55 protein-coding genes and 2 tRNA genes (2 of these 57 running past the window's edge) are annotated in these 57,671 nt (G+C 35.3%); 22 read left to right on the plus strand and 35 right to left on the minus strand.

The window, feature by feature from the left end; all coding sequences use genetic code 11:
- A protein-coding gene (locus G3A47_RS03780; RefSeq protein ID WP_166920555.1) for a PG1828 family lipoprotein crosses the window boundary here: on the plus strand, positions 1 to 163 show its 3' portion. It extends 62 nt beyond the left edge of the window; 163 of the gene's 225 nt are visible here — the last part of the coding sequence; the start codon falls outside the window, past its left edge; it ends in the stop codon at positions 161 to 163.
- Between the two features lie 358 nt (positions 164 to 521).
- Here the strand turns inward: G3A47_RS03780 and G3A47_RS03785 are convergent, their stop codons facing one another.
- The 4 genes from G3A47_RS03785 to mutS form a co-directional block, all read right to left on the minus strand.
- Positions 522 to 911 (minus strand): YegP family protein, encoded by a 390-nt coding sequence (locus G3A47_RS03785; RefSeq protein ID WP_166920557.1) that lies wholly within the window; start codon positions 909 to 911, stop codon positions 522 to 524.
- Between the two features lie 164 nt (positions 912 to 1,075).
- Positions 1,076 to 1,161 (minus strand) — tRNA-Leu (locus tag G3A47_RS03790).
- Positions 1,162 to 1,175: 14 nt separating this feature from the next.
- Positions 1,176 to 1,248: transfer RNA gene (locus G3A47_RS03795), tRNA-Gly, on the minus strand.
- Between the two features lie 149 nt (positions 1,249 to 1,397).
- Positions 1,398 to 4,004, minus strand: a complete 2,607-nt coding sequence (mutS, locus tag G3A47_RS03800; RefSeq protein WP_166920559.1) for a DNA mismatch repair protein MutS — start codon at positions 4,002 to 4,004, stop codon at positions 1,398 to 1,400.
- A 162-nt stretch (positions 4,005 to 4,166) separates the two neighbouring features.
- Between mutS and G3A47_RS03805 the strand changes: the two genes are divergently transcribed.
- Together G3A47_RS03805 and G3A47_RS03810 are read left to right on the plus strand one after the other, a co-directional pair.
- Complete coding sequence (locus G3A47_RS03805) at positions 4,167 to 4,592, plus strand: DUF1573 domain-containing protein (RefSeq protein WP_166920561.1); 426 nt, start codon at positions 4,167 to 4,169, stop codon at positions 4,590 to 4,592.
- A 77-nt stretch (positions 4,593 to 4,669) separates the two neighbouring features.
- Positions 4,670 to 5,206: an RNA methyltransferase gene (locus tag G3A47_RS03810; RefSeq protein ID WP_166920563.1), complete on the plus strand. Its 537-nt coding sequence runs from the start codon at positions 4,670 to 4,672 to the stop codon at positions 5,204 to 5,206.
- Between the two features lie 368 nt (positions 5,207 to 5,574).
- On the opposite strand, the gene folK is transcribed toward G3A47_RS03810, so the two are convergent.
- On the minus strand, positions 5,575 to 6,711 hold the full coding sequence (gene folK, locus G3A47_RS03815) for a 2-amino-4-hydroxy-6-hydroxymethyldihydropteridine diphosphokinase (RefSeq protein WP_166920565.1): 1,137 nt from the start codon (positions 6,709 to 6,711) through the stop codon (positions 5,575 to 5,577).
- Between the two features lie 137 nt (positions 6,712 to 6,848).
- On the opposite strand from folK, the gene sppA reads away from it, so the two are divergent.
- Positions 6,849 to 8,606 carry a signal peptide peptidase SppA gene (gene sppA, locus G3A47_RS03820; protein WP_166920567.1) on the plus strand — a complete coding sequence of 586 codons (1,758 nt, stop codon included), beginning with the start codon at positions 6,849 to 6,851 and terminating at the stop codon, positions 8,604 to 8,606.
- Positions 8,607 to 9,398: 792 nt separating this feature from the next.
- Positions 9,399 to 11,993: an AsmA family protein gene (locus tag G3A47_RS03825; protein ID WP_166920569.1), complete on the plus strand. Its 2,595-nt coding sequence runs from the start codon at positions 9,399 to 9,401 to the stop codon at positions 11,991 to 11,993.
- Between the two features lie 233 nt (positions 11,994 to 12,226).
- On the opposite strand, the gene G3A47_RS03830 is transcribed toward G3A47_RS03825, so the two are convergent.
- On the minus strand, positions 12,227 to 13,315 hold the full coding sequence (locus G3A47_RS03830) for a glycosyltransferase family 9 protein (protein ID WP_166920572.1): 1,089 nt from the start codon (positions 13,313 to 13,315) through the stop codon (positions 12,227 to 12,229).
- Positions 13,316 to 13,540: 225 nt separating this feature from the next.
- Positions 13,541 to 14,335: a DUF2797 domain-containing protein gene (locus tag G3A47_RS03835; RefSeq protein ID WP_166920574.1), complete on the minus strand. Its 795-nt coding sequence runs from the start codon at positions 14,333 to 14,335 to the stop codon at positions 13,541 to 13,543.
- Between the two features lie 253 nt (positions 14,336 to 14,588).
- Between G3A47_RS03835 and G3A47_RS03840 the strand changes: the two genes are divergently transcribed.
- Positions 14,589 to 16,100, plus strand: coding sequence for a GH3 auxin-responsive promoter family protein (locus G3A47_RS03840; protein ID WP_166920576.1), 1,512 nt, complete (start codon positions 14,589 to 14,591; stop codon positions 16,098 to 16,100).
- Between the two features lie 305 nt (positions 16,101 to 16,405).
- Here the strand turns inward: G3A47_RS03840 and serB are convergent, their stop codons facing one another.
- From serB to G3A47_RS03870, 6 genes are all read right to left on the minus strand, one after another.
- The gene (gene serB, locus G3A47_RS03845) at positions 16,406 to 17,635 is read right to left on the minus strand and encodes a phosphoserine phosphatase SerB (protein ID WP_166920578.1); all 1,230 of its coding nucleotides are present in this window, start codon (positions 17,633 to 17,635) and stop codon (positions 16,406 to 16,408) included.
- Between the two features lie 420 nt (positions 17,636 to 18,055).
- A complete protein-coding gene (locus tag G3A47_RS03850; RefSeq protein ID WP_166920580.1) occupies positions 18,056 to 18,496 on the minus strand; it encodes a VOC family protein in 441 nt (146 codons plus the stop codon).
- A 250-nt stretch (positions 18,497 to 18,746) separates the two neighbouring features.
- Entirely contained in the window at positions 18,747 to 19,184 is a 438-nt protein-coding gene (locus G3A47_RS03855) for an SRPBCC family protein (RefSeq protein WP_166920582.1), read from the minus strand.
- A gap of 2 nt (positions 19,185 to 19,186) precedes the next feature.
- A complete protein-coding gene (locus G3A47_RS03860) occupies positions 19,187 to 19,603 on the minus strand; it encodes a VOC family protein (protein WP_166920584.1) in 417 nt (138 codons plus the stop codon).
- A gap of 11 nt (positions 19,604 to 19,614) precedes the next feature.
- A complete protein-coding gene (locus tag G3A47_RS03865; RefSeq protein ID WP_166920586.1) occupies positions 19,615 to 20,022 on the minus strand; it encodes an SRPBCC family protein in 408 nt (135 codons plus the stop codon).
- A gap of 37 nt (positions 20,023 to 20,059) precedes the next feature.
- A complete protein-coding gene (locus tag G3A47_RS03870) occupies positions 20,060 to 20,467 on the minus strand; it encodes a VOC family protein (RefSeq protein WP_166920588.1) in 408 nt (135 codons plus the stop codon).
- Between the two features lie 140 nt (positions 20,468 to 20,607).
- Here G3A47_RS03870 and G3A47_RS03875 point away from each other — a divergent pair, with 140 nt between their 5' ends.
- Complete coding sequence (locus G3A47_RS03875) at positions 20,608 to 21,573, plus strand: GlxA family transcriptional regulator (protein WP_166920590.1); 966 nt, start codon at positions 20,608 to 20,610, stop codon at positions 21,571 to 21,573.
- A 459-nt stretch (positions 21,574 to 22,032) separates the two neighbouring features.
- Here G3A47_RS03875 and G3A47_RS03880 read toward each other — a convergent pair whose 3' ends face one another.
- The 11 genes from G3A47_RS03880 to G3A47_RS03930 form a co-directional block, all read right to left on the minus strand.
- Positions 22,033 to 22,620: a hypothetical protein gene (locus G3A47_RS03880; RefSeq protein WP_166920592.1), complete on the minus strand. Its 588-nt coding sequence runs from the start codon at positions 22,618 to 22,620 to the stop codon at positions 22,033 to 22,035.
- 4 nt (positions 22,621 to 22,624) lie between these two features.
- Complete coding sequence (locus tag G3A47_RS03885) at positions 22,625 to 23,128, minus strand: hypothetical protein (protein ID WP_166920595.1); 504 nt, start codon at positions 23,126 to 23,128, stop codon at positions 22,625 to 22,627.
- A 14-nt stretch (positions 23,129 to 23,142) separates the two neighbouring features.
- Positions 23,143 to 23,718 carry a hypothetical protein gene (locus G3A47_RS03890; RefSeq protein WP_166920597.1) on the minus strand — a complete coding sequence of 192 codons (576 nt, stop codon included), beginning with the start codon at positions 23,716 to 23,718 and terminating at the stop codon, positions 23,143 to 23,145.
- A 4-nt stretch (positions 23,719 to 23,722) separates the two neighbouring features.
- Positions 23,723 to 25,114 (minus strand): hypothetical protein, encoded by a 1,392-nt coding sequence (locus tag G3A47_RS03895; protein WP_166920599.1) that lies wholly within the window; start codon positions 25,112 to 25,114, stop codon positions 23,723 to 23,725.
- A 171-nt stretch (positions 25,115 to 25,285) separates the two neighbouring features.
- Positions 25,286 to 26,518, minus strand: a complete 1,233-nt coding sequence (gene clpX, locus G3A47_RS03900; RefSeq protein ID WP_166920601.1) for an ATP-dependent Clp protease ATP-binding subunit ClpX — start codon at positions 26,516 to 26,518, stop codon at positions 25,286 to 25,288.
- 165 nt (positions 26,519 to 26,683) lie between these two features.
- On the minus strand, positions 26,684 to 27,358 hold the full coding sequence (gene clpP, locus G3A47_RS03905; RefSeq protein WP_047773182.1) for an ATP-dependent Clp endopeptidase proteolytic subunit ClpP: 675 nt from the start codon (positions 27,356 to 27,358) through the stop codon (positions 26,684 to 26,686).
- Positions 27,359 to 27,599: 241 nt separating this feature from the next.
- On the minus strand, positions 27,600 to 28,922 hold the full coding sequence (locus G3A47_RS03910) for a trigger factor (RefSeq protein WP_166920603.1): 1,323 nt from the start codon (positions 28,920 to 28,922) through the stop codon (positions 27,600 to 27,602).
- Between the two features lie 116 nt (positions 28,923 to 29,038).
- Positions 29,039 to 29,383, minus strand: coding sequence for a phage holin family protein (locus G3A47_RS03915; RefSeq protein ID WP_166920605.1), 345 nt, complete (start codon positions 29,381 to 29,383; stop codon positions 29,039 to 29,041).
- Positions 29,384 to 29,430: 47 nt separating this feature from the next.
- On the minus strand, positions 29,431 to 29,919 hold the full coding sequence (locus G3A47_RS03920; RefSeq protein WP_166920607.1) for a YdcF family protein: 489 nt from the start codon (positions 29,917 to 29,919) through the stop codon (positions 29,431 to 29,433).
- A 48-nt stretch (positions 29,920 to 29,967) separates the two neighbouring features.
- Positions 29,968 to 30,732 carry an alpha/beta fold hydrolase gene (locus G3A47_RS03925; protein WP_166920609.1) on the minus strand — a complete coding sequence of 255 codons (765 nt, stop codon included), beginning with the start codon at positions 30,730 to 30,732 and terminating at the stop codon, positions 29,968 to 29,970.
- Positions 30,733 to 30,738: 6 nt separating this feature from the next.
- Positions 30,739 to 31,452 (minus strand): pyridoxine 5'-phosphate synthase, encoded by a 714-nt coding sequence (locus G3A47_RS03930; RefSeq protein WP_166920611.1) that lies wholly within the window; start codon positions 31,450 to 31,452, stop codon positions 30,739 to 30,741.
- A 116-nt stretch (positions 31,453 to 31,568) separates the two neighbouring features.
- Between G3A47_RS03930 and G3A47_RS03935 the strand changes: the two genes are divergently transcribed.
- From G3A47_RS03935 to murI, 8 genes are all read left to right on the plus strand, one after another.
- Positions 31,569 to 32,228, plus strand: a complete 660-nt coding sequence (locus G3A47_RS03935) for a CBS domain-containing protein (protein WP_047773171.1) — start codon at positions 31,569 to 31,571, stop codon at positions 32,226 to 32,228.
- An 82-nt stretch (positions 32,229 to 32,310) separates the two neighbouring features.
- Complete coding sequence (locus G3A47_RS03940) at positions 32,311 to 33,195, plus strand: NAD kinase (RefSeq protein ID WP_166920613.1); 885 nt, start codon at positions 32,311 to 32,313, stop codon at positions 33,193 to 33,195.
- A 173-nt stretch (positions 33,196 to 33,368) separates the two neighbouring features.
- The gene (gene porG, locus G3A47_RS03945; RefSeq protein WP_166920615.1) at positions 33,369 to 34,052 is read left to right on the plus strand and encodes a type IX secretion system protein PorG; all 684 of its coding nucleotides are present in this window, start codon (positions 33,369 to 33,371) and stop codon (positions 34,050 to 34,052) included.
- A 4-nt stretch (positions 34,053 to 34,056) separates the two neighbouring features.
- Entirely contained in the window at positions 34,057 to 34,797 is a 741-nt protein-coding gene (locus G3A47_RS03950) for an isoprenyl transferase (RefSeq protein ID WP_166920617.1), read from the plus strand.
- Positions 34,730 to 37,480, plus strand: coding sequence for a BamA/OMP85 family outer membrane protein (locus tag G3A47_RS03955; RefSeq protein WP_166920619.1), 2,751 nt, complete (start codon positions 34,730 to 34,732; stop codon positions 37,478 to 37,480). Before G3A47_RS03950 ends, G3A47_RS03955 begins: the two co-directional genes overlap by 68 nt.
- A gap of 46 nt (positions 37,481 to 37,526) precedes the next feature.
- The gene (locus tag G3A47_RS03960; protein ID WP_166920621.1) at positions 37,527 to 38,540 is read left to right on the plus strand and encodes an OmpH/Skp family outer membrane protein; all 1,014 of its coding nucleotides are present in this window, start codon (positions 37,527 to 37,529) and stop codon (positions 38,538 to 38,540) included.
- 14 nt (positions 38,541 to 38,554) lie between these two features.
- A complete protein-coding gene (locus G3A47_RS03965) occupies positions 38,555 to 39,058 on the plus strand; it encodes an OmpH/Skp family outer membrane protein (RefSeq protein ID WP_208328338.1) in 504 nt (167 codons plus the stop codon).
- Positions 39,059 to 39,367: 309 nt separating this feature from the next.
- Positions 39,368 to 40,144, plus strand: coding sequence for a glutamate racemase (murI, locus tag G3A47_RS03970; protein ID WP_166920623.1), 777 nt, complete (start codon positions 39,368 to 39,370; stop codon positions 40,142 to 40,144).
- A gap of 3 nt (positions 40,145 to 40,147) precedes the next feature.
- On the opposite strand, the gene G3A47_RS03975 is transcribed toward murI, so the two are convergent.
- A complete protein-coding gene (locus G3A47_RS03975) occupies positions 40,148 to 41,383 on the minus strand; it encodes an aromatic hydrocarbon degradation protein (RefSeq protein WP_166920625.1) in 1,236 nt (411 codons plus the stop codon).
- On the minus strand, positions 41,384 to 42,709 hold the full coding sequence (locus G3A47_RS03980) for a DUF4270 family protein (protein ID WP_243860374.1): 1,326 nt from the start codon (positions 42,707 to 42,709) through the stop codon (positions 41,384 to 41,386).
- Positions 42,710 to 43,046: 337 nt separating this feature from the next.
- Between G3A47_RS03980 and G3A47_RS03985 the strand changes: the two genes are divergently transcribed.
- The 4 genes from G3A47_RS03985 (at position 43,047) to G3A47_RS04000 (ending at position 46,379) form a co-directional block, all read left to right on the plus strand.
- Positions 43,047 to 44,054 carry a Kelch repeat-containing protein gene (locus G3A47_RS03985; protein WP_166920627.1) on the plus strand — a complete coding sequence of 336 codons (1,008 nt, stop codon included), beginning with the start codon at positions 43,047 to 43,049 and terminating at the stop codon, positions 44,052 to 44,054.
- Positions 44,038 to 44,373, plus strand: a complete 336-nt coding sequence (locus G3A47_RS03990; RefSeq protein WP_243860375.1) for a DUF4907 domain-containing protein — start codon at positions 44,038 to 44,040, stop codon at positions 44,371 to 44,373. Before G3A47_RS03985 ends, G3A47_RS03990 begins: the two co-directional genes overlap by 17 nt.
- A complete protein-coding gene (locus G3A47_RS03995; RefSeq protein WP_166920629.1) occupies positions 44,374 to 45,471 on the plus strand; it encodes a sensor histidine kinase in 1,098 nt (365 codons plus the stop codon).
- Between the two features lie 191 nt (positions 45,472 to 45,662).
- The gene (locus G3A47_RS04000) at positions 45,663 to 46,379 is read left to right on the plus strand and encodes a LytR/AlgR family response regulator transcription factor (protein WP_166920631.1); all 717 of its coding nucleotides are present in this window, start codon (positions 45,663 to 45,665) and stop codon (positions 46,377 to 46,379) included.
- A gap of 1 nt (position 46,380) precedes the next feature.
- Here the strand turns inward: G3A47_RS04000 and G3A47_RS04005 are convergent, their stop codons facing one another.
- Entirely contained in the window at positions 46,381 to 46,899 is a 519-nt protein-coding gene (locus G3A47_RS04005; protein WP_047773157.1) for a gamma carbonic anhydrase family protein, read from the minus strand.
- A 13-nt stretch (positions 46,900 to 46,912) separates the two neighbouring features.
- Complete coding sequence (locus tag G3A47_RS04010) at positions 46,913 to 47,902, minus strand: PorP/SprF family type IX secretion system membrane protein (protein ID WP_166920633.1); 990 nt, start codon at positions 47,900 to 47,902, stop codon at positions 46,913 to 46,915.
- A 144-nt stretch (positions 47,903 to 48,046) separates the two neighbouring features.
- On the opposite strand from G3A47_RS04010, the gene G3A47_RS04015 reads away from it, so the two are divergent.
- The 3 genes from G3A47_RS04015 (at position 48,047) to G3A47_RS04025 (ending at position 50,413) form a co-directional block, all read left to right on the plus strand.
- Complete coding sequence (locus tag G3A47_RS04015; protein ID WP_166920635.1) at positions 48,047 to 48,946, plus strand: NifU family protein; 900 nt, start codon at positions 48,047 to 48,049, stop codon at positions 48,944 to 48,946.
- Positions 48,947 to 49,100: 154 nt separating this feature from the next.
- A complete protein-coding gene (locus G3A47_RS04020) occupies positions 49,101 to 49,508 on the plus strand; it encodes a YtxH domain-containing protein (protein WP_166920637.1) in 408 nt (135 codons plus the stop codon).
- 92 nt (positions 49,509 to 49,600) lie between these two features.
- Positions 49,601 to 50,413 (plus strand): mechanosensitive ion channel family protein, encoded by an 813-nt coding sequence (locus G3A47_RS04025; RefSeq protein WP_166920639.1) that lies wholly within the window; start codon positions 49,601 to 49,603, stop codon positions 50,411 to 50,413.
- Positions 50,414 to 50,423: 10 nt separating this feature from the next.
- Here the strand turns inward: G3A47_RS04025 and tsaB are convergent, their stop codons facing one another.
- The 7 genes from tsaB to G3A47_RS04060 form a co-directional block, all read right to left on the minus strand.
- Positions 50,424 to 51,095 carry a tRNA (adenosine(37)-N6)-threonylcarbamoyltransferase complex dimerization subunit type 1 TsaB gene (gene tsaB, locus G3A47_RS04030; RefSeq protein ID WP_166920641.1) on the minus strand — a complete coding sequence of 224 codons (672 nt, stop codon included), beginning with the start codon at positions 51,093 to 51,095 and terminating at the stop codon, positions 50,424 to 50,426.
- 37 nt (positions 51,096 to 51,132) lie between these two features.
- Positions 51,133 to 52,425: an efflux RND transporter periplasmic adaptor subunit gene (locus tag G3A47_RS04035; protein ID WP_166920643.1), complete on the minus strand. Its 1,293-nt coding sequence runs from the start codon at positions 52,423 to 52,425 to the stop codon at positions 51,133 to 51,135.
- Positions 52,426 to 52,431: 6 nt separating this feature from the next.
- On the minus strand, positions 52,432 to 53,817 hold the full coding sequence (locus G3A47_RS04040; protein ID WP_166920645.1) for a TolC family protein: 1,386 nt from the start codon (positions 53,815 to 53,817) through the stop codon (positions 52,432 to 52,434).
- Between the two features lie 78 nt (positions 53,818 to 53,895).
- Positions 53,896 to 55,011, minus strand: coding sequence for an efflux RND transporter periplasmic adaptor subunit (locus tag G3A47_RS04045; RefSeq protein ID WP_166920647.1), 1,116 nt, complete (start codon positions 55,009 to 55,011; stop codon positions 53,896 to 53,898).
- 41 nt (positions 55,012 to 55,052) lie between these two features.
- Entirely contained in the window at positions 55,053 to 56,318 is a 1,266-nt protein-coding gene (locus tag G3A47_RS04050; RefSeq protein ID WP_166920649.1) for an ABC transporter permease, read from the minus strand.
- A 2-nt stretch (positions 56,319 to 56,320) separates the two neighbouring features.
- Positions 56,321 to 57,565: an ABC transporter permease gene (locus tag G3A47_RS04055; RefSeq protein ID WP_166920651.1), complete on the minus strand. Its 1,245-nt coding sequence runs from the start codon at positions 57,563 to 57,565 to the stop codon at positions 56,321 to 56,323.
- Positions 57,558 to 57,671 carry the 3' end of an ABC transporter ATP-binding protein gene (locus G3A47_RS04060; RefSeq protein ID WP_166920653.1) on the minus strand. The gene runs 588 nt beyond the window's last position, so 114 of the gene's 702 nt are visible here — the last part of the coding sequence; the start codon falls outside the window, past its right edge — the gene reads right to left on this strand; it ends in the stop codon at positions 57,558 to 57,560. The genes G3A47_RS04055 and G3A47_RS04060 overlap by 8 nt, the downstream gene beginning before the upstream one ends.

Genomic DNA, 57,671 nt, shown 5'->3' on the forward strand with positions numbered 1-57,671 from the left:
AGCTGACGCTGCAGCTACTGAAGCTGTAGATTCTACTGCTGTTGCTGTTGATTCTGCTGCTGCTGTAGTTGATTCTGCTGCTACAACTGTTGATTCTGCTGCTGCAAAAGTTGATTCAGCTGCTGCAAAAGTTGAAGAAGCTGCTGCTCCTGCTAAAAAGTAATTCTAAATTACTCAAAAAATTAAAAAGCTATCTTTTATTAGATAGCTTTTTTTTATGACTATAACTGAACGGTTGTAAATTTCAATATTTGAAAATTCCAAATTCCAAATATTCAAGCTTCAAAAAAAGTTCCTTTTTTTTCTGAACATAGAAAACACCAAAGAACCCCACTTTAAACATTGTTACATATTTACTATATTAAGAATGCAAATAAAAAAAGGATTAAGAATCTCATCAGAAATTCTTAATCCTTTTTTCATCCACCCCTTCTTCGGCTTCGCTCAGAATGACATTAAACACCGATCCAACTTCCCCAACCCTTAAAGTTTGGAATTTGGAATTTTCAAATATTGGAATTTTAATTCTCAATCATTTCCTCCTCCAAAACCACTTCTTCTTCTTCATCTTCAAAAATCGATTCACTAGACGAAAAGTCCAAAATCTCCGATCTTGAACCATATGTAACAATTTCCTTGATCCCTTTCTGCAAAAGCAATTCTGTCGTGTATTTACGACTCGTTGCAAAATGAATATCTCCTAACATCAATTTAAAAAAATACTTCCCCCCTGAGCCTTTAAACTTTAAAAACTTAGCCAAATCCATATTAGCTTTGAACTTCTCAATATCTTCTTCGCACTCAAACTTCAATTCATAACTCAAACTCGTAAATATCACTTTTCCTTTCCTGGAAGTAAAAACAAATTTATATTCGTCGTTAAACCGCTTACTAATTACAAAAGCACCCATATATTTAGATTATTGATTTTAGATTGTTGATTTTAGATTTTAAATACTGATTATTGATTACTGATTTCAAACCAATAAAAACGAACGAAAATCATTTTATCACCCACATTTAAAGACATGAGTTTACACCATAAAAAAAGCCTCTTCAAAAGAAGAGGCTTTAGTACTCAGAGCGGGACTTGAACCCGCACGAACATTGCTGTTCACTGGATTTTAAGTCCAGCGTGTCTACCAATTTCACCATCCGAGCATTATATGGTTTTGAGCGAAAAACGGGGCTCGAACCCGCGACCTCGACCTTGGCAAGGTCGCGCTCTACCAACTGAGCTATTTTCGCATTTGTCATTCTAGTAAGAACCGCAATACTTGACTTGTTCTGTATTGCGGTTGCAAATTTAGGACATTTATTGAGTTATACAAGCGTTTTTTGAAATTATTTTTCACTTATTTCATAATCTTCTGATAACCTAAACTTTAAATATGAAATTATTTTTTCACCAGCATTCTTTTGATCTCATTCAGCTTCATTAACGCTTCAACCGGCGTGATTGCGTTTATATCAAGCCCCATAATTTCTTCTTTTATCTCTTCCAGCAAAGGATCATCTAAATTAAAGAAGCTCATTTGCATTTCTTCGCCCTCAGATTTGATTCCGTTTAAAGCATCACTGGAATGATTCTTTTCTAATTTCTTTAATAACTTCTGTGCTTTCAAAATAACAATCTGAGGCATTCCCGCCATTTTTGCCACATGAATACCAAAACTATGCGCGCTACCACCCTTAACAAGCTTCCTAACAAAAAGAACCGTATCTTTTAATTCTTTTACCGCAACATTATAATTTTGAATTCTCGGCAACGATTCTGTCATTTCATTTAACTCATGGTAATGCGTTGCAAACAACGTCTTGGGCCTTCCGGGATGCTCGTGCAAAAACTCTGCAATAGCCCACGCAATAGAAATTCCGTCGTAAGTACTGGTTCCTCTACCAATCTCATCAAGCAACACTAAACTACGATCTGAAATATTATTCAAAATAGAAGCCGTTTCGTTCATCTCTACCATAAAAGTCGATTCTCCCATCGAAATATTATCCGAAGCTCCTACTCTGGTAAAGATCTTATCGATAATTCCCATTCTAACGCTGTCTGCCGGAACAAAACTTCCCATCTGAGCCAACAGCACAATCAAAGCCGTTTGTCTCAAAATAGCCGACTTACCCGACATATTGGGTCCGGTGATCATAATAAGCTGTTGCGTTTCCCTATCCAAGAAAACATCATTGGCAATATAAGGCGTACCAACCGGCAATTGTTTCTCAATAACAGGATGCCTACCGTTCTTAATTTCCAAATCAAAGGTTTCGTCAATTTCAGGACATACATATTGATTCTCTATAGCCAATTGCGTAAAAGAACACAAACAATCTAATTGCGCCACCAAATAGGCGTTCATCTGAACTGGTTTTATATAACCGGCAATCCAGCCGACCAATTGCTCAAAAAGATCCGTTTCTATTTTATGTATTTTTTCCTCCGCACCTAAAATCTTGGTTTCGTATTCTTTTAATTCTTCGGTGATATAACGCTCTGCGCTTACCAAAGTCTGCTTACGAATCCATTCTGCAGGTACTTTATCTTTATGTGTATTTCGAACCTCAATATAATATCCGAAGACATTATTAAACGAAATCTTCAAAGAAGAAATTCCGGTTCGCTCGGATTCTCTTTTCTCAATCCCTTCCAAATATTCTTTTCCGGAGGTTGAAATCGCTCTTAAATCATCTAATTCTTCATTGATTCCTTTTGCAATTACATTTCCTTTCGCAACCGCAACAGGCGCGTCCTGATTTAAAGTGGTCTGGATTTTCTCTCTCAACAAATCACAGGCATGCAAACTATCTCCGATTACCTTTACTGCTTCCTGTGGACTTTCGAGCGCCAAAGTTTTAATCGGAATAATAGCGTCCAGCGACTCTTTTAGATAAACAATCTCACGAGGCGAAATTTTCCCGGTTGCTATTTTCGAAATCAAACGCTCCAAATCTGAAATCTGTTTGATCTGATATTGAATATTCTGCAGAACTTCCTGATTCGTTTTTAAATAAGAAACCACTTCATGACGGCCTTTTATTTTAGCACTGTCTTTTAAAGGAAGTGCCAACCAGCGTTTCAGCAAACGACCTCCCATTGGCGAAAGCGTTCTATCAATAACATCCAGTAACGTAACCGCATTCGGGTTATAACTGTGATACAATTCTAAGTTTCGAATCGTAAAACGATCCATCCAGACATAGGCATCTTCCGCAATTCTCTGAATCGCTGTAATATGTTGCACGCGATTGTGCTGCGTCTCAGACAAATAATACAGTACCGCTCCCGAAGCAATAATCCCTTCCTTTAACTCTTCGATACCAAAACCTTTTAATGAAGAGGTTTGAAAATGTTTGGTAAGCGTTTCTAAGGCATAATCTTCTTTATAAATCCAATCTTCCAGATAAAAACTATGAAAAGTCTCTCCGAAAGCCGCTTTAAAATCATTTTTGTTATCCTTTGGAACTAAAACTTCGCTTGGACTAAAATTCTGCAATAACTTATCAATGTATTCCGCATTTCCCTGTGCAGCCAAAAACTCACCCGTAGAGACATCCAAAAAAGAAACTCCAATGTTGTTTTTAGCAAAATAAACAGATGCTAAGAAGTTATTTGTTTTAGACTGCAAAACCTCATCGTTTAGAGAAACACCGGGAGTCACCAATTCGGTAACACCGCGTTTCACTATCGTTTTAGTCATTTTAGGATCTTCTAACTGGTCACAAATTGCAACACGAAGCCCTGCCTTTACTAATTTTGGCAAATAGGTATTAATAGAATGGTGCGGAAACCCTGCCAAAGCTGTTTCAGTTTCAGACCCTGCGCCTCTTTTTGTTAGTGTTATACCCAGAATTTTAGAAGCTCTAATGGCGTCTTCCCCAAAGGTTTCATAAAAATCACCTACTCTGAAAAGCAAACAGGCATCAGGATATTTTCTCTTGATTTCATTGTACTGTTTCATTAAGGGTGTTTCCTTCACCACTTTCTCTTTCGCTGCCAAATTATTATATTTTAAAATGAAAAAATTTATGACAGCGAATTTATGCTATTTTAAAGAAATATTGAAGAGCTTCAAAAATTAAAATATTTTAAGCAATTTTTAAGCTCACATATAAGAATTTTACATAGATTTGTTACTCAATTAAATTAAGACCCAAAAAAGATGAAAAAAATAATTTTAATCGCAATGCTAGCTGTAGTTGGAATTACGACTTCTAACGCACAAAGCACTAAAAAAGCAAATAAAGTTGCTAAAGTTGAAGGAGCCGGAATGGCTTTCGAATCAGAAACAATTGATTACGGAACTATCGCTCACAATGCGGATGGAAAACGCGAATTTGTTTTTGTTAACAACGGAAACAAACCGCTTATCATCACTAACACACAAGGATCTTGTGGTTGTACTGTACCTACTTCTCCAAAAGAGCCAATCGCTCCGGGTGCTAAAGGTATTATCGGTGTAAAATATGCTACTGACAGAGTTGGTGCTTTTACGAAAACGGTAACCGTAACTTCTAATGCAGAAGGACAACCAACAAAAGTACTTACTATTAAAGGCACTGTTTTACCGGATCCAGTAAAAAGCTAATCCGAAAAACAATCTAAAATAATTGAAAAAGCTTCCTTATCTTTGGAGGCTTTTTTTATGACCTGAATACAATACAAATGAGAAAACTTGAAAATAGCGAACTAGACCGAAAATCAATTGAAGATTTTAAAGAATCCCAAAAAACACCCCTGATTTTAATATTGGATGATATTCGCAGTTTACACAATATAGGATCTGTATTCAGAACCGCTGATGCTTTTTTGATTGAAAAGATAATTTTATGCGGTATTACGGCCACTCCTCCAAACAAAGAAATTCACAAAACAGCTCTTGGCGCTACCGAAACCGTAGCTTGGGAACATCATGAAAATGTATTGGAGGTAATCGAAAACTTAAAAAAAGAAAATGTACTGACTCTTGCTATTGAACAAGTAGAAAGCGCTGTTTTTCTTCAGGATTTTGAAGTAAAGAAAGATCAGAAATACGCCTTGGTTTTCGGAAATGAAGTTTACGGAGTTGCTCAGGAAGCGGTGGCCATTTGCGATGGCTGTATCGAGATTCCACAATTGGGAACCAAACATTCTTTAAATATTTCTGTAAGTGCCGGAATAGTGGTCTGGGATTTGTTTCAAAAATTGAGCTGGCCTAAATAGGAAATGTGTCAATTAGATAATGTCTCAATTAGAAAATTAGAGGATTGAGATACTTTTTGCTTTCAAAACAATTATCTAATTATCACATTATCTAATTAATTCAAGTTGCTAGTTAAAAAAGAAAAAGTTCCACCTTAAAAAGACGATATCAATTGCCTCCAGTTTTAACTGGAGACAAGAATTGATTAGTGATAAAGAGGCTTTAGCCCAATCTTTTAAAGATTCGGCTAAAGCCTTTGTAGCTTTCTAAAATACCTCCAGTTAAACTGGAGGCAATTCAAATAAAACTTCTCTTATTTGTCTTCTGAATACAATTAAACAAAATAATCAACTAATAACTTGAATTAATTATCACATTCTCTAATTATCTAATTAAAAATCTTCTTTCGAATTTCGTCCAGAATAAAAAGATAATCTTCGTGTTTTTTCACAAAATCACGATCGGAGACATCAATAATCAATACATTGAGATCGGTTTGAGATTTAATATAATCCAAATACCCCGTATTGATTTTATCTAAGTATTCAGCCGAAATGTTTTGTTCGTAATTTCGTCCGCGTCGTTTGATATTTTCCAGTAATCGGCCTGTATTCTGATACAGATAAACGTACAGATCCGGCTTTTGCATTTCTTTGTAAATGATATCAAACAGGTTTCTGTACAAACGATATTCGTCTTCAGCAAGTGTAATTTTAGCAAAAATCAAAGATTTAAAAATGTGATAATCTGCCACTACAAAATCTTTAAATAAGTCAAATTGCGCCAAATCATCTGATAACTGCTGGTACCTGTCGGCGAGAAAAGACATCTCTAGCGGAAAAGCATATCGGTTTTGATCTTTGTAAAACTTAGGCAAAAACGGATTATCAGCAAAACGCTCCAAAACAGTTTTAGCATTAAAATCTTCAGCTATTTTATGTGATAAAGTAGTTTTCCCTGCCCCGATATTCCCTTCAAAAGCGATATAATTAAACTTCTCAAGCGGAATATCCTGCAACGGATTTTTCAACTCCTGAACCACAGTACAAACGCTGTCATCGGGTGTAATTGCTATTAATTCTGATATTGTTTTCTGAAAGACAGGATGTTTCCAATCTAATTTTAAATCCTGCATCGGCAGCAATACAAACTTTCTGTCCTGCATTAGCGGATGGGGAACCTGGAGTTTCTCTGATTTAATAATTTCATCATCAAAAGCAATCACATCAATATCAATAATACGAGATTGATACCCATTTTGATTTAATCGGATGCGTCCTAATTTTTTTTCAACTTTCAACACCAGATTCAATACTTTTTGTGCAGAAAAACTGGTATGCAAAATAAGAGCACAGTTATAGAAAGCATCGCTTTCAAAACCCCAGGCTGGTGTTTCATACAACCTTGAAACCTGAATAATGGTCCCTACTTCCTCATGTATCAATCGAATACAAGTTTCGATGTTTACTAAACGATTTCCCTCGTTACTCCCTATAGATAATACGACCTGATGCTGTGATTTCATAATAAATGCAAATTAACTAAAACTATTTTAGAATTAACAATATATTTGTAAAACGAGTTCTCAATTTAATTCCGAACTTCTTTCTTAAAAGCTGTAACATATTCACTGTTATCGCTACTTATTTAAAAAACATATTTATGAAATTTCTAGGAAATGTAATTGCCACCGTGATTGGTATTTTTGTATTCATTATGTTATTCTTTTTTGGAGTAATTCTTATCGGCGCTCTTTTTGGAGGAAGCGAAACGGTGCCTGCCAAAGCTGATTCTGTTATCGAATTAGATCTGAAGAAAATTAAAAATGACTATGCCGGGAAATACAAAGACCCTTGGGTAACGGTTTTTTCAGACCAAAAAGAAATTGGGTTAAGTGATGTTATTAACGCTATTGAAGCGGCCGGAACTGACGATAACATTAAAGGAATTTCAATCTTAAACGATCAATCTTCGTTAGGACTTGCTCAATATAAAGATTTAAGAAATGCACTGGAAAAATTTAAAAAGTCCGGTAAATTTGTTTGGGCCTACGCCAATACCTATTCTCAAAAAGAATATTATTTAAACTCTGTTGCCAATACTATTTATTTAAACCCTGCCGGAGATTTGGACTTTAAAGGACTTTCGTCTGAAATCATGTTTTTTAAAGATTTTCAGGACAAATCCGGTATTCATATGGAGGTGATTCGTCACGGAAAATACAAAAGTGCGGTTGAACCCTTTTTAGAAAACAAAATGAGCGATGCCAACAGAGAGCAAATAACCGCCCTTTTAAATTCTATTTGGTCAACTGTTTCTAACGACATCTCAAAAAGCAGAAATATCCCGGTAGCCAAACTAAATGAAATTGCTGATGGTCTGTTGGCAAGAACCCCGGAAATGGCCAAAGCACAGAAATTAGTAGACATTGTTGCTTATGAAGATGTTTACCACAACGCCATCAAAAAAGCACTAAAAGTTGCTGATGATGAAGATTACAACAAAATCTCCATTTTAGATTACACCCAAAACCATATCACAACAGCTTTAGCGAACACTTCAAGTGATCAGATTGCGATTATTTACGCTCAAGGCGAAATTCAAAGCGGTGAAGGTGATGTTACCGTAATTGGTGAAGGAGCTATGCGTCGTTCTTTACAGGAAGCCCGCAAAAACAAAGACGTTAAAGCTATTGTTCTAAGAATTGACAGCCCGGGCGGAAGTGCTTTGACTTCTGATCTGATCTGGAGAGAAATTGGAATTACCAAAAAAGTAAAACCTATCGTAGTATCTATGGGGAACTATGCAGCATCAGGTGGTTATTATATCGCCTGTAACGCCAATACCATTTTTGCAGAAAGCAATACTATAACAGGCTCCATCGGAGTGTTCGGAGTATTACCAAATTTTACTCCATTAGCTACTAAATTAGGTATCAATACCGAACAAGTAAAAACACACGAAAATTCGGCCAATTACAGCCCGTTTGTACCCTTAGACGAAAACTTTAAAGCCTTTACACTAGAAGGAGTAGAAAGCATCTACAAAACTTTTGTAACACATGTAGCTGAAGGTAGAAAAATGACTTTCGCTCAGGTAGATGCTATTGCTCAGGGAAGAGTATGGTCCGGTAGTGAGGCTATAAAAATTGGTCTGGTTGACAAAATTGGCGGACTAAATGATGCTATTGCTGAAGCTGCTAAAATTGCTAAAATAAAATCATACAGCACTCAGAATTATCCAGAATACGAAAAATCAGTTGAAGATTTGTTAGCCGGTCTGCCTTTTGCAAAATCAAAAGAAGCTTTTATAAAAGAAGAAATTGGCGCAGAAAATTATATGATTTTAGAGCAGGTAAAAAGATTCCAAAAACAAAAAGGAGTTCAGGCGATGCTGCCATACGGAATAAACATTCAATAAGAAAAACAAAAAATAATCTAATCCGTTTGAGACTGACTCAAACGGATTTTTTATTTTAATAAACCCTTTGCCACATTTTTAGATTAACAAAAAAACCTGTGGAGAAATAAAAATCCTAACGAACTTTGCGCTTATTTAACCGCAGCGTTCGCAAAGGTTTTACGCAAAGTTCGCTAAGATAAAAAAAGCTGTTTCAATAAAACTTTGTGAACTTTGCGATCAACATAAACAAAAAACTTTGCGCTGTCTGCGGTTAAAATAAATTATATGTTTTAATAAAAGAAGTTTTTAGAAAACCATGTTTTAAAAAAAACGCTTGATTCTCTTTTATGCACGCAGATTTGCTTCGCCAGTTCGCTCCCTCTCCAATGGCAGATTTTTTCAGATTGTACTACATGGCCCATAAAACAAAAATATCAGCGTAATCTGCCAAATCTGCGTGAGAAATTTTACGACCTCCTATATGTTTACGACTATCTTCACGAATCACACGAAAAGGATTTTAATTAACCAAAAGTTAATTTCTACTTAACATCTTTAACCTGTCTTCTTATCTATTTTAGCCAAAAATTACAGCCTTCCAATAAAATCAAAATCGGCTCTTTATAAAGTATTAAAAATACAAAAAATTAATTTATTTTTTTTTGATAGCTTGCCTTAATCGAAATTCGATCAACGGCAGGCTATTGTTTTTTTATGAAAATTTTCAATTAAACTCAAGTATAAAAGTCTATTTTTGCAAGAATAATACATCTCAAATCAGAATCGTAAACCTCAAATCTGCAATTAATTATGTTGAAAAAAATTCTAAAAATCTCAGCCATTGTCCTCGTGGTATTTATTGCCACCTTATTCGCCATTCCATACTTTTTTAAAGATCAGATTAAAGCGAAAATCTCAGAAGCCATAAACGAAAGTGTAGACGCTAAAGTAAGTTTTGCGGATGCTGATTTAAGCTTGTTCAGGAACTTTCCAAACGCCTCCGTTGGAATTGATCAATTAGTGATCATCAACAAAGCCCCTTTTGAAGGTGATACTTTGGTTTCGTTGGGCAAATTAAATTTAAAAATGAGCATCAAAGAACTTTTCAAAGGAAAAGAAGAGCCTTTGAACATTGAAGGAATAAGCTCAGAAAATGGTTTAATCAATATTATTTTTAACAAAGACGGAGTTGGAAACTTTGATATTGCTTTAAAAGACAAACCAAAAACAGAAAAAGAGGAAGCCGGAAAACCTCTTGCTTTAAAGATTCAAAACTACAAAATCGAGAATTTCACTTTCCGATATATCGATCAGGGATCTAAAATTAAAATGGTAATTGACAGTTTAAATCATGAAGGGACGGGTGACTTTACCAATTCAAAACTGGATCTGGCTACAAAGTCTACTGCAAAAGTTTCTTTAGACATGGATAAGATCAATTATATGAAAAAGGTCTCTCTGACTTTAGACGCCGTTTTAGGAATTGACTTAGAGAAAAACAAATACACTTTTAAAGAAAACAAAGCTTTAATTAACCAATTGCCTCTTGAATTCGACGGATTCATTCAAATGGTAGAAAAAGGTCAGGTTTATGATTTAAAATTTAAAACACCTACCTCCTCTTTTACCAATTTCTTAGGATTAATTCCTTCTGCTTATGCGGCTGGTTTAGATGGTGTAAAAACAACAGGAGATTTTACTGTAGCTGGTTTTGCAAAAGGAGAATTAACCGAGACAACGGTACCAAAATTCAATATCGAAATTGCGTCAAACAATGCCTCTTTTCAATATCCTAACTTACCAAAATCGGTTCAGAATATTGTAATCGACACCAAAATCATCAATGAAACCGGGATCTTAAATGACACTTATGTCAATTTAGACAAACTTTCTTTTAGAATTGATCAGGACGTTTTTAACGCAAAAGCCAATATCAAAAACATAACGGTAAATCCAATAGTAGATGCTGCCTTAAAAGGAACCATCAACCTGGCCAACCTTTCCAAAGCCTATCCTATAAAATTAGACAAACCTTTAGCGGGTATTTTAAAAGCAGATGTAACTACAAACTTTGACATGGCTTCTGTAGAAAAAAGTCAATACCAAAACATCAAAAATGCAGGAACCATGCGCCTATCCGGTTTTAAATATACGGACGAGAACAACAAATCAATGAACATCAGTACGGCTTTAGTCGAATTTAATCCGAGTAAAATCAATCTTAAACAATTTGATGCTACTACCGGAAAAAGCGACATCAGCATCAACGGAGTACTGGAAAATTTCTACGGTTTTATGTTCAAAAAACAAGAACTTAGAGGAAACTTCAACATGAGTTCCAACCAACTTGCCGTTGACGACTTCATGACTTCAGGTGAACCGGCAACTGCCAAAACACAAGCAAAACCTGCCGAAGCAATGAAGATTCCGGCATTTTTAAATTGTACCTTAAATGCAAAAGCAACTACGGTTTTATACGATAATTTAAAATTAAAAGATGTTGCAGGAAGATTAATCGTTAAAGACGAAAAAGCAACTTTAGAAAACTTTAAAACGTCTATTTTTGGCGGAACAATTGGCTTAAACGGAGCAGTTTCGACTAAATCAAAAGTACCTACTTTCGACATGAATTTAGGATTTAATCAGGTAGATATTGCACAGACTTTTACGCAATTGGATATGATGAAAAAAATTGCCCCTCTGGCAGGAATCATCAACGGAAAATTAAATTCTACTATTAAGTTAAACGGAAATTTAGATGCTAAAGAATTAACTCCGGATTTAAAATCAATTTCGGGAGACTTACTTGGTCAATTGCTTTCAAGTACACTGAATGCTAAAAACTCTACGGTAATAAATTCTTTAACTTCAAACATCAAATTCCTTGATGCAAGTAAGCTGAATTTAAATGATTTGAAAATGGCTTTGAGTTTTGAAAACGGAAAAGTAAATGTAAAACCATTTGACATTAAATACCAGGATATTAAAATCACAGTTGGAGGAACACATGGTTTTGACCAAACAATGAATTACAATCTAAAATTAGATGTTCCGGCCAAATATTTAGGAAATGAAGCCAATGCTTTAATCGCTAAAATGTCGCCAGCTGATGCTGCAAAACTGAATAACATTCCTGTAAATGCAGTAATCACGGGTAATTTTTCTAATCCTAAAGTAACAACCGATATGAAAAGCGCCGTTACGAGCTTAACAACTCAATTGGTGAATCAGCAAAAAGATAAACTGACACAAAAAGGTACGTCGGCTCTTACGGATTTGATTAATAAAAATACAAAAGCAAAAGATACAACAAAAGCTGCGGCAACTGAAAAAGAACAAAAAACTCAGGAGGTTACCAAAAAAGCAAGCGATTTACTGAATGGTCTGTTTAAGAAGAAAAACTAAATAACTCAAGTTGCTCGTTGTAAAATGTATACTGTAAAATGTGAAAAGTTTTATTTAATTGATTACTATCTCACATTTTAGAACATATAAATGTTTCAGATCACTGAAATACAATATTTGCCTTTTCAGACTAACATATCACATTTTACATCATACATTTTACATTTTACAACGAGCAACTTGAATTAAATAATATAAAAAAGTCAATCTCTCGATTGACCTTTTTTTATGCTTTAAACTGCTTTTGAATATCTCTTTAGTTTTCCGTTGTTTAAAATTCCATTCAATATTTTAAAATAGTCATTTTGGCCACACACATTAACATCAACTCCGATGCTGCTGTTATCATAAGGCTCGTACTTTTTAAGATTCGAAACTGAAAACAAACCAACTGTTGGTGTCTGAGCAGCGCTCGCCAAATGCATCATTCCACTATCAGCTCCTATAAAAACAGTTGCATTTGCTATTACTGACCCAATTTCTCTAATATCTTTACTGTAAAATGACGGCGTCTGAAAACCAATCTGCGATACATTTTCGATGGGTAAGATTTCAACTATTTTATAATCCGGATATTGTTGTTTCAATATTTCATAAAAATCCATCCACCAGTCTTCTGACAAACATTTTGTCCCGGTGGCATAAGTAAACAAACAAATTGTTTTTTTTGAACCGCCGTTTACTATTTTCTTTAAAATCTTTTTTCCTTTTTTAACTTCAGACGAGGTTAATTTAAGATCTAAAGGCGGAACTATGCTGTTGCTTTTTGCTAACCCTAACTTTGTCAAATAATTTCTGAAATTATAAACCGGATACTTTGCAATATGATGATAATCACTTTTTATGTGTTGGTGTTGCTGCTGATCACTTAAATCTCCATAGAATTTATATTTTGCTCTCGAAAAAATGACCGCCAAACGACCTGATGAAGAATTCTGATCTACATTGATCGCCATATCGTAAGGTTGTCTTCTTATAGAAATCCAAACTTTACAATACTCCAACAAATTTTTAAAAGGTTTTTTGGGCAAATGGATTGTTTTGTAAACCGTGTCGTATTTTTCAAAAATAATTGGTGCGAGCGGTCCCTTTACAAACAAATCGATTTTACAATTTGGAAACATTTCTGAAACTTCCTGAACCAGTGGTGTTATCAACAAAAGATTCCCCAGTCGTGCATTGGGTCTGCAAATTAAGATTCGTTTTATTTCTGTTTTATCTACTAAAACAATATCTAAATCTCTTTTTGATTTCCCAACATTCTTAGTCAGATTGCGCATCACACGCCTTCTGAATACATTTATGGCAGTTAAAACACTCATTAGTATATAATTTACAGATTAGAAAAAACTTCTCTTTCTTCAAAAAAAACGACTATCAATTGAATTTGTTCAAATCTAAATTGTTTTATTCTCTAAAATAAAAATCTTCTAATAAGTAATTATTATAAAATTGTAATCAAATGTATCAACTTCTTCATGCTTTTTACAGAAATAACAACATGAAAATCAATAAAATACCCCTCTTAACTAAGTATCCAAAAAAAACTAAACTGCAATGGTTACCACATAACCTTCCGAGCTACGAATATTAAAAACAGTTCCATTTTCGAAGATCAGATACTGTCCTTTTATTCCGGTTAGTTTTCCTCTAAATGAAGGGTTTTTGTCTAAATTTAAACTCGTTACTTTTGTCGGAAAATTTAAAACCGGGTACTGCAAATCATACAAATCATTCTTTTGACTGTAAAAATAATCCCGAACTTCAGCCGGAATTAAACTTTCTACTTTTTCTTTCTCTTTGATTAAGTCAAAAGTCTTTGTTTCGTTCTGAAGCATTTTTCGCCAATTGGTTTTGTCTGTATAATGGCTCTTTAAAGCGACTTCGGTAATTCCTGCCAAATATCGATTCGGAACCTCAACAATCGCAATTGCCTGACTGGCTCCCTGATCAATCCAACGGGTAGGCACCTGTGTTTTACGAGTCACGCCAACTTTTATTTCGCTCGCCACAGCCAAGTATACAATATGTGGTTGCAATTGTACTCTTTGTTCGTATTCAAGGTCACGATCAGCGATTCCTAAATGTGCTGTACTCAATTCCGGTCTCATGATCCAATCTCCAACCGCAGCACTAGAATAAAAACATTCATAACAAAATCCTTGTCTGTATATGTTCTTCTTTTTACCACAATTCAAACATTGGTATCCATCAAGACTAATCTCAATTTCTTTATTCAATAATTGATTCATATTGAGAAAACTATCTTCAAAAACCAGATAATACTGAATAGGATTTCCGATTTCTGTTTGCATTTTTGTGAGTACTCCTTGATATGTCATTGTTGGTTTTGAATTTTAGATTTTAGATTGTTGATTTTAGATTGTCGTTTTTTGACCTTCGCCTTTTCACTTTCAACCCGTAGGTTTCCGATTAGAATCTTAACTTAAATAAATTGGATTTTGTAAAAAATACACTATTTTTGGTATAACGACAAAGTTAGTATTTGTAGACCGATATTCAAATTTTAAATCTTCTGCTTTTTGACACTAAAACTCAAATCGGAAATCTAAAATCTAAAATCCAAAATTATCCATGCCCTTATCAATAATCAACTCGTTTGCATCTTGGGTTCTTAAGCAAAGAATTCATCAAATAGAGCTCTTTCTAAAATATCCGAATGAAGTTCAGGAAGAATTGTTACACAACTTAGTGACAGCTTCTGAAAACACGATTATAGGAAAGCAATATGATTTTTCGTCGATAAACTCATACCAGACTTTTGCTGAGAGGGTTCCTATTGCTACCTACGAGGAATTGCAGCCTCTTATTGAACGAACTCGTCAGGGAGAACAGGGTGTTTTTTGGGAAACACCAATCAAATGGTTTGCCAAGTCAAGCGGAACCACTAATGCCAAAAGTAAATTTATTCCCGTAAGCACTGAAGCTCTGGAAGATTGTCATTATAAAGGAAGTAAAGATTTACTTTGCCTCTACCTGAACAACAATGAAGATTCGGAATTGTTTTTAGGAAAAAGTCTTCGCTTAGGCGGAAGCTCTCAGATTTACGAAAACAACAACACTTTTTTCGGCGATCTTTCGGCCATTTTGATCGAAAACATGCCGATCTGGGCCGAATTTAGCAGTACTCCAAGCAGTAAAACTTCGCTGATGAGCGAATGGGAAGCCAAAATTGCGGCCATCATCAATGAAACCAAAAATGAAAATGTAACCAGCTTTGCCGGAGTTCCGTCATGGATGCTGGTTTTGATGAATAAAGTTCTGGAAAACACCGGTAAATCAAGCCTATTGGAGCTGTGGCCCAACCTTGAAGTTTATTTTCATGGTGGCGTTAGTTTCTCCCCATACAAAGACCAATACAAAAAAATATTGCCTAGCAAGGACTTTCAATATTACGAAATATACAATGCTTCTGAAGGCTTTTTTGCCATTCAGGATTTAAACAACTCAAGCGATTTATTATTGATGCTGGATTACGGAATTTTCTATGAATTTATTCCGATGGATACTTTTGGGGCTTCAAACCAGAAAGTAATTCGCCTTGCTGATGTTGAATTAAATAAAAACTACGCTATTGTTATTACTACAAATTCCGGTTTATGGCGTTATTTGATTGGTGATACGGTTCGTTTTACTTCTTTGAACCCTTATAGAATCAGAGTAACCGGAAGAACCAAACATCACATCAATGTATTTGGTGAAGAATTAATGGTCGAAAATACCGATCAGGCCATTGCCAAAGCTTGTCAGATTACCCAAACAGAAGTTATCGATTATACGGTCGCCCCTATTTTTATGCAGGACAAAGAAAAAGGAGCACATGAGTGGATGATTGAATTTAAGAAAAACCCGGCAGATGTAGGTCTTTTTCAGAAAGTACTGGACGAAACCTTGCAGACTTTAAACTCCGATTATGAAGCCAAACGCTACAACAATATGACCTTAAACCCTCTGGTAATTAACATTGCCCGTGAAAATTTATTTTACGACTGGCTAAAGGAAAGAGACAAGCTGGGAGGTCAGCATAAAATTCCAAGGCTTTCCAACCAGAGAGATTATTTGGAACAACTGAAGGAGATGTCTTAATTGGTCATTTCGTTTTCAAGAAAAATTACACACTTTAATCGACAAAGAGTAGCGAGCTTTTAGTGTCATTTCGACGCAGGAGAAATCACACTCGTTAATCGACAAAGATTAGCGATATTCTGTGCGGAGCTTCTTGTGTGATTTCTCCTTCGTCGAAATGACAGTTGTTTAGTTATCAGAAATGACATACAATTAGACGTGAGTTTCTTGCGTGATTTCTCGTGCCTCGAAATGACAAACCTTGCGTCTGGTTACTTTTTACGATTATTCACCCTTCAGGATAATCAAAAAGCAAACAAAACCTATTACATCATATCAATATACCTGTCGTGATACCCTAACAAATATAAAACACCGTCAAGTCCTAAACTTGAAATAGAAGTCGCGGCATTTTCTTTTACTTTTTGTTTGGCATGAAAAGCAATCCCTAAACCGGCTAAGTTTAACATTGGCAAGTCATTTGCTCCATCACCAACGGCAATTGTTTGATTAATATGAATGCCTTCTTTGTCTGCAATCGCTTTTAAATGCTCTGCTTTTTTCTGCCCGTCAATAATATCACCTAAATATTTACCGGTCAGCTTACCGTCTTTAATTTCTAACTGATTGGCGTGAACGTAATCAATTCCTAGCTCTTTTTGCAGGTATTCTCCAAAATAGGTGAATCCTCCGGACAGGATTGCTGTTTTATATCCGTAATATTTTAAAGCTTTCATCAAACGATGTGCACCTTTTGTTATTGGTAATTTTTCAGCAACAGCTTGTAAAACCTCTTCGCTCAAACCTTCTAACAAAGCCATACGCTGCTTAAAACTTTCGTTAAAATCGATTTCACCGTTCATGGCCAATTCGGTAATTGCTCTTACTTGCTCGCCTACTCCGTTCAATTCGGCCAGCTCGTCAATTACCTCGGTCTGAATCAATGTAGAATCCATATCAAAACAAACCAGGCGTCTGTTTCTTCTGTAAATATTGTCTTCCTGAAAAGAAATATCAACGTCTAAAGTTCTTGAAATGTGCATAAAACTGGCTGTCATATCAATCTTATTTACAATTTCTCCGGTTACGGATAATTGTATGCAAGAACGCGGATTTTCCTCTATTTCGATGATAGAGGTTCTACCTGTTAATCGTATAATGGAATCAATATTCAAATTTTGATCAGACAATATTTTAGTTACCGCTGCCAATTGTGACGCGGCTAATTGCTCTCCTAAAATATTAATGATATAACGTTGTCTCGATTGTGATTTTACCCAGGACTCATAATCTTCAATAGAAATCGGAATAAACTTTACTTTGATTTCTAATTCATAAGCCTTAAACAGCAAATCTTTTAAAACCGGGCCGGAACTTGAGCCGGATTCAATTTCAAATAAAATCCCCAAAGAAAGTGTATCATGAATATCTGCCTGGCCTATATCTAAAATAACAGCATCATAAGTTGCCAATACTGCTGTTAAACCAGCTGTAACTCCGGGCTTATCATGACCGGAAACTTTTAATAAAATAATCTCTTTACCTTCTGCTGCCATTTTTTACTTATTGATTGCGAAGCGACAAAAATCGGCAATCTATCGTTGATAAAAAAGAATAATCATTGTTTTTTTAGACCCAAAAAACACAAATCAATGCTAATTTTTTAATTAATTTAACATTCTGGATTACTTATCAAAATAAGCCCTTTAGTGTCGTTCCGTTTTTCATTTTTTTATGTTTTGGGAATGATCAACTGGACGTTTTTTTTAACGCGGATTAGACGGATTTACTTCGTAAAGACGCGGATAAAAAACGGATTTTTTCTTGTTCTTGTGTGTTCTATAATTCTGAGGAGTTGGGTTTAAAAAAACAAACTTAAACTATATCATGAACTAAATAAAAAAAGGACTTCTTTTTGAGAGGAGTCCTTTTTTTGTCTTTAAAAATATATCGCTTAAAAAATAGCTTGTAAATTATTATGTCCCGGGCATATTCTCGTCAAAATTCACCATCCAGCTTATGTCAAATTTATCTTTGAACATTCCGAAATAGGCACCCCAGAACGTTTTATCCATAGGCATGAAAACTGTTCCTCCTGCTGACAATCCGTTGAAAATTCGATCTGCTTCTTCTGTACTTCCGACATTAATGGAGACTGAGAAATTTGCGCCAACTACTACATCTCCTGACTGTTCGCTACTGTCACTTCCCATCAGAATAGTATCTCCAATTGGTAATGAAACATGCATGATTCTTTCGGCATCTTTTTCAGATGTCCCACCGCAACCCTCTTCTCCGGGTGGCATGTCTTTAAATTTTCCGATATAAGGAAATTCTCCTCCAAAAACTGATTTATAAAATAGAAATGCTTCCTCGCAATTTCCATTAAATATTAAATAAGGATTTACTGTTGCCATGATATTTTATTTTTCTAATTAATATTTGTTTTTTGTTATTGTTGTTTAGTGGTGGGGCAATTCTTTTTTGGTTAACGAAACGTATTTTCTACGCGGATTAAACGGGTTTGCTTTCTAAAGACGCGGATCAAAACGGATTTTTTTTATTTGCTTGTCTTTTCATGCTTTCTCAATAAGCGCAAATTCTTTTTTAACTTATAGCGCCTACATTTTACTTCGTAGAATAGTCGTGTCTACTAGTTGTTATTTATTAATTCTCTGCTAATTCTTTCACTACTTCCAGTCCTCTTGGGAAAGCTTCTTTAAAATAGTCCAGGTACTGTTCCGTTACATCAATCTGTGCGACTAAATTCGTAAATTCATCATCAGCCGTTAATCGATAGGTTTCCATAGCACCACTCCATTTTTCTGTTTCAGCATCGATGGGCACTTCCTTAAAGTCTTTTATTTCGCCCAAATGTTTAAACGCCATATATTCGTTAGGAGTTTTGGTCTCAATAATACTATTCATCCCTTCTCCATTCTGAGATATAAAATGTATTTTATCTCCTTCGTTCCAATCACTAACCGTGTAGGAGTCTTCACAAAAAGACTTTGTCCATGTTTTATAGGTTTCCTCTTCCCATAAAACCGACCATACTTTTTCTCTTGAAGCCTTTATTCTAATTGTAAATTCTAATGTTTCCATAATTAATTTTGTTGTGGTAGTTTACTAAAATCCATGTATAAAACATTCCAGCGATGACCGTCTAAATCAGCAAAACCGAAGCCATACATCCAGCCCTGATTTTCTGCCGGCGGAGCAAAAATAGTCCCTCCGGCTGCTTTTACTTTTTCTGCCAGCGCATCTACTTCCTCTATGCTTTCGGCATCAATCGAAATCAGAATTTCTGAACTCGATTGTGTATCTGTAACTTTGTTCCGGGAAAAATTTTCAAACAAAGTATCTTCAAAAAGCATTATTACAAAACTCCTTTCTCCTACCAACATACAAGTCGAGCTGGGAGTATCTTGTTGCTCATTAAAAGCAAAACCTATTTTCAGAAAAAAGACTTTTGCTTTTGCTACATTCTTAACAGGCAGATTCAGCCAAATTTGTTTTGCCATCTTTGCTCTTATTAGGTTGTACTTTCTACATAATTTTTAAAACTATCCATAATAGCCTGCCAACCTCCGCGTTGCATTTCTTCCGGATTTTCAGTTTCAGGATCAAAACTTTCTACGACTTCTACTCCATTAGGTGTTTGTTTGAAACTAATTTCAACTTTGCGTCCGTCAGACATTACATAATTGATCGCTTCATTTTGTTTAATCAAAGTATATTCTCCTTCAAAATCAAAACTCATACTACCGTCTTTTGCAGCCATAGTCGATTTGAATTTCCCTCCTTCTCTTACATCATTTTCCGCAAAAGGCGTGTGCCAGTCAGGTGAAGCCATATTCCATTTTATAATATGTTCGGGCAATGTCCAGAATTCCCATACTTTACTTATTGATGCGTCGATTGTATTTTGTACTGTAATCATAGTTCTATTAGTTTATATTGTTAGTTAAAATTCAAATCTAGTTGGAAGGAACCTGACTTTCATCCATAAAGAAAACCTCCCAATGATGTCCGTCTAAATCTAAAAACCCTTTTTGATACATCCAGCCATAATCTCTGGCTTCCATATATTCTGTTCCTCCTGCTTTTACAACTGCGGTTATTATTTCATCCACTTTTTCGCGGTTCTCAACAGACAAAGCCGTCAAAAATTCGGTACTCTTGCTAGTGTCACAAATTTCTTTGTTTGTGAATGTTTTAAAAAATTCTTCTACAATTAGCATGGCAAAAATGTTTTCACCAATTTCCAGACAAGCCGCTTTATCATCTGTAAACTTCAGATTGAATGTAAAACCCAATTCCGTAAAAAATGCCATAGACCGTTTTAAATCTTTTACTGGAAGATTTAAGAAAATTTCTGTTTTCATATTTATAAAATTACTAATTATTTAAGACAAATTTAGAATTTTCAACAATCTCTAAGAATACAATAAAAGTCATTTTTAGGGTCATATGAGACAATTTTTATATTTTTGTGCAGCGATTAACTTTCAAAAAACAACCAACCATGAGCAAAAAAGTAGGCCTAATTGTGCCGCATGACTATAAATTATTGAGTATTGCAGCGATTTTAGAAGTTTTTGAAACTACTAATAAATTGCATACCGGAACAGAGAAACCTTTCGATATTATGGTATTTCAGTCTTCAGAACAGATTGATCAGAAACACTTGTTCGGATACGAAGTAAAACCAATCGAAACTTCTGAAGAACATCCGGAATTGATTTTGATTCCCGCTTTTACCACCGACAATATGAGCGAAATGATTGCGAAGAACAAAAACTTTATTCCGTGGCTGCAAAAGCAACATCAGAAAGGAGCCGAACTGGCCAGTTTTTGTACCGGTGCTTTTTTATTTGCCGCTTCGGGTCTGCTAAATGAAAAATTAGCTACCACCCATGTAGATGCTTGTAGTGCTTTTACGAAAGCTTTTCCGTTGGTCAAACTAAAATCAGAGGAAACTTTAACGGCAGACGGCAGTTTGTATACCAGCGGAGGCTCCACCTCAACCTTTCACTTACTGATTCTTTTGGTTCAGAAATATTGCGGAAATGAGATTGCGGTTCAGATTGCCAAAATTTTCTCGATCGATTTAAACCGATACAAACAAAGTTATTTCAGCACCTTCAGACCCAATCATTTGCATAATGACAGTTTGGTTGCTATGTTGCAACAAAAAATAGAAAATCAATACAGTACCATAGAAAAACTGGAAGAAATCACCAAAGACATTCCGACCAGCGCCCGAAACATGACACGTCGTTTTAAACAGGTCACGGGAATTCCTCCTATTGAGTATTTACAAAACATACGAGTAGAAAGTTCTAAAAGATATTTGGAACAAACACAACTCTCGATCTCAGAAATTATTGAAAAAACCGGTTACAATGACCCAAAGGCATTTAGAAAAGTGTTTTACAAAATGGTTGGGATGAAACCAATTGAGTATCGGGACAAATTTAGAGTACAGTAAAGAAATTCCAGTTTTCAACTGGGATTTCTTTAAATATTCAAAATTTTGAAAATCCAAATTCCAGATTTCAACTTTTTATGTAACGGTTTGTTTTTCTTTGCTTTTTAACTGTGCTCAATAAGAGTTGTTAATCATTAATTAATGCTTATTGGTCTTTCTGTGAAGCGCAACTGTAAAAAAAAAGGAACTACGATAACAACATATAAAAGCTTTTTCATATCGGTTTATTTACAAGGTCGGCCTAGAGTTTTTTTGTTCTGGTGGAATGTCTGACTCAACAGGGTTTCCGGTTTGTTCCGATGCTAATCTGTTTTCAATTCTTAATCTCTCAGTAGTTCCATTAGCAAACCTTAAGAACAAATAGGAGTCCGTTTTTTAATGGTTTATAAATTTTACTTTTTTGTTACGCCACTCCTCTCTCGAAACAATCTCCCGCATACTCAAAAATCAAATTAATCGTCAACGATAAACATAATCTCCAATTACTTTTATAACAACCCATTTATCATTTGCTTTTTCCATGATGACAGTAGAATAATTTCCACCACCATCAAAATATACTTTAGCATAATAAAACATTATATATTTTTTATCCATATAATACATTGGTTCTGATATAATTATTGCTTCATACTGCAATCCAGTCTCAATATACCTATTCATAAAATCATATTTAAATATTCCATTTCCATCTTCTAATATAAAATCATAACCCGGAAAATCTTCCTTTTTCCAATATCTTTTTACTGTGTCGTTTGCATATTCCTTATACATCTTTTTCCAATGTTTTTCTAAAAATAAACCATCAGTATAATCTACAGGATCGATTGGATTTATGACATGTTCTATTCCTTCACCTCCATTAAAAATACTCAAAGCTTGTTTATTTGAAGCCTTATCAGCTTGTAGAATATACTTTCTGCCCTTAACTATTTTCTGAGTTTCTAAAAACACATTGATAGGCTCATAAGTTTCTACATACTGTGCACTGGCACCCGATAAAAAGAAAAGTATGATTATTACAAATATTTTTTTTAATTGTTTCATGATTTTAGTTTTTACAAGATGTTCCTAATGGAGAAATGATACCATATTCAGAACCGTTTCTTTCTGCTGTTATTCGTCTCAAAATTCTTTCTCGATCTTTAAAATTTTTATGAGTCGGATTGTTAGGGTAGTTTTTATTAAATATTTCTGTTCTCAGTAACCCTCCCCAAGCCATATCCAGATAAACCTGATTTGGAAAACCCGAATCAACCGATATTCCTGTATGGAATTCCTGAATAGTTGATGCTATTGTGTTAACATATTTATCAGCAATTAACTCATGATGCGCAGCAGGAAGAATCGTTTTGTCTTTCGTAATTTGATGTTGTACATAAGCCTCATAAACTGTTGGAAAATCACAAATTTCTGAAGTACCACAAATCAGATTATCATTTAATAGACTAATCAAATACGCATGCACAATTTCATGCGCCATCGTAGTGGCAACAGACAAATCTGTAGGAGGATTTGGATTGCCATTTCCATAAAATATCTTCTGTTTACTCAAAACCAAATTAACCGTCAACGATAAACGTAATCTCCAATTACTTTAACAACCACCCATTTCCCTTTTTCTTTTTTCATAATCACTGTTCGTGGTTCTTGACTATGACCAAAATCTAACATGCTGAAATAAAACATAATATATTGGTTGTCCATATAATATATGGGTTCCGAAATTATTAAAATTTCATAATTTAAATTGTTAACATATTTGTGGAGAAAAGCAGATTTCATTAATAAGCCTCTTCCTTTCTCTAAAATAAAATCGTATTCAGGAAAGTCTTCTTTTTTCCAGTACTTTTTAATGGTATCATTGATATAGCTATCGTACATTTTCCTCCAGTGTTTCTCTACAAATAGATCATCCCTAAAATCTATTTCACCAATGGGATCCGGTCCTATGCCTCCATTAAAAATTCGCAATGCCATTATATTGGGTTCTTTATCTGCTTGTAAAATGTACTTTTTATTTTTGTCTATTTTAATGGATTCTAAAAATACATTTATAGGTTCAGCGCTTTTTACATATTGTGCAGTGACAAATGATATAGCGAAGAAAGGAATTATTACCAGTATTTTTTTCAATTGCTTCATTGTTTTACTTTTTACAAGGTGTTCCCAGAGGGAAATTAACTCCATATTGTGCCCCCAATTTTTCTGTGTTTATTCTATCATAAATTCTTTGCCGATCTTTAAAATTTTTGTGATTAGGGTCGTTAGGATAATTCTTGATAAAAATATTAGTTTTATAGAGCCCTGCCCAAGCCATATCCAAATAAACCTGATTTGGAAAACCCGAATCAACCGATACTCCTGTATGGAATTCCTGAATAGTAGCTGCTATTGCGTTAACATATTTATCAGCAATTAACTCATGATGCACCGCAGGAAGAATCGTTTTGTCTTTCGTAATTTGATATTGCACGTAAGCCTCATAAACCGTTGGGAAATCACAAATTTCTGAAGTGCCAAGGGTATTATTTTCATTTAGCATACTAATCAAATACGCATGCACAATTTCATGCGCCATCGTAGTGGCAACAGACAAATCTGTAGGAGGATTTGGATTGTCTTTTCCGTTAATATAATCCTCATTAAAAACCATATTAACAGTATACGTATTTTCGTCAAATTTGGTTTGCGCCCAATCATTTGGATCGTTCTCTGGTAATTGTCCTGTGGACATCTTTATCATAAAAATATCCTCATCGCCACTAAAGCGTTTTATCATTGCGGCAATATCACCAACTGTCAAATTTTTCAGCTTCTTCAATACTTGTTTCGTACAAGGATCCAGTTGGGTATCGTCAATATAATCTTCTATGGTATAAATTATATCTACCGGATCTTCCTCCTCACTACCGCCGTCCGGAGGAGGGACTTCGTGATCTACGTTCCTATTGTTTCTATTGGCACATTCCCACAATTCATTTAGTATTCTTTCTCGCTCTGCTTCGGAACAAGAAAGAAAATGTTCCCAACTCGGCTTCACACAGTCGGCGAAAGTCATTTCAGATTTGATTAGGCGTTTTTTAATTGGTCTTTTACCATTCTCAGAAATTAATGTATTTGCTTGATTGTAGATGTGGTACCATTTTACGACCGCTTCATTTGCTTTTGGAGAAAAGGTAACTTTGAGCTTATAATCAAAACTGTTGTCGCCTTTTTTTGGGGTTACCAGTAGATAAGATCTTAAGAAATAACCGGAGTTGTTTTTCCTGGCTCCATTTTTTACAAAAATGGGTCGTTCTGTAATAAACGGAACAGTTAAGGTATCACGCACATAAACCGCTTTTTTCCAATCGGGCTTTCCCAGGAAATAAAGGTTGTTCTTTAACGCAATGGGATTGTTGTTAAAGTAATCGGCTGCCCGGTTTACATTCAGAGAACCGGTTTGTTTTTCAATAGCGGGCTCTTCTGTGGCACAGGAGCTTAAAAATAACAGAACAAGAGTCACTGCTAAAACTAGGGCGGAAAAAATTTTTTTCATAGCTAACAAATATTTATTGTAGGATTTAAGATACAATTATAACAATACCTATTCTAATTGTATATTTTTTCTTACTATTTGTAGACAAGTAATTCTTTTTCGTTCCTTATTGCACAAAAAAAAGCCTGCTTCAAATAAGAAACAGGCTAAATCTTAAACATTTAAAAAAACCTAGGAAGCAATTTCCATGCGTTTCAATAAATTTTTATTCAAAGTGTGTTTTGCGTAATCTTTGTCAATGGTCAATACTTTATCGTCTGAACTTGGTAATTCATACATGGCATCGGTTAAGATTGCTTCGCATAACGAACGCAATCCGCGAGCTCCTAATTTGTATTCTAAGGCTTTATCAACAATAAAGTCTAAAGCCTCATCAGAAACACTGAATTCTACTTCATCCATCAAAAATAATTTTTGATATTGTTTGATTAAGGCATTTTTAGGTTGTGTCAAAATCGCACGCAAGGTTTCTCTGTCCAAAGGATCCATATGCGTTAAAACCGGTAAACGACCAATGATCTCCGGAATCAATCCGAAATCTTTGATGTCTTTCGGGATGATGTATTGCAACAAATTATCTTTGTCGATGTTGTCTACGTTTTTAGAAGTAGAATATCCAACTGCCTGACGGTTTAAACGTTTCGAAATAATACGTTCTACTCCATCAAAAGCACCACCGGCAATAAACAGGATGTTTTGGGTATTTACCTCAACGAATTTCTGGTCCGGGTGTTTACGACCTCCTTTTGGCGGCACGTTTACAACGGTTCCTTCGAGTAATTTCAACAAGGCTTGTTGCACTCCTTCTCCTGAAACGTCACGTGTTATAGATGGATTATCGCTCTTACGGGCAATTTTATCAATTTCATCAATAAATACAATACCTCTTTCGGCTTTGGTTACATCGTAATCGGCAGCTTGCAGCAAACGTGTCAGAATACTTTCAACGTCTTCTCCTACGTAACCTGCTTCTGTAAGTACGGTTGCATCGACAATAGCCAAAGGAACGTCTAACATCTTAGCAATGGTTTTTGCTACCAATGTTTTTCCGGTTCCGGTCTGACCTACCATAATGATATTACTTTTTTCAATCTCTACTTCGTCGTCTAATTGCTGTTGCATTAAACGCTTGTAGTGATTGTAAACCGCAACCGACATTACTTTTTTAGTCTGATCCTGACCAATTACATATTGATCTAAGAAAGCTCTTATTTCTTTTGGTTTCTTTAAAATTAAGTCCCCAACCAATTTGGCGCTTCCGCTTGATTTTAATTCTTCTAATACAATTCCGTGTGCCTGCTCGATACACTTATCACAGATATGTGCATTGATACCTGCAATCAATAAATTGGTTTCTGGCTTTTTTCTTCCACAAAACGAACATTCTAATACTACTTTAGCCATTCTTTTTTAGTTACTAAGCTGCAAAGTTACTAAGTTTCTAAGATTTTTCACTAAAATCCTAAAAACTTAGCAACCTATTAACTTTTTAAATTTTATTTTTCTTTTCATTTCAAAATCAGGACACTACAAAATTTAGCGTCTTATCAACTCAGAAACTTAAAAAATTTACCCTCTTCTCAATACTTCATCAATCATTCCGTATTCTTTAGCTTCGTCTGCAATCATCCAGTAATCGCGCTCGCTGTCTTTGTGTACTTTATCGAAAGTTTGTCCCGAATGTTGTGAGATGATGTTGTACAATTCATCTTTTAGTTTCAACATTTCACGCAAGTTGATTTCCATATCTGTAGCTACACCTTGTGCTCCTCCTGATGGTTGGTGAATCATTACTCTTGAATGTGGCAAAGCAGAACGTTTTCCTGCTGCACCTGCACATAATAAAACGGCCCCCATAGAAGCTGCCATACCTGTACAAATAGTTGCTACGTCCGGTTTGATGTATTGCATCGTGTCATAAATTCCCAATCCTGCGTAAACACTTCCTCCAGGAGAATTTAAATAAATCTGAATGTCTTTTGAGGCATCAGCACTTTCCAGGAAAAGCAATTGTGCCTGAACGATATTAGCGATCTGATCGTCGATACCTGTTCCTAAAAAGATAATTCTGTCCATCATTAATCGAGAGAAAACATCTAATTGAGAAATATTCAACTGACGTTCTTCAATAATATATGGAGTCATATTGGTTGGGTTCATTGCCGCTACGATTTTATCATAGTACATGGCATTTACTCCTTGGTGCTTTGTAGCAAATTTTTTAAATTCTTTACCGTAGTTCATATGTATCTGTTCTAAGTTTACGTTTGTTTAATGTCTATTTTGATTCATCAAAGGTCATACCTTTTTATGATTAATGCCAATATGTCGTTTTTTAAAGTTTTTTGTTTCAGGTTTCAAGTTTCAGGTTAACGAACTTAAAGCAACCTGAAACTTGAAACCTGAAACAAAATTTTACACAAAAAATGAAGCGCCAATAGAAGAAACTTCCATTGACGCTCAAATATACTTATTTTTTCAGAAATTATTCTCCGTATGATGCAGCAATAAATTCTTCGTAAGTTACTTCTTTAGTTGTTGGGTTTGCTTTTTCTTTAAACAACTCTAACAATTTCTCTGCTACAACTTGCTCAGAAAGTCTTTTTACTTCTTCCTGGTTAGATAAAACTCTAGCCACGATTCCTTGTACTTCTTCGTCAGTTGGGTTAGTTTGACCAAATTGAGCCATTTGTTGTCTGATAGCATTTGTTGTAAAAGCTTTCAAGTCTTCAAATGTAATTTGGATATTACTTTGAGCCATTGCTTTTCCTTCAATCAATTGAAAACGCAATCCTTTTTCAGATCTTGCATATTCTACTTCAGCTTCTTCTGCAGAAAGTTTTTTCTCTCCAACAGTTTGCAACCATTTTTTAAGGAATTCTGCAGGTAAATCAAATTTAGTGCTTTCGATCAGGAAGTTCTGAACGTCTAACAATAATTTTTGATCTGCTTGTTGAGCGAATTGTGCTTCTGCATCTTCTTTAATTTTAGCTTTTAAATCTTCTAAAGAAGCTACTTTTCCTTCACCAAAAAGTTTATCAAATAAATCCTGGTTCAATTCAGCCAATTCAGCTCCGTTGATAGCCTCGATAGTAAAGTTTACTTCGATATCTAATCCGTGAACATTGTCATGACCAACTTTTAGGTAGTCCATTAATTGGTGATCGTCTTCGAATAAACCTTTTGTGCTTACTGCTACAACATCACCTACTTTTTTACCGATGAATTTATCTCCGGCTGCTTTGTTGAAAGTCGATACAGAAATTGTAGTTGTATTGTTGATTCCGTTTTCTTCGTTAGAAAAAGTTCCTGTTAAGTCAGAGTCTGCTACAACAGCATCCTGAGGAATTGCTTTTCCGAATTGTTTTTGGATACGCTCTACCTGACCGTCGATTAATTTATCATCAGCAGTAACGATATATTTTACGATATCATTTTTAGCTTCTAAATTAATTTCGAAGTTTGGCACTAAACCAATTTCGTATTCGAAAGTTAACTCTTCAGCATCCCAATCGAAGTTTTCGTTTACTTTAGCAAGAGGAGTTCCTAAAAGATTTAATCTTTCAGATTGTACAAAACGCTCTAAAGCTAAGTCAACTACTTTTTTAACTTCTTCCTGCTTGATTGCTTTTCCGTATTGTTTTTCAACAAGGTCTTTAGGAACTTGTCCTTTTCTAAAACCTTTTACTTGTGCTAATGGCAATTTTTCGTTAATTCTTTTTGCCACCTGACCTTTATAATCCATATGAACAACGTTCATTACAATTGTCTCGTTTACAGCGTCTATTGCTACTCTTTTAATATCCATTGTCTTCTTTAATTTACATAATAAAATTGGGTCGCAAAATTATAAAATTTTTGCAACCCAACCAAGTTTTTAACCTATTGTATTTGAAGCCCTTTTTATCGGGCTTTGATTTTGGTTTATTTGTCGTCTCCTACAATTTTGTAAGTAATAGACTGAAGAATGGACAATATAACACTGAAGAATAAAGCGGTCCAGAAAGAGTCTACTTTAAAACCGCCAACAATATTGGTACACAACAAAATAATAACGGCATTAATCACCAGTAAAAACAAGCCCAGCGTCACGATCGTAACGGGAAATGTCAGGATAACCAATATTGGTTTTATAAAAAGATTCAGCAACCCTAAAACTACCGCAACAATTACGGCGGTCGTAAAACTGGCCACATGAACACCTGGTAAAAAGTGAGCGATCACCAAAACCAAGACTGCGGTAACAAGAAGTCTGAGTAATAAATTCATAATGTTTCGGTTTAATTTTTTTTCGTATAAAGTAAAAATACAAAATTTTAATAATACAATCCTTTATTTAAAATTCCATCGATTGCTTTTTTTTCATGAGCCAAAAACTTTTCTTTTTCAATGTGCGATAGATTATGCTCAACTCCTCTGTATTCTATAGTAATAAAGTTTAAAACTTCATCAAAAATCAGTTTTACCCGTTCCAAATGAAAATCAGAAGTGACAACAATGAGCGAATCCAGATTATAACTCATTATTATCTCCTTAGTCATAACAGCATCTTCAACTGTATTACCGGACAAAGCGGGCTTTAAAAAACACTCACTTCCTACTCCATTAAGCATCAGATAATTCATTGCGTAAACGGCATGTGCTTTGTTTGTTGTGTTAAAATGTGCTCCAAAACCACCAGTACAAACAATATAATGCTCCTTTGGATCAAAAATACGCGCACAATAATTTAATCTGTCTATGGAAATAGGCCCCAAACTGCCCTCTTCTGAATTTAGTGAACCCAGAACAACTAAAGCTTTCATCTATTTCAACTTTTATATTTAAGAAAAATACGGACTGCCCTTAATTGACTACTGTTTTAAAAATGATGTAGTCAATTCAAAAAACATTTTAGGATTTTCAGCATGAAGCCAATGTCCTGCATTTGGAATCGTTTCTAATTGCACATCCGGAAAATGCTGACGTATTTGCTCCATATCTTCGTCCTTAATATAACCCGAATTTCCTCCGCGTATAAACAAGGTGGGATTATTAAAAACCAAATCTTCTGCCAGCGCTTTTCCGATAGCATCTAAATTGGCATTAAAAACAGCCAGATTAAAACGAAATGCCAATTGTCCGGGTTCTACCCAATATAAATTTTTCATTAAAAACTGACGGGTTCCAAAGTCCGGAACATATTGCGTCAAAATAGCTTCTACGTCGTTTCGGCTTGGTTTTACCGAAAAATCAACTGCGTTTAACCCTGCTAAAATATCCTGATGGTGCTGGTTATAAAATCTCGGACCAATGTCGGCTACAATTAATTTATCTGTCAATTCCGGATAAGTCGTTGCAAAAAGCATCGCTACTTTTCCTCCCATCGAATGTCCTAAAATATCTATTTTACTTAACTGATTGGCCTGACAGTATTCGAATACGTCTTTTGCCATCGCTTCATAAGTAAATTCATCTGAATGAAAACTGCGTCCATGATTTCGCAAATCCAGAACATGAACCTGAAAACCAGCCTCCGCATATTGCGTAGCAAGTGTTTTCCAGTTATCTGACATTCCTAAAAAACCATGCATAATAACGAAAGGTTTCCCTTCGCCTTCTATTTTTGAGTAAAGCATAAAATCTTATTTTAATTTTTGCAAATACATATTCACCACATTATCCAAACCTAAGTAAAGAGCTTCTGCAATTAAGGCATGTCCGATAGAAACCTCTAATAATCCCGGAATGTTTTGTTTGAAAAACTGAATATTGTCTAAACTAAGGTCATGACCTGCATTGATTCCCAAGTCCAATTCGTTTGCCAGTTTTGCTGCTGCAACATACGGATCAATTCCGTTTTTATTTCCTAAACCGTACTGATGTGCATAAGCCTCGGTATACAATTCGATTCTGTCGGCTCCTGTTTTTTTGGCGCCTTCAATCATTTCCAAAACCGGATCTACGAATATGGAAGTTCTGATTCCGTTGCGTTGAAACTCCTGAATAACTTCATTTAAATACGATTGGTTTTTCACTGTATCCCATCCGGCAGAAGAAGTAATTGCACCAATTGCATCCGGAACTAAGGTTACTTGCGTTGGCTTACATTCTAAAACCAAATCAATAAAATTATGCTGAGGATTTCCTTCAATATTATATTCGGTATGTACAATGGCTTTTAAATCACGTGCATCCTGATAGCGAATATGACGTTCATCCGGACGTGGATGAATCGTGATTCCCTGTCCTCCAAAATTCTGGATATCGGTTGCCACCTTTAATAAATCAGGAACATTTCCGCCACGAGCATTTCGCAACGTTGCAATTTTATTGATATTTACACTTAATTTTGTCATATAAATAGATAATTAATTCTAGTAACATTATATTTGTAACCACAAAAATACAAAGTAAAAGGTAGTCGCTTTTGCTATTTTTTGATTATTTTGCATCAAATATGTACAATTGATTTATGACAGAAATTACCAACTATATCACAAACGATTTTCGAGCAATCGACAGCCAGGAAACGATAGCGTCGGTTCAGGACTTTTTTGCTGACCTTAGTTTTTCCCACTTTCCGGTTTTAGAAAATGGCATTTACATTGGAAGCATCTCCTCTGATGATGTTGAAACTTTTGATACTGACAAAAAAACAATCGACTATAAATATACGTTTGAACGTTTTTTTGCCCGAAAATCAATGATTTGGTTAGATCTTTTAGAAGTTTTTGCTAAGAATCACACCAACACAGTTCCTGTTCTGGACGAAAACAATACTTATATCGGCTATTATGAAATGGAAGATATCATGAAGTTTTTTAAAGAAACTCCATTTTTAAAAGAACAAGGCGGTATCATTATTGTTCAAAAAGGGCTTATCGATTACTCCATGAGTCAGATCACTCAGATTGTAGAAAGCAACAATGGTAAAATCTTAGGTTGTTTTATCTCTGAAGCTGATCTGGAAAATGTGCAGATCACCATAAAAATCGGATTGGGAGCTATGAATGAAATCATTCAGACTTTCAGAAGATACAACTACGAGATTATTTCAGAACATCAGGAAGACACCTATATCAACAGTCTAAAAGAACGTTCAGATTATTTAGACAAATACCTTAATATTTAAATTAGATAGTTAGTCAATGAGAAAATAATCTCATCTGCTAAATTATCAAACTAACGCATTTCCAGCTTATTAATTAAAAAGAATGAAAGTAGCTATTTACGGACAATATTACCAAAACAGTACAGAGCCGATCATAAAAGACATTTTCTTGTTTTTTAATTCGAATAACGTCGAGATGGTAATTGAAGAAGATTTTCTAAAAATGCTTTATGAAAAGCAACTTATCAATGCAGAATACAACACTTTTTCTTCAAACACTTCTTTAGATGATAGCTTTGAAATGTTGATCAGTATTGGTGGCGACGGAACTATCTTGAGAGCTGCTACTTTGGTTCGGGATTCAGGAGTTCCAATTTTAGGAATTAATGCCGGAAGACTCGGTTTCCTGGCGACGGTACAAAAAGAAAAGATTGATAGCTTTTTACAGTTTGTAGTCGACAAAAACTACACTATTTCTGAAAGAACTTTATTGAGCCTTACTTGTGACCCGGAAAATGACGCCATCGCAGAATTGAATTTTGCAATGAATGAAGTAACAATAAGCCGAAAAGATACTACCTCGATGATTACGGTTGAAACCTATCTTAATAATGAGTATTTAACTTCGTATTGGGCAGACGGTTTAATCATTTCAACCCCAACAGGATCCACAGGTTACTCGCTAAGTTGCGGAGGCCCCTTATTGACCCCCGATGTAAAAAGCTTAGTAATTACTCCTATTGCTCCTCATAATTTGACGGCAAGACCTCTTGTAATTCCGGATGATACAGAGATCAAACTTCGAGTTTCGGGCAGAGAAAACCAATATTTAGTTTCACTGGATTCCAGAATTGCTTCTGTAAAAAACGAATCAGTTTTAACGATAAATAAGACCAATTTTAAAATAAAGATGGTAGAAATTCCAGGCGAGACTTTCTTAAAAACCTTGAGAAACAAATTGCTTTGGGGAGAGGACAAAAGAAATTAATCTCTTTTCTGAATCAACAGTATACTATTGCGGTGCATTTTCCCGTTCTGCATGTATCGAATCATCATTAAATATCTATAAATCATATCGTAAATTGAAAAAAAAGCACATTTTACTAAAGAAACTTTGATTCGTATTGATAATTATTATATTTGCACGCAATTCTGAATTAAATGAAGAAAATTTTTAATTTATTGTTCTGTTTTTCCCCCCTCTTTACACTGCATGCTCAAATAAATGAGATCGGTGTTTTCTTGGGTGGAAGTAACTTTGTAGGAGATGTGGGAAAGACAACCTATATCGCTCCGGAAAAACCAGCTTTCGGTGTTCTGTATAAATGGAACAGAAGCCCACGTCACTCTTTCCGTTTCTCCTATACGCAGTCTGCTATAACAGGAAATGACCTGAAATCTGAAGAAACCGGAAGAAGTAACAGAGGTTACAAATTTAAAAACAATATAAAAGAGCTTTCCGCCGGTTTGGAGTTTAATTTTTTTGATTTTAATCTACATGATTATCATCCTAAAGTTACACCTTACGTATTTTCGGGATTGAGTTTCTTTAACTATGATGATTTATATATCTCAGGTGGACAAACAAGAAAAATAAAAAAATCGAATTCGTTTGCTATACCTATTATATTAGGTATAAAATCGAATATAACGCCCCATCTGATTTTAGCAGCAGAAGCCGGAGTGCGTTATACTTTTACTGATAATATTGACGGAAGCAGTCCCAGCAATGGAAACTTAGCTTCGTTACGTTTTGGAAATTTAAATAATAATGATTGGTATGTATTCTCTGGTGTTACCTTAACCTACACCTTTGGACAGAAACCTTGCTATTGCGCATATTAATAAAATGAACTTACTAGACTCTTTAGATACAACAAATTTACCACAGCATTTGGCCATTATTATGGACGGGAATGGGCGTTGGGCAAAACAACAAGGCTTCTTAAGAGCATTTGGTCACGAAAACGGAACAAAGTCCGTAAAAAATACAATTTCCACTTGTGCTACACTTGGCATCAAGTACCTAACCTTATATGCTTTTTCGACAGAAAACTGGAATCGTCCAAAACTCGAAGTAGAAGCTTTAATGAAAATTCTAATCAATTCACTAAAAAAAGAGCTTGGTACTTTACAAGAAAATAACATTAAACTTAATGCTATCGGTAATCTTGAAAAACTACCTAAAACGGCTCAAAAAGAACTTTTAGATGTTATTGAAAAGACCAAAAATAACACCCGTATGACTCTTACTCTGGCCCTAAGTTACGGATCAAGAGAGGAATTGGTAAATACCGTTAGAATCATCAGTGATAAAGTTAAAAATAATATAATTTCAATAGACTCTATTGACGATTCAATTATAAATGAGCATCTTTACACGCAAAATTTACCTGACGTAGATTTATTAATACGAACAAGTGGAGAACATAGAATAAGTAATTTTTTGTTGTGGCAGATCGCCTACGCAGAATTATATTTTACTAATGTCTTGTGGCCAGACTTTAAAGATCAAGATTTATATGAGGCTATTATTAGTTATCAAAAAAGAGAACGTAGATTTGGAAAAACCAGTGAACAAATTAAATAATTTTTTAGTGTTACAAAAAAGAATACAGATCGTCCTTACCCTGATTCTGATGGGTAGTTTTTCACAAATAAAAGCGCAAGAAAGAGTTCCTTTTGATCAGGGAAAAAAGTACATTCTTGCTAAAGTCTCTGTCGTTGGTAAAATAAGCTTCAATGAACAAACGGTTGTTACTTTCTCTGGCCTTCAAAAAGGACAGGAAATAACAGTACCCGGAGAAGAAATTAGTGGTGCAATTAAAAAATTAGGGAAACTTGGACTATTTGACGAGATTTCGTTTTATGTAAATAAAATTGAACAAGACAGTATCTATTTAGACCTGAATATTATTGAACTTCCTAAACTAAACGAGGTTAAATTTGTTGGTATTAAAAAGAGTAAAGTAGAAGGATTAATTAAAGATAACAATTTGACTAAAAACAAAATTGTTAACGAAAACCTGATTACAACTACCAAAAACTACATCGAAAACAAGTATAAAAAGGACGGTTTTTACAACACTAAAGTTACCATCACCACTACTCCCGATACCACTGCCGGAAATCAGGTAAATATGGTTGTACGGGTAGATAAAGGTGATAAAGTAAAAATTAGCAGCATTGATTTTGAAGGCAACACACAACTTAGCGATACTAAGCTAAGAGCTGCTATGAAGGACACTAAACAGAAAAATGTCTTCCGTATTCTTAAATCTTCCAAATTTATACCTGAAAAATATAAAACTGACCTAGAAAAAATTATTGCTACCTATAAAGAAAAAGGGTATCGTGATGCACGTATTATACACGACTCTGTTGCTTATGACAAAGAGAAAAATATGCTTGCCATCAAAATTAAAATGGAAGAAGGAAATAAATATTACTTCGGAAATATTAAATTCTTAGGAAATACCGTTTACCCTGATCACCTTTTAAGTCGTTACTTAGGGATCAAAAAAGGAGAAACGTATAACGGTGTTCTACTTGAAAAAAGAATCGCAGATAAAACAAAACCGGATGCAGAAGACATTACCAATTTATACCAAAACAATGGTTACCTGTTTTCTAACATTAACGCCGTAGAGGTAAAAACAGCTAATGATACAATCGATTTTGAGATCAGAATTACTGAAGGGCCTATCGCTTATTTTAATAAAATTACAGTTGTTGGAAACGACAAAACAAATGATCATGTTATTTACCGTGAGTTAAGAACTAAACCGGGTGAAAAATACAGTAAAGAGCAATTGGTAAGAACCATTCGTGAAATTGGACAATTAGGATTCTTTGATCCTGAGGCGATCGATCCGAAATTCAAAAATGTGGATGCAGGTGCCGGAACAGTAGACATCGAATACCATGTTGTTGAAAAAGGATCAAGCCAGGTAGAACTTCAGGGAGGTTACGGAGGTGGAGGTTTCATCGGAACCTTAGGACTTTCTTTTAATAATTTCTCAGCCAGAAATTTATTCAAAAAAGACTCGTACAAACCTTTACCAATGGGAGATGGACAAAAAGTAGCACTTCGTTTACAAGGAAGTACTTATTTCCAAACGTACAGTTTATCTTTTTCTGAACCATGGTTTGGAGGAAAAAAACCGGTACAGTTTAGTTCTTCTATCTCTTACAGTAAACAATTCTTAAACAATTTTGTGACCAGAGATGTAGATAAAAGCAAAAGTTTTAACATCTTAACTTTACAAGTTGGTCTTGCTAAAAGGCTTACAGTACCGGATGATTACTTCGTATTGTCACAATCTATAAGTTACCAACATTATGATTTGAACAATTATAACACAGGATTGTTTACCTTTGGTAATGGAGCGTCAAGAAACTTTGCATACACTATTGGAATTTCAAGAAGTAATAAAGGGGTAAATCCTATCTTCCCTACTTATGGTTCGGAATTTAGTTTATCTGCAAAAATTACACCTCCTTATTCTTTATTTAACGGTATTGATTATTCAACACTGGGAGATCAGAAAGAATATAAAGTGACTGCAACTCAGGATGCAACCGCACCGGACAAAAATGGTGTAATGATTAAACAGGGAGATTATCTGGATATAGATGGCAATAAAGTAAACACTTACCAGGAGGCAGCAGCAGATCCGGCGAAGGTCGATCAGAAAAAATACAACTGGTTAGAATATTATAAAATTAAATTTAAAGCAGACTGGTATACTAAAGTGTATGGTAAATTAGTTTTAAGAACATTAACCGAGTTTGGTTTCTTAGGAGCTTATGATCAGGCACGAGGTGTAGTACCTTTCGAACGTTTTTACATGGGTGGTGATGGAATGGCCAACTATTCTATGGACGGTAGAGAGACTATTGGATTAAGAGGATATAAAAACAACTCTTTAACACCAATTATCGACGATCCGAAAGATCCTAGATATGGACAGCAAATTGGAGCAACAATTTATAATAAGTTCTCTATGGAGCTACGTTATCCAATAACATTAAAATCATCGGCATCTATTTATGCGTTGACTTTTATAGAAGCAGGTTCTTCTTACCCAACGTTTAAAGCTTACAATCCGTTCGATTTATATCGTTCAGCTGGTTTTGGTTTACGTGTATTCATGCCTGCATTTGGATTATTAGGTATTGATTACGGTTATGGATTTGATGCCGCACCGGGATCTGCCACGACTAAACCAAATGGTGGTGAGATTCACTTCATTATTGGTCAGCAGTTCTAAGAAGATTCTTATATTTGGTTAAAAATTTTCAAATGAAAGTAATGTTATGAGAAAACAGTTTTTATTTATATTTTTAGCCTCGATTGTAGCAAGTACAAGTCAGGCACAGACAAGATCGACAAGGATTGGCTACATAGATATGGAGTATATCTTAGAAAATGTCTCTGATTACAAAGAAGCAAATGCACAATTAGAGCTTAAAGCTCAAAAATGGAAACAAGAAATTGAGACCAAAAAAACAGATATCAATAATCTCAAGGAAAGCCTTAAAGCTGAAAAAGCTTTACTAACCAAAGAGCTTATTGACGAAAGAGAAACAGAGATAAAATTTCTGGAGACAGAAATGTTGGATTACCAGCAAAAGCAATTTGGAGCCGACGGTAATTTAATCCGACATAAAGCTGCTTTAGCAAAGCCAATTCAGGATCAGGTTTTCACAGCCGTTCAGGATATTGCAGAAGCCAAAAATTATGATTTTGTTTTTGACAAATCCTCTGATTTAACGATGCTTTTCAGCAATAAAAAGTTTGACATCAGCGATCAGGTGATCCGAATCCTGAACCGAACGGACAAGCGCGAACAATTGACTAAAAAACAATTGAAAGAGCAGGAGAAAAAAGAAAGCCTTGAAAACGCTATCGATGAAAATCCTGCCATGAAGGACAGACAAAAAGTACTTGACGACAGAAAAGCAGCAAGAGAAAAATTAATTCAGGATCGAAAACTGGAGCAGGAAGCTAAAAAGAAAGAATACGAAGACAGAAGAAAAGCATTATTAGCAGAAAGAGAAGCCAGAAAAAATGGCACGGTTTCTGAACCAGCCAAAACAGACGCTACCAAAACCAGCCCGTCTACTGACAAACCCGCTGCTGCAACTGAGCAAAAAACAACAACAGCTCAACCACCGGCAGTAGACAATAAAGCAGAAGAAAGACAAAAACTTTACGAGCAACGTAAAAAAGAATTAGAAGAAAGAAAAAAGAAAATTTTAGAAGAGAGAGAAGCGGCCAAAAAAGCAAAAGAAGCCGCAGCACAGAAAACAAATACGACCAATAATTAATTAATATTTTAAAAATGATGAAACAAATCAAAACTTTACTAATTGCTGCTGTACTTATTTTAGCAGCAAATAACACAATGAACGCACAAGCTAAGGTAGCTCATGTTGATGTTAGCGAGATTATGTCGAAAATGCCTGCAATGCTTGACGCTCAGAACCAACTACAAAAATTAAGTGGTACATACGATGCTGAATACAAAAAAATGGTTGACGAATACCAAGTAAAAATCAAAAAGTATGAGGCTGAAGCTGCTACAGTAACAGAAGCTGTAAACGGTGAGCGTTCTAAAGAAGTTCAAGACATGCAAAAAAGAATTGTTGATTACAGAGACAATGCACAAAAAGAACTACAACAAAAAGAAACTGATATCGTAAAACCATTAATGGAAAAAGTAAGAGCTTCTATCCAAAAAGTTGGAAAAGCTAAAGGTTTCCAATATGTATTAGACGGTTCTACTCTTTTATTAGCTGACGGTCCAAACGTTACTGCTGATGTTAAAAAAGACTTAGGATTCTAAGAAACACTTTCTTATTATAAAAAACGGCTCTGCTTTTTAAGTTTGAGCCGTTTTTTTATATCAAAAAAATGGTGAACTAAATTCCAAATTTTTGAAATTCCAAATTCCAAAAATTAAGAAAGACCAACAAAACCCGATGTCAGGCTGAGCGAAGTCGAAGCCCCTCGCACCTTTGCACCTTTGCACCTTTGCACCTTTGCACCTCAGAACCTCAGAACCTCAGAACCTCAGAACCTCAGAACCTCAAAAAAACCTATTTTATTTAAAACACAAATTGTAGAGAAACGCAGAAATATGTAACTTTGCTTTATGACGAATAACAATCCTATAGGTGTTTTTGATTCCGGTATTGGAGGAACTTCCATTTGGAATGCCATTCACGAACTGTTACCAAACGAAAAAACAATTTACTTAGCCGACAGCAAAAATGCTCCTTATGGTCAAAGAACCAAAGAAGAGATCGTTACCTTAAGCAAAAAAAATGTTGATTTTTTAATCGAGAACAATTGCAAACTAATTGTTGTAGCTTGTAATACCGCTACCACAAATGCTATTCGCGAACTTCGTGCAAGCTACGATATTCCTTTCATCGGAATTGAACCTGCGATAAAACCTGCGGCCACTAACTCAAAAACACAGGTGATTGGAATCCTTGCAACACAAGGAACACTAAACAGTGAGTTGTTTAACAAAACAGCCGAAATGTTTCAGCACACTACTATTATTGAACAAGTAGGTCACGGATTGGTTCAGCTTATTGAAGATGGCAATCTTAATTCGCCTGAAATGACTCAATTATTAGAGACCTATCTGCAACCCATGATAGCCGCAAATATTGATTACTTAGTGTTGGGATGTAGCCATTATCCGTACTTAATTCCACAGATCAAAAAAATCCTTCCGGAACATATTCAGATTATCGATTCAGGAGAGGCTGTGGCACGTCAAACGCAAAATGTATTGCGTGAAAAAGTTGGTTTTTCAGACGAGAGTAATAGCGAACCTGTTTTTTATGTCAATTCAGATCCATCCGTTTTAAAAGCTATCTTAAACGATAAATACCCGGTTGTACAAAAGGATTTTTAAACGTTAGTCGATTTTTCGCTTGACGAACCAAATACCATCCAAAGACAAACTGAGCGAGATTTTATGATAATTTTCTTTGATCAGATTGTTTGAAATCGCCCCTTTTTGTCCATAGGAATAAGATATATTTAAAGCAGAAAAAGTGTTTTCTATCGGCAATGAAAGTCCAAAGGAAACTGCTGCATTATTAACTCTTTTCCCTTCAACTTCAAGATAACCGGTGTCAAAATTAGCCCCCACTCCATATTGAATTCTATCCCAATATTTCCGAATATCCTTTTTTGTCCTAAAGCTAAATCCTAAAGCAAATCTGTCCTGATTCACAAAATTGCCGTACAACTCGGATTGATTCGTATCATTCCAAAAACTTTTTTCATAATCTATCGTCATATTTACATTGTTTTTGAAACGCTTGCTGATCCCTATACCAATTTCTAAAGGCAAATAAAAATCATCGGTATCAGACACTACATTAGATTCAAAAATAGTTTGAATCCCATCGGTTCTGCTTTCAACACTTTGTACTTTTGAAGCTCTGATTCTGCTGGGCACTTTGAAAGTAGAAGCAATCGTAAAAGTAGAATCAATTTTATACTGAGCTCCCAAAGTAGCACGAACTCCGTTATAACTTGTTTCTTTATTGATGTTTGCCGTTGACTTCGAAATTAAATAGCTTCTGTCGTCCTTTGTCTTTCCAAATAACACAGTACCGGAAAGACCTACTGCCAGTTTACTTCCAAATCGATATCCGTATGAAAAATCAAAATTATTCAACCCTCCCGACCCTGACGCCGTTACATAATACGATTCCTGACTATTCAGTATCGGCAATTTCAGATCCGTGATTTTAAATGTGGCACTGGAATACGGTTTCAAAGCAACACTAAATCCCGAGTTTTTAGTTACCGGAAAAGCAAAAGCAATATGCGAAAACTGGAAATTATTCCTCTTTTCTGTCTTTGAACTATTTTGATACGTTGTTGCAATTGCCTTGCCACCGATATCAAGTATAAAATGATTTAAAGACAGATACCCCAGCGAAGCCGGATTGCGATTATTGATAAAATTATCCGACGGCAAAGCTATTCCCGACGAACCAATAGAAGGAATTGCACCAAAATCTGAATCATACAAACTACCCAGACCGTATAAGGAATAAGGGGAACTCGAAATACTTTGAGAAAACGAAATCAGCGATACTAAAAACAAAGAGCTGAAGAAAATTATTTTATTTTTCATTTAATAAGAGATGTAATAAATTTTCAATTGAATTTTATTATTCAGATGCTTTTGGTCCCCCAACACAATCCTGTTCACCGTCTTATAAACACCCGGCAATGTAAGGATCAGAGAAGATCTGGAGTTGGTTTTTTTGAGCATTTCTTTTTGCAAAAATGACGCAATACGAAAGGAATACCCCATATTTTCATTAAACTCATCACTCTTTTTGTTTAACTTACCATATACGGCAGATCCCACAGGATTTAGCAATGCACCGCTAATTCTGTTCAGATTGTCTGCCACATATACCTGTATAGAATCCGCCAAAGGGTACTGTTCGGAATAGGAATTGTTAACCGGTTTTAAGATCAGTTCAGCGTCTACGATTGCTCCGTTCTCTGAGATATACTTAAACTGTTTCAGGTTCGGAAAATCCAATCGGCAGGCAACACCGCTTCCGGATTGTATAAATCCTTGTCTGTTGGTTAAAGAACTTGATAGTTTACTACTTGAATTCGGCAGATTTTGAAGCAAGGTTCCTGTTTTGTCTAATGAAATAGAATTGAACTGTTTATTTACATCTGAAATTACAAAATCAATATAAAAAGATTTTTCGTCGTTGCTCTGATACTTTGAATAATACATTCGAACAACACTATTGGTTGTATTAAAACCAATTAAACTTGACGAATTAGAAGCGGAAGGCACAAGAACAAGTCCCTTTAAATACTCTGTAAAGCTGGTCTCATCATTGATTTCTCTCTTCTTGATTTTTTGAAAAATCTCAGCCCCAAAAACAGGATTCATTTTTATATTAATTGAATCCTTTTCTCCGGGTCTTGGTTTGTACGAAACAGAACCTAAACTTTCATTACTATAATTTAGAGTGGAATTATTGTAAAAATTATAATCATCTGTATTGGGTTTTACTTTCTGAAGTACCCGATGAATGTTAAAGGTCTGCACTTTTGTAGTATCTCCATAATAGTAGTTATCGTACTTTAAAATCATCGAAATGGAGTCAAAAACATATTTACTCGACTCCGTGTCGGATCCGCCATTGGGTAAAGTGTATGTTTTTGATGTCAATTGAAAATAACTGTCTGTTTTTACTTTTCCAAAAACGGGATCGTTGTAATTTCCAACCAATATCCTGCTTTGACCGGAAGTAATAAGCGAGTCAAAATTTATAGTTGACATTTCGACGGTTACCGTATCAATTAAAATCACCTTGTTGTTTACCGACACATAATCTGACCCAACAACAAATGCTCCTGCATCTGTATCTGTTCCGCAGGAAAACAATGCAAAAGCAAAAAACAACATCCCTATAAACTTGTTCATAATTCTATTTTTGGACAAATATATAGGGCGCTTTTCGGCACCACACTATAACATATACAAGCGGCCATTTTTACTCTATAAGAAGCAAAAGAACATCTACAACAGGCAAACACATTCAAATATGTGATTCGACCCGCAAAAAGGCTGTTTAGTCTATCAAAATGTACCATACATATATCTTCTTTTTTTTTAAAACAGTAGCCATCTACTTTTGAGCCTGTAAGCAAGACCGGTAAACTTTATAGCTGATTTGAAAATCCGGATAATTACAATCCTGACAGCAAATCATTTTTAGGGAACAGGATCAAATACAAACCATAAATAAATTTGACACACTATGAATAGTTTTAAAAAAGGAATTTTGTTCGCCGCATTATTTTCTAACCTTGTTTTTATAAGTTGCAGCAAGGATGATGAAGAAGAGGATTTAATTGGAAACTGGATAAAAAAGTCAGCATTTGATGGCCCTGCAAGATCTAGTGCCAGCAGTTTTGTTATTGGCAATTATGCTTACATAACAACAGGCTATACCGGAGACGATTATTTAAAAGATTTATGGGCCTACAACTCCAATGGAGATTATTGGGAGCAAAAAGCCAATTTTCCGGGTATTGGAAGAAGTTCTGCCTCCGGTTTTACACTAAACGACAAAGGATATATTGGGTTAGGTTATGACGGAACCAATAAACTGAAAGATTTTTATCAATACGATCCCGTTAGCAACAACTGGACCAAAAAAGCTGATTTTGCAGGTACGGCCAGATATGCCGCTGTGGGTTTTCAGGCAGGTGGAAAAGCTTATTTTGGAACGGGTTATGACGGAAACTACCTAAAAGATTTTTATCGCTATGATGATCAAACCGATACATGGGCTCTTCAAAACGGATTTAGTGGCAACAAAAGACGTAATGCTACTGTATTTGTGATTGATCAAAAAGCATATTTGGTAACCGGAATTAACAATGGGGTTTATCAGGAAGATTTTTGGGAGTTTAACACCGCTACCGATACCTGGACCCGAAAAAGAGATGTAGACAGGGACACCAATGATGACGATTCGTACAACGATGAGTATTCCATCACACGTTCAAATGCATCCGCTTTTTCCTTAAACGGCTTAGGTTATGTTGTAGGAGGTGAAGGCTTAAAAACAATTTGGGAGTACAATCCGTCAACTGATCTCTGGACCGAAAGAACTGCTATGGAAGGTGCCGGGAGAACCGATGCAGTAGGTTTTACAATTAACAATCGCAGCTTTTATATGCTGGGAAAAATTGGCTCTTCCTATTTTGATGATGCCTGGGAATTCAAACCTTTAGAGGAGCAAAATGATGATGACAATTAAATCGAAAAGTTTTTCCCGCAGCAGAATTCGGGCAAATTGGCTCTCCCTTGTACTGGTTTTACAGCTTAGCGCCTGTACCAAAGCAGAAACATTTGAAACCGAGACCTTCCGAACAACTTCAGGATGGGGCTACTTCATTACGTATAAAAATAAAATTATAATCAAGCAGTCTGTAATCCCGGTGATAAATGAATCGAAAAGCTTTTCTACGGAGGAAGATGCGCTTAAAACAGTAAATTTAGTAGCAAAAAAACTCCATCAGATGGGATCGCCAACGGTAACTGAAAATGAGTTAATTTTATTGAAAATAAAATTCTAAATGAACATAGGCGCAATAAGAAATACAAAATCGAATAAACTCCTGTTCCATGTCACAATATGGATTTTCTTTATTCTGACGTCATTACTTCAGTTTTACGAAAGCCCGTTTACCATTAACACTGATTTTTATGTACAATGGTTTACAGGAATTATTCTGTTTTATCTGAATTATTTCTATCTGGTGCCTGTCCTGCTTTTAGAAAAAAAATACTGGACTTACACCGCTATTGTTATCCCCCTTATAGCATTGTTTATGATTGTAAGGGAGTACTATTTCGTACCTGAATTCAAACATATTAAATCGCTGGAACTGGTTCCGTCTCGTACCTTAAAAATTTCAAAAGGGGCTCATTTCAAAATATTCAGAGCCAAACAGCCGTTGTTTTTTAAAATTGGACCTTCGCTTTTTTACTTTTTAATTATTACCATTAGCGCCAGTATCCGAACACTAACTGAATTTTACAACAACCAACAAAACAAACTAATTGCCGAAACCCATAGAACCAATACAGAGTTGACCTATCTGCGAAAACAAACCAATCCGCATTTTTTGTTCAATTCGTTAAACAGCATCTATTCACTGGCACATAAAAAATCTGATTTGGTCCCTGATGCTATCGTAACTTTATCTGAATTAATGCGCTATATGTTATATGAAACAGACAATAAAACGGTGGCTTTAGAAAAAGAAATCAATTATATTCAGAACTATATCGAACTGCAAAAGCTCCGGCTCAACAACATAGAAGACATTTTCATCAACGTACATGGAGATCCCCGAAATAAGTTTATCGAACCTTTGTTACTGATTTCTTTTGTAGAAAATGCTTTTAAATACGGAACTGACTATAAAGGCGCTGCTCATGTAAAAATCAAAATTTTTATCCTGGACAACAACCTTGACTTTTGGATCGAAAATACTATTGAAAACTATGTAAAAGACCCCGAAAATTCAGGAATTGGAATGGTCAATATCCAAAATCGTTTGGGACTGCTTTATCCAAACGCACACGAACTGACCATAACTCAGGACGATAAAATTTATCGTATTCATTTAAATTTAAAACTGGACAGTATTCAAACCGCAATAAATTAGGGAGGAGCTAAGATTCTAAGTTTATTTTCAAACAAACCAAAACCTCTGAGCCTTTGTCCCTTTGAACCTTACAAATAAAGAATGTCAACTAGACCAAAACCCGTTTTTTATGAAAACTTTAAAACTTATTTTATTGGTTTCGAATTACTTTTGAGTACCAAAACGAACTTAAGAAATCTAATCCCCAACAAATGAAATGTGTAATTATAGACGACGAACCGTTAGCAGTTGAACTATTAGAAGACTTTGTCAAAAAGATAGATTCACTCGAATTGCTCAATACCTTCAATAATGCTATTGATGCTGTTTCCTTTATCAATCACAACAATGTTGATTTGATTTTTTTAGACATTCAGATGCCGCATTTCTCCGGAATTGAGTTTCTGAATACCATAGAAAAAAAACCGCTGATTATTTTCACAACTGCCTATTCTGATTATGCGGTTGAAGGTTTTAACCTTGGCGCTGTTGATTATTTGGTAAAACCGATTCCTTTTCACCGCTTTTTGAAATCTGTCGTAAGAGCACAGCAAATTTTAAATCCGACGGCTGCCATTCAGGCCATTTCTGAAACGACTACTGCTCCCGAATTAGAACCTGATTTTATGTTCGTGAGAGCTGAATATGAAAATGTAAAAATGAATTTTTCGGATATTTTATTTATCGAAGGCCTAAAAGATTATGTAAAAATCTACACCACAGATAATAAATTCACCCTGACTTTAATCAGTTTAATAAAACTAGAGAATTTACTTTCCAGCAAAGGATTTTCAAGAATACACCGATCGTATATCATCAATATAAAACATGTCAAATCAATACAAAAAAACAAAGTATTGATTAGCGATAAACGAATTCCGATAAGTGAAAGCTATAAAAATGCTTTTTTCGAAAGAATCAATTTGTAGACTATTCTTCGTCTTTAAACCAACCCGAATACATTACATAATTGTTAGAAATACGTTCGATTTCGCCCGCAAAGTCAGACTGATCAATCTCTTTTACTTTTCGTGCCGGAACTCCGGCATAAATGCTTCCTGAAGTCACAACCGTATTTTGTGTTAAAACGGCACCGGCAGCTACAATAGAATTGCTTTCGATTACACAATTGTCCATAACGATAGCCCCCATACCAATTAAAACATTGTCATGAACCGTACAGCCGTGTACAATTGCATTATGACCAATTGAAACATTATTACCAATAATAGTTGGGTGTTTTTGATAAGTACAGTGAATAACGGCTCCGTCCTGAATATTTACTTTATTTCCGATTTTAATATAATGAACATCCCCACGAATGACAGCATTGAACCAAACACTACAGGAGTCTCCAAAAGTAACATCTCCGACAATAGTCGCGTTTTCGGCTACATAACAATCCTCAGGAATTGCTGGTGATTTTCCGTTTACAGATTTAATTAACATAAAAAAAGGGTTTTTAATTAATAGCAGGACAATTACAATCGTAACGTTCTTTTTTACAAAACAAATTGATTCCCAAAGTAATTTGGTGGTAACCACCGGTATCAAATTTCACATCTCCGGTAACTTGAGAATACGTATACGCAAACATGAAGTTTTTATAATTTATACCAATTATAGGTGTAAAATATTGTAATTTCTGAGAAGCAACCCCGCTTCCTGGGCTATATTGAGCCCCATCGAAGCTTCTTCTATAAGATAATGCGGCCCACAAACTTCCAAAATCCATGCTTTTGTAAGCCTTTAAGTTGAGATCGATTGACTTTTCTTTGGTCTTATCGAAGTACTGAAACAAAACAGAGGGCTCCCAGGTAATACTTTGATTTTTTCCAAAAACATAACCGGCACTAAGCAAAAGCTTTCTGAGGTTATCGCTTTCAAAATCACTATACAATTCTCTTCTGTTTTCCAATAATCCCTGAACAGTAGCATGAGCATAAAAATCAAGGTAGTTATAAGAAGCACCGACATCAACATTAAAATAAGAGTCTTTTTGAACAGAATTAAAAATAAGTGGATCAAAAGTGGTTCCGAATTGCGTCTCATCTAACTGATTCTGGATAACACCCCCACTAATTCCAAAAGAAAGCTGATTCAAATCGATTTCGTCTCTTGAAAACATAATATGGTGGGCATAGGTAAGTTTAAAACCTTTTTGAGAATGGTATCCGTTTTTATCATTAAAAACAATAATCCCGGCTCCGGATCGCTCCCCTATTCTACCATTAAAACTTAATGTTTGTAAAGCTGGGGCGTCTTCCTGACCAAACCATTGCTTTCTGGCGGTAAGCCTGATTTTAGCACAATTGGCCGCGCCCGCCATCGAAGGATGAATTAAATAATAGTTATCAGACAGGTAATCGGAATACACAGGGATTCCTTCTTGTGAATAAGAATAAAGAGAGCTAACTAAAAATACAAACAATACTCTGATTCTAAATTCCATAAAAGCAACATTGCTAAGATATACGTACAACTCTTTGCATTTAATACGATTAATTTGAAAAGAGTCTTAATTATTTTATTAAAAAATCAAATATAGGTATTAGTAGAAAATAACTTTACTAAATTTGCAAAAAAAATAAAACTCATGACAAAAATCACCATAAAAGAAACTCAAAATCCAACGATCTTAAAGTTCGAATTTGAGGATTTCATCACTCAAAATCAAAACTTTGAATTCAAAAATATTGATGAGGCACAATCTTCTCCATTGGCGCAGCAATTATTCTATCTTCCGTTTGTAAAAACAGTTTATATCTCAGGAAATTTTATTGCTATTGAAAGATACAGTATTGTAGAATGGGATGATGTAAAAGAGGCTGTTGCAGAACAAATCGAATCCTTTGTAAACAAAGGTGGTGTAATCATAAAAATCGAGGAAAGTACTGCTAAAAAACAACCTATTACGGTTTATGGAGAAACAACTCCAAATCCGGCTGCATTAAAATTCGTTGTTAGCAGAATGTTGACCCGAAATGCTGTTGAATACAAAAACATCGATCAGACCGCTTCTTCTCCATTAGCAAAGGAATTGTTTAAATTTCCTTATGTTAAAGAAGTTTTTATCGACGAAAATTATATCTCGGTAACGAAATATGACATCAATGACTGGCAGGAAATCACACTTGAAGTACGAACTTTCATTAAACAATTTATCGAAAACGGAGGAACAGTTTTGGATGAGACCTTAATTGAAACTTCAACTAAAAACGACATCACTAAAGATGAAGCATTTGACAAACTAGATGTTACTTCTCAGCAAATTATCAATATACTGGAAGAATACGTAAAACCGGCAGTAGCTGCTGATGGTGGTAATATTGCGTTTGACTCCTACAATGAAAATGACAAAACAGTAAAAGTAATTTTACAAGGAGCTTGCAGCGGTTGTCCTTCCTCTACTTTTACACTTAAAAGCGGAATCGAAAATATGCTAAAAAGCATGTTAAACGATGAAGGCATTAAAGTAGAAGCTGTAAACGCATAAAACAAAATTGTATAAAAAACAGAAGCGTCTCAATCGAGGCGCTTTTTTATTTCACCCTATCTATCTAATTTACAGTAAATTATTTCAACTTTAACGCTATAAATTCTGTAGAAATAGTTAATATTGTAATATAAACCAATCAAAATCAGAAATTATGGGATTATCTTCGTTTTTTAAGAATTTATTTGGCTCAGCCAAAGAATCAGCTACAGATTTGGCCAATCAGGCAGAAAGCACTTTTGAACAAGCTAAAGAAGCTGCTGCTCCTTATATTGATCAAGCAGAAACTTTTGCAGAAGAAACAATCGCCAAAGCCAAAGAAGCTGCAGAACCACTACTCAACAGCGCTGCCGAATATGCCAGTCAGGCCAAAGAAACCGTGAGCGAATATGCTGAAAAAGCTTCTGATTCGATCAGTAACGTCATTGATTCTGTAAAAGAAAAAGCGGATGATTTAACCGGCGAAACTAAAACTGTCATTTCAGAAACCGTAGCCGATGCAAGTGAAGAAACAGTAATTGCAAAAGATGAGATTGCCGATGAGGCTTCTGATAAGGAATAAAAAGCCACATCTTTTCTTATAAAAATAAATATCTTTATATTTGCAGCACTAATACACCTTCTCTGTTGGGAAGGTTTTTTTATTCTTATAATATGAACATCAATCCAGAACAACTTAGTAATTACGCTACTAAATTTATAGACGTATTACTTGATTATTCGCCAAAATTCATTTCGGCATTTGTAATTTTATTTATTGGTTTATATGCCATTAGATTAATAAACAGAATCATTAGAAAGATAATGGTCAAGAGAAATCTGGACCCAACCTTAACGAAATTTCTTGCTGATATTTTATTATGGGCTTTGCGAATTTTATTATTTGTAACTTTTATTTCAAAACTTGGAATTGAAACTTCTTCTTTTGTTGCCATCTTAGGAGCAATGGGACTTGCCGTTGGTTTATCGTTGCAAGGTTCTCTTTCTAACTTTGCAGGAGGAATGTTAATTATTGTTTTCAAACCTTTTAAAGTCGGAGATACTATTGAAGCACAAGGGGTTATCGCAACAGTAGTTGAAATTCAGATTTTCGTTACTAAAATGCTCACTGCCAACAACCAAACTGTTTTTGTTCCTAACGGTTCATTGTCTAACGGAACGATCATTAATTACTCAATGCAGGGAGAGAGAAGAGCTGATTTAACTTTTGCTATCTCTTATGATTCAGATATCAAAAAAGCAAAAGAAGTGCTTTTAAGTGCTTTAACCGGAAATCCTAATGTCCTTAAAAACCCGGCTCCGGAAGTTTTTGTCAAAAATCTAACAACGAGTTCTATAGAGTTTTCTGTACGTCCGTGGGCAAAGAATGAAAACTACGGCAGTGTTTTTGCACAAACGCTTGAAAATTGCAAAACCGCTTTAGATGAAGCCGGAATTGCAATTCAGCCGTACACATTACAAAAATAAAATTTACTTCTTATTTTTTTGATGGCGTAGTCATCATAAAATCTTTTAAGTAATAAGGTTCAAAATAAGCGACATCTACGGTGTCGCTTTTTTGATACTTATCAAAACTGATTTTACTCATGGCTCTAGCCGAAGGGTATTTGATAGCTTCTAAAAAGATAAAATTTTCTCTGGTCAGAACTGCTTTGGCTTTTTCGGCACAATCTCCAACAAAATAGACTGTCTCGGTGATGCTTTCAAAAGAGTGCTCGTCTATAACCTCTGCCTGAATGGCTCTCTCTACTTCTAAATTAGCATTAAAAATCTCGCTGTATACTTCCATCCTTCTGGCATCAAGCATCGGGATTATTTTTCCATCCGTAACCTGAGCCTGAGAAGCTAAAGTCAATAAAGTATCAACTGCAATCAACGGAATGTTTAAAGCATAACACAAGCCTTTTGCAGCCGAAACTCCAATTCGCAAACCGGTATAAGAACCTGGTCCCTGACCTACCGCTATAGCCACCAGATCCTGAACAGAAATTCCCGCTTCGGCAATTACTTCTTCAATGAAAACATGTAATTTTTCGGCATGGGAATATCCTTCTTCAGCGATTTCTTTACACAAAATTGTTTCACCATTTTTGGCAATTGCTACAGAACAGTTTTTAGTTGCTGTTTCGATATTGAGAATAAAAGACAATGTATTATTTTTTAAAAGTTGAATTATTTAACCTGAATTATTTCTTAGCTGTATCCGCTTTTTTAAGCTTCACTTTATCGCCTGAATTTAATTCTTTAGAAACCGTCGTATAAGGTCCTGTAATGACTACATCTCCCGGTTTCAAACCTGTAATCACTTCGATATTCGTATCGTCCTGAATACCTGTTTTGATGATTCTGATCTTCGCTTTATTTCCCGATTTCACAAAAACACATTCGTATTTCTTATCGCTTTTGGGAGCTGCTTTTTTATCTGCGTTCGGGTCTTCTACTGTAAAATCCTTTACGGCAGCGGTATCCGATTTTACAACAACGGAACTAATTGGTACTGCCAAAACATTGTTTTTAGTTTGCGTACTAATGTCTACCGTAGCCGTCATCCCCGGTCTGAAAGGAGAATAGGAAGCAGGTTTACCTTCTAATAAATCCTGATACGATTCTTTTAAAATGCGGACTTTAACTTTAAAATTAGTCACCTGATCTGCCGTCAAAGCGGTGCTTGCCGAATTAGAAATACTGGTTACAACACCTCTGAACTTCTTTTTCAGATAAGCGTCAACTTCAACATTGGCTTCATCACCAATTTTTATCTTTACAATATCATTTTCATTTACGTCAACTTCAACCTCCATATTGTTCAGGTTGGCCACTCTTAAAAGCTCTGTTCCTGCCATTTGCTGCGTTCCCAAAACACGTTCGCCCAATTCTACATTCAAAACAGAAATAGTTCCATCTGCAGGAGCATAAATAGTAGTACGTCCCAAATTATCTCTTGCTTCGGTTACAGAAGCCGAAGCGCCCTGAACGGCATAATAGGCATTTTGTTTTGTTGCTTTAGCTACTTCAAAAGAGGCCACTGCTTTGTCCCAATCTGATTTTGAGATTACGCCTTTGTCATACAAGGTTTTGTTTCTCTCGTAATTTGCCTTAGCTTCTTTAAAACTGGCATCAGACTGTGTCAAACCCGCTTTAGATCCTGCTAAATTAGCCATAGAGCGATCCAATCCGGAAGTATATAAATCCGGATTTATTTTTACCAGCAAATCTCCTTTTTTGACAACTTGCCCTTCTTTTACATTCAGCGCGATGATCTCACCTGACACCATTGAAGCAATTTTTACTTCGATCTCAGGTTGAATTTTACCCGTTGCCGAAACCGTTTCAACAATCGTTGAAGCTGTTACTTTTGAAATCTCGACCTCTTTTCCCTCATCCTTATTTCCTATTACCCCTGATTTCGAAAGAACAACCAAGGCGACAATAACCACTATTGCGCCACCGACTAAGAAATAAACTGTTTTTTTTGACATACTAAATTATTTTGTGCTAATTGGAACAATTGGAATTCCGAAGTAAAATTCAAGTATTTTTATTTTAAACATGTAATCGTATTTAGTTCTGATCACATCCGATTGAGCATTGGTCAGCAAAGTCTGCGACTGTGTAAAATCAAATGAATTCATCAAACCTACATCGTACTTTTCTTTTGCATAATTATAAGCCTGCTGTCTCGCTTCTAAAGTCACAGTAGATGATTCGTACGTATTTAAAGCACCTTTTGCATCTGTAAAAGCAGTGTAAACATTACGTTGCAAATCTAAACTTTTTTGCTCTAAATCTATTCTTGATTTTTCTAAACTTACTTTATTACGCTCTACATTATTTCTGGTGGAAAACCCGTTAAAAATCGGGACTTCTAATCGAAAGCCAAAATTATGACCTTTATTATTACTAAATTGATCAAGGACCGGAAGTGCATTACCATAGATAACATTTCCATCAGCATCCTTACCTATTGGAATTTCACTATAACTCGCACTAGTACTAAACGAATAAATCCCTCTAAGCGTTGGCTGATACGCTCCTCTTGCAATAGCAACATTCTTCTCCGCTATTTCAAGATTGGTCTGCGCTAATTTTAACTCTGTTCTGATCTCTTTGGCTTTGTTATAAATATCAATAGGCTTTTGTGCCATAATGTTATTTTCATCTTTAGCATTCGTATCATCAATCACATCAAAATCTGCAAATTCTTTAAGCTGCAAAAGTTGCGCTAAACTTAATTTAGAAATCAATAAACTGTTTTCGGCGATAATAATATTTTGTTTGTCCGTAGCTACGGTAGCCTTTAAATCAAACAAATCACCACGCGGTATTGTCCCAGCATTTACCATTTCTTCAGAGCGCGCAAGTCGTTTTTCATCTATAGACAACTGCTCAGTTTTTACTTTTAGATTTTCTTTATTAAAAAGAATCTGCAAAAAAGCATTGGCCACATTCAGACTAATATCTTCCTGCATTTTAAGCAACTGATACTTTGACGCAATAATAGAAAGATTAGCTCTTCTGAGTGTATTTTGATTTTGTAATCCTTTGTAAATATCTACTCCGGCACTCACCCCAAGGGATGAATATTGTGTAGTTGACGTTTGTGCAATGTTGGTAACAGGGTTTACGTTCAAACCAATGTTCCAGGAGTGTGAGGCAGACCCACTCACAGAAGGCAGATAATTACCTATTGCCCCTCTTTTATCAATCGCAGCCGTCTTTGTATCTAAGTCTGATAATTTTATCGTGATATTATTATCTAATGCATAACGCACACATTCTTCTAAAGTCCATTTTTTTGCTTGTGCCTGGCCTGATAATCCAAAACCTAAAAGCATAGTAAAAACAAGCGTATTATATTTATTTATTTTCATATATTTTGAATGATAGTATAGTACCAATACTACACAAATTTAACTTATTTTAAAACCAAAAAACCTACAAATTTCAAATTATTTCTTCTCTTCTTCTGTTACCAAACCTTGATTCCAGATTTTGATCTTATCCGTATTTTTGATACCGCTTTTAATTTGAACATAAATTCCGTCACTTACTCCCAAAACTAAATCTCTTCTTTGAAATTTCTGAGGAGATGTTTCAATTTCTACGTAAGGTTTTTGTGTTTTTTTGTCAAATTGAACTAATGATTCTTTAATAGCAAGCACTTTATCTGCTTTTTCCAGAATAATGGAAGCATTTGCGCTCAAACCGGCTCTAATAAAAGTTTTCTCTTTATTGGGCAATGAAGCTTTAATTTCAAACTGAATTGCTCCGTTCTCCGTTACTCCTTTTGGGGCTATATCGGTTAAAAAAGCATCAAATTTTTTGTTTTCAATTGCTCCGACTGTGATTTCGATCGCCATTTTTTCTTTTATTTTCCCTACTTCAGATTCATCTATTTTTCCAATAAAAATCATCCTTCCTACATCTGCAACACTTGCAATGGTAGTTCCTTCATTAAAGTTATTGCTTTCAATAACCTGATTCCCCACTTTCACAGGAACAGCCAGAACCATTCCGTTTACCGTAGAACGAATTAAAGTATTTGCATAATTTCCTAATGAAGTAGTTGTACCTGTTTTTACAATATCTAAACTTTGTTTGGCTGCCAGATAATTTTGTTTGGCCTGTGTGTAAGCCAATTGTGCAGCATCAAAATCGTTTGCCGAAATAACATCTTTATCGTACAATGTTTTTTGTCTTTTAAAGATTTTCTCCTGATTGTCTAAAGCAATTTTGGCTGTTTGTACCTGATTTTGTGTACTGCTTACATTAGATACATTGGCTACAACCCTGATTTTTGCAATCATATCACCGGCCTTGATTTTCTCTCCGGCTTTGATATACACTTCCTCGATAATACCCGAAATGTTTGGCTTGATTAGAACCTCTTCATCCGGCTGGATATTACCTGTCGCTATGGTATTTTTTACAATCGTTTTAATTTCTGCTTTCTCAGTTTTGAAGACGATAGGGGACTCTTGATTTTTAGCGTACAAATAATATAATGCGCCAAAGAAAACTACAGCAATAAAAATTAAAATGGTTACCGTTACTCCTTTTTTCATTTTGTTTTTGGTTTAATCGATTATTTTTTTTGATTGATAATTTATTCTGTTCGCAAAGCATCTACAGGCTTCACATTTATTGCAGTCTGAGCCGGAATAAATCCCGCCAGCAAACCTGATCCTACTAATATTAACAGCGCCACAAACACTACTCTTAAATCTACACTTGGACTGGCAAACATCGTATCACTATCCGGTGGCAGCGAATCTAAAATCAGGTTCAGGATCGCTATAATTCCAGTTGCCACTGCAATTCCCAGCATCCCTGAAATGATCGTTAAAAAGATAGACTCTGATAAAATTTGCCCCCTAATAGCTGCAGGTGTTGCCCCCAATGCTCTTCGGATTCCTATTTCTTTTGTGCGTTCTTTTACTACGATAAGCATAATATTAGAAATACCAATTACTCCCGATATCAGAACTAAAGTTCCAACAAAATACGCAATGATCTTTAGAATATCAAACAAACTTTGAACCTTATTAAACTGCTCATACAGGTCAAAGTTCCCCACTGCTCTATCGTCTGCAGGGTTTACGGAATGTAGTGATTTGATCAATTCTAAAATCTTTGGTTTTAAAGAGGTAATAGACACTTCGTCTTTTGCTGTAAGCGCCATCCAGCCTACCTTATCTCCAAAATTAAAAGCCAGCTGAAAAGTCGTAAACGGAACAAAGATATTTTTCTGCTCCTGTTCTGCATTTCCGCCTTGTTGCTTCGATTTATAAACGCCAATTACCATAAAATTAATTCCGTTTATTTTCACGTAACTGCCAATAGCCTCTTCTTCTTTTCCGTAAAGCTCCGAGATTACTCCTTTACCAATAACCGCCACTTTTCTTCTCTCGGTAATATCCTGTTGATTTACAAAACGTCCTTTTATAATATCCATTGGCTGTTGTTTGATCAACTCAGGATAATCGCCATAAACCGTAAAAGAGGAAGTCTTGGTACCGCGAACCACATTATTTGTACCGTTAAAATCACCCAACTGATTTCGTGGTGAAACATATAATAAATCCGGAAATGCCTGTTTTAAAGCCATAACGTCGCTGTTTCTAAAATCATAACGACGTGTTTTAGGTAACCCTTTATAGGCCTTTGAGGTGGTCTGACTCCACATAAACATGGTATTGGTCGCAATTCCGTCAAAACCTTTTTTAATACCGTTTTCTAAACCATTTCCTGCCGCAAGCAGTATTACAAGAATAAAAATTCCCCAAAACACACCAAATGCCGTAAGCACCGTCCTGAAGACATTGGCTGTTAAGGCCTGTAAAATCTCGTCCCAATTATCTTTTTTAAACATAATTATTCGTCTCTAAGTGCTACAATAGGTTTAATTTTGGCGGCTCTGTACGCCGGAAAAAAACCGGCCATTGCTCCCGCAAATACAAGTAAAACCAAGGTGGTCAGTGCCACCGTAAAATCAACTTCAGGATTTTGAAAATATTCGCTTTGCACCATTGGCCCAACAAATTCCAATAATAACAAACTTGCCAGCAGGCCAACAAAACCGGCTATTGTAGTAATAAAAATAGATTCATGAAGGATCATCGAAATAATAGAAAACGGTGACGCGCCTAGTGCTTTTCTGATCCCTATTTCTTTTGTTCTCTCTTTTACAATAATCAGCATAATATTACTTACACCTACCACTCCGGCTACAATTGTACATATCCCTACCCACCAGAAGAACAATCTGATGTACAGATTTAAGTCATAAAACTGCTTGGCGTCTTTTACCGAGTTGTAAACACCAACACCTCCGTCATCATCAGGGGCTACTACATTTTTACTTTTCAATAAATCTTTTAAATCCTTTGTGAATTTTTCTGATTGCGCTAAAGCTTCATCGTAATCTTTTGTTTTGTTTAAAGTAAAAAACAAATTGCTTATTTTATCTCCGGCTCCAAAGGCTCTTTGTACTGTAGTTTTAGGCAAATAAACTCTGGTTTCTTCTCGTTCTCCTCCCGGATCTGTAAATACTCCGATTACTTTAAAATTAATTTTATTAACCTGTATTTGTTCTCCAAGGGCTTCTTTGTCTTTAAACAAATCGGTTTTTAATTTCATTCCTATAACCGCAACCTTCTCATTGTTAGCCAGGTCTTTACTGTTTACATACCTGCCTTCTACAACGGTTAGGTTTTCTATTATCGAATAATCAGGATCTACTCCACGATATTGATAACTTCCTGACTCTTTTCCGTATGAAATGGTAGCGCCCCAAACATTATAAGTAGAGGCTCTACTATCTAATTTATCCTCAAATTTCTGAACAGATTGTGAATAATCGCTATTTCTAAACTGAATTTGTCTTCCGGGATTTAATCCTTTATACTCTTTTGTTGTAGTTCCTGACCAAACTTCAATAATCCCCGCAGCGTCACGCTCAAACTGTTTTTCAATTCCATTCTGAAGTCCTTTTCCGGCACCAAGTAAAATCACTAAAATAAAAATTCCTGAGGCTACAGAAACTCCTGTTAGAAAAGTTCTTAACTTGTTTTTGGAAATGGCGTCAAATATTTCGTGCCAACGTTCAATATTAAACATAAGATGTAGCTCTAACTTGTTCTACCATTTTATCATCGATAATTAATCCGTCTTTCAGGACTACATTTCTTTTGCACATGGCGGCAATGTCCGGCTCATGGGTTAC

Source organism: Flavobacterium poyangense (genome assembly GCF_011751075.1).
In the GTDB taxonomy this organism is placed as follows: domain Bacteria; phylum Bacteroidota; class Bacteroidia; order Flavobacteriales; family Flavobacteriaceae; genus Flavobacterium; species Flavobacterium poyangense.

Bases quoted from the DNA above. Each gene is read 5' to 3' on its own strand.
- G3A47_RS03785 (WP_166920557.1), bottom strand. From the start codon at position 911: ATGGGTGCTTTTGTAATTAGTAAGCGGTTTAACGACGAATATAAATTT.
- G3A47_RS03805 (WP_166920561.1), top strand. From the start codon at position 4,167: ATGAAAAAAATAATTTTAATCGCAATGCTAGCTGTAGTTGGAATTACG.
- G3A47_RS03810 (WP_166920563.1), top strand. From the start codon at position 4,670: ATGAGAAAACTTGAAAATAGCGAACTAGACCGAAAATCAATTGAAGAT.
- folK (WP_166920565.1), bottom strand. From the start codon at position 6,711: ATGAAATCACAGCATCAGGTCGTATTATCTATAGGGAGTAACGAGGGA.
- sppA (WP_166920567.1), top strand. From the start codon at position 6,849: ATGAAATTTCTAGGAAATGTAATTGCCACCGTGATTGGTATTTTTGTA.
- G3A47_RS03825 (WP_166920569.1), top strand. From the start codon at position 9,399: ATGTTGAAAAAAATTCTAAAAATCTCAGCCATTGTCCTCGTGGTATTT.
- G3A47_RS03830 (WP_166920572.1), bottom strand. From the start codon at position 13,315: ATGAGTGTTTTAACTGCCATAAATGTATTCAGAAGGCGTGTGATGCGC.
- G3A47_RS03835 (WP_166920574.1), bottom strand. From the start codon at position 14,335: ATGACATATCAAGGAGTACTCACAAAAATGCAAACAGAAATCGGAAAT.
- G3A47_RS03840 (WP_166920576.1), top strand. From the start codon at position 14,589: ATGCCCTTATCAATAATCAACTCGTTTGCATCTTGGGTTCTTAAGCAA.
- serB (WP_166920578.1), bottom strand. From the start codon at position 17,635: ATGGCAGCAGAAGGTAAAGAGATTATTTTATTAAAAGTTTCCGGTCAT.
- G3A47_RS03850 (WP_166920580.1), bottom strand. From the start codon at position 18,496: ATGGCAACAGTAAATCCTTATTTAATATTTAATGGAAATTGCGAGGAA.
- G3A47_RS03855 (WP_166920582.1), bottom strand. From the start codon at position 19,184: ATGGAAACATTAGAATTTACAATTAGAATAAAGGCTTCAAGAGAAAAA.
- G3A47_RS03860 (WP_166920584.1), bottom strand. From the start codon at position 19,603: ATGGCAAAACAAATTTGGCTGAATCTGCCTGTTAAGAATGTAGCAAAA.
- G3A47_RS03865 (WP_166920586.1), bottom strand. From the start codon at position 20,022: ATGATTACAGTACAAAATACAATCGACGCATCAATAAGTAAAGTATGG.
- G3A47_RS03870 (WP_166920588.1), bottom strand. From the start codon at position 20,467: ATGAAAACAGAAATTTTCTTAAATCTTCCAGTAAAAGATTTAAAACGG.
- G3A47_RS03875 (WP_166920590.1), top strand. From the start codon at position 20,608: ATGAGCAAAAAAGTAGGCCTAATTGTGCCGCATGACTATAAATTATTG.
- G3A47_RS03880 (WP_166920592.1), bottom strand. From the start codon at position 22,620: ATGAAACAATTAAAAAAAATATTTGTAATAATCATACTTTTCTTTTTA.
- G3A47_RS03890 (WP_166920597.1), bottom strand. From the start codon at position 23,718: ATGAAGCAATTGAAAAAAATACTGGTAATAATTCCTTTCTTCGCTATA.
- G3A47_RS03895 (WP_166920599.1), bottom strand. From the start codon at position 25,114: ATGAAAAAAATTTTTTCCGCCCTAGTTTTAGCAGTGACTCTTGTTCTG.
- clpX (WP_166920601.1), bottom strand. From the start codon at position 26,518: ATGGCTAAAGTAGTATTAGAATGTTCGTTTTGTGGAAGAAAAAAGCCA.
- clpP (WP_047773182.1), bottom strand. From the start codon at position 27,358: ATGAACTACGGTAAAGAATTTAAAAAATTTGCTACAAAGCACCAAGGA.
- G3A47_RS03910 (WP_166920603.1), bottom strand. From the start codon at position 28,922: ATGGATATTAAAAGAGTAGCAATAGACGCTGTAAACGAGACAATTGTA.
- G3A47_RS03915 (WP_166920605.1), bottom strand. From the start codon at position 29,383: ATGAATTTATTACTCAGACTTCTTGTTACCGCAGTCTTGGTTTTGGTG.
- G3A47_RS03920 (WP_166920607.1), bottom strand. From the start codon at position 29,919: ATGAAAGCTTTAGTTGTTCTGGGTTCACTAAATTCAGAAGAGGGCAGT.
- G3A47_RS03925 (WP_166920609.1), bottom strand. From the start codon at position 30,732: ATGCTTTACTCAAAAATAGAAGGCGAAGGGAAACCTTTCGTTATTATG.
- G3A47_RS03930 (WP_166920611.1), bottom strand. From the start codon at position 31,452: ATGACAAAATTAAGTGTAAATATCAATAAAATTGCAACGTTGCGAAAT.
- G3A47_RS03935 (WP_047773171.1), top strand. From the start codon at position 31,569: ATGACAGAAATTACCAACTATATCACAAACGATTTTCGAGCAATCGAC.
- G3A47_RS03940 (WP_166920613.1), top strand. From the start codon at position 32,311: ATGAAAGTAGCTATTTACGGACAATATTACCAAAACAGTACAGAGCCG.
- porG (WP_166920615.1), top strand. From the start codon at position 33,369: ATGAAGAAAATTTTTAATTTATTGTTCTGTTTTTCCCCCCTCTTTACA.
- G3A47_RS03950 (WP_166920617.1), top strand. From the start codon at position 34,057: ATGAACTTACTAGACTCTTTAGATACAACAAATTTACCACAGCATTTG.
- G3A47_RS03955 (WP_166920619.1), top strand. From the start codon at position 34,730: ATGAGGCTATTATTAGTTATCAAAAAAGAGAACGTAGATTTGGAAAAA.
- G3A47_RS03960 (WP_166920621.1), top strand. From the start codon at position 37,527: ATGAGAAAACAGTTTTTATTTATATTTTTAGCCTCGATTGTAGCAAGT.
- G3A47_RS03965 (WP_208328338.1), top strand. From the start codon at position 38,555: ATGATGAAACAAATCAAAACTTTACTAATTGCTGCTGTACTTATTTTA.
- murI (WP_166920623.1), top strand. From the start codon at position 39,368: ATGACGAATAACAATCCTATAGGTGTTTTTGATTCCGGTATTGGAGGA.
- G3A47_RS03975 (WP_166920625.1), bottom strand. From the start codon at position 41,383: ATGAAAAATAAAATAATTTTCTTCAGCTCTTTGTTTTTAGTATCGCTG.
- G3A47_RS03980 (WP_243860374.1), bottom strand. From the start codon at position 42,709: ATGAACAAGTTTATAGGGATGTTGTTTTTTGCTTTTGCATTGTTTTCC.
- G3A47_RS03985 (WP_166920627.1), top strand. From the start codon at position 43,047: ATGAATAGTTTTAAAAAAGGAATTTTGTTCGCCGCATTATTTTCTAAC.
- G3A47_RS03990 (WP_243860375.1), top strand. From the start codon at position 44,038: ATGATGATGACAATTAAATCGAAAAGTTTTTCCCGCAGCAGAATTCGG.
- G3A47_RS03995 (WP_166920629.1), top strand. From the start codon at position 44,374: ATGAACATAGGCGCAATAAGAAATACAAAATCGAATAAACTCCTGTTC.
- G3A47_RS04000 (WP_166920631.1), top strand. From the start codon at position 45,663: ATGAAATGTGTAATTATAGACGACGAACCGTTAGCAGTTGAACTATTA.
- G3A47_RS04005 (WP_047773157.1), bottom strand. From the start codon at position 46,899: ATGTTAATTAAATCTGTAAACGGAAAATCACCAGCAATTCCTGAGGAT.
- G3A47_RS04010 (WP_166920633.1), bottom strand. From the start codon at position 47,902: ATGGAATTTAGAATCAGAGTATTGTTTGTATTTTTAGTTAGCTCTCTT.
- G3A47_RS04015 (WP_166920635.1), top strand. From the start codon at position 48,047: ATGACAAAAATCACCATAAAAGAAACTCAAAATCCAACGATCTTAAAG.
- G3A47_RS04020 (WP_166920637.1), top strand. From the start codon at position 49,101: ATGGGATTATCTTCGTTTTTTAAGAATTTATTTGGCTCAGCCAAAGAA.
- G3A47_RS04025 (WP_166920639.1), top strand. From the start codon at position 49,601: ATGAACATCAATCCAGAACAACTTAGTAATTACGCTACTAAATTTATA.
- G3A47_RS04035 (WP_166920643.1), bottom strand. From the start codon at position 52,425: ATGTCAAAAAAAACAGTTTATTTCTTAGTCGGTGGCGCAATAGTGGTT.
- G3A47_RS04040 (WP_166920645.1), bottom strand. From the start codon at position 53,817: ATGAAAATAAATAAATATAATACGCTTGTTTTTACTATGCTTTTAGGT.
- G3A47_RS04045 (WP_166920647.1), bottom strand. From the start codon at position 55,011: ATGAAAAAAGGAGTAACGGTAACCATTTTAATTTTTATTGCTGTAGTT.
- G3A47_RS04050 (WP_166920649.1), bottom strand. From the start codon at position 56,318: ATGTTTAAAAAAGATAATTGGGACGAGATTTTACAGGCCTTAACAGCC.
- G3A47_RS04055 (WP_166920651.1), bottom strand. From the start codon at position 57,565: ATGTTTAATATTGAACGTTGGCACGAAATATTTGACGCCATTTCCAAA.